The organism is Rhizobium sp. ZW T2_16 (genome assembly GCF_044987325.1).
GTDB lineage: Bacteria > Pseudomonadota > Alphaproteobacteria > Rhizobiales > Rhizobiaceae > Neorhizobium > Neorhizobium cellulosilyticum.
On sequence record NZ_JBJDRG010000003.1, the window covers coordinates 283,473 to 338,971 of the forward strand.

58 protein-coding genes (1 of these 58 only partly in view) are annotated in these 55,499 nt (G+C 59.4%); 39 read left to right on the forward strand and 19 right to left on the reverse strand.

The genetic code is table 11. The features are described from left to right. Positions 1–507 precede the first annotated feature (507 nt). The 3 genes from rpsT to mutM form a co-directional block, all read right to left on the reverse strand. Entirely contained in the window at positions 508–774 is a 267-nt protein-coding gene (gene rpsT, locus ACI3K0_RS11295; RefSeq protein WP_112507133.1) for a 30S ribosomal protein S20, read from the reverse strand. Between the two features lie 167 nt (positions 775–941). Continuing rightward, positions 942–1,727, reverse strand: coding sequence for an enoyl-CoA hydratase (locus ACI3K0_RS11300; protein WP_183823611.1), 786 nt, complete (start codon positions 1,725–1,727; stop codon positions 942–944). Positions 1,728–1,755: 28 nt separating this feature from the next. Continuing rightward, complete coding sequence (gene mutM / locus ACI3K0_RS11305) at positions 1,756–2,634, reverse strand: bifunctional DNA-formamidopyrimidine glycosylase/DNA-(apurinic or apyrimidinic site) lyase (protein WP_183823613.1); 879 nt, start codon at positions 2,632–2,634, stop codon at positions 1,756–1,758. Between the two features lie 151 nt (positions 2,635–2,785). Between mutM and ubiE the strand changes: the two genes are divergently transcribed. The 5 genes from ubiE (at position 2,786) to ACI3K0_RS11330 (ending at position 8,988) form a co-directional block, all read left to right on the forward strand. Further along, a complete protein-coding gene (gene ubiE / locus ACI3K0_RS11310) occupies positions 2,786–3,562 on the forward strand; it encodes a bifunctional demethylmenaquinone methyltransferase/2-methoxy-6-polyprenyl-1,4-benzoquinol methylase UbiE (RefSeq protein ID WP_183823615.1) in 777 nt (258 codons plus the stop codon). Positions 3,563–3,566: 4 nt separating this feature from the next. Next, positions 3,567–5,126 carry a 2-polyprenylphenol 6-hydroxylase gene (ubiB, locus tag ACI3K0_RS11315; RefSeq protein ID WP_183823617.1) on the forward strand — a complete coding sequence of 520 codons (1,560 nt, stop codon included), beginning with the start codon at positions 3,567–3,569 and terminating at the stop codon, positions 5,124–5,126. A 72-nt stretch (positions 5,127–5,198) separates the two neighbouring features. Then, complete coding sequence (locus ACI3K0_RS11320; protein ID WP_246435973.1) at positions 5,199–6,773, forward strand: aromatic amino acid ammonia-lyase; 1,575 nt, start codon at positions 5,199–5,201, stop codon at positions 6,771–6,773. 126 nt (positions 6,774–6,899) lie between these two features. Beyond that, the gene (locus ACI3K0_RS11325; protein WP_183823619.1) at positions 6,900–8,225 is read left to right on the forward strand and encodes a hypothetical protein; all 1,326 of its coding nucleotides are present in this window, start codon (positions 6,900–6,902) and stop codon (positions 8,223–8,225) included. Then, the gene (locus ACI3K0_RS11330; RefSeq protein WP_183823621.1) at positions 8,212–8,988 is read left to right on the forward strand and encodes an ATP-dependent Clp protease proteolytic subunit; all 777 of its coding nucleotides are present in this window, start codon (positions 8,212–8,214) and stop codon (positions 8,986–8,988) included. Before ACI3K0_RS11325 ends, ACI3K0_RS11330 begins: the two co-directional genes overlap by 14 nt. Before the next feature lie 9 nt (positions 8,989–8,997). Here the strand turns inward: ACI3K0_RS11330 and ACI3K0_RS11335 are convergent, their stop codons facing one another. Further along, positions 8,998–10,278 (reverse strand): MFS transporter, encoded by a 1,281-nt coding sequence (locus ACI3K0_RS11335; protein WP_183824120.1) that lies wholly within the window; start codon positions 10,276–10,278, stop codon positions 8,998–9,000. Between the two features lie 92 nt (positions 10,279–10,370). Between ACI3K0_RS11335 and ACI3K0_RS11340 the strand changes: the two genes are divergently transcribed. Further along, positions 10,371–11,252 (forward strand): LysR family transcriptional regulator, encoded by an 882-nt coding sequence (locus ACI3K0_RS11340; RefSeq protein ID WP_183823624.1) that lies wholly within the window; start codon positions 10,371–10,373, stop codon positions 11,250–11,252. Here ACI3K0_RS11340 and ACI3K0_RS11345 read toward each other — a convergent pair whose 3' ends face one another. Continuing rightward, the gene (locus ACI3K0_RS11345) at positions 11,253–11,807 is read right to left on the reverse strand and encodes a glyoxalase superfamily protein (RefSeq protein WP_183823626.1); all 555 of its coding nucleotides are present in this window, start codon (positions 11,805–11,807) and stop codon (positions 11,253–11,255) included. It abuts the gene before it with no gap. On the opposite strand from ACI3K0_RS11345, the gene ACI3K0_RS11350 reads away from it, so the two are divergent. The 3 genes from ACI3K0_RS11350 to ACI3K0_RS11360 all read left to right on the forward strand — a co-directional run bounded on the left by ACI3K0_RS11350 (position 11,806) and on the right by ACI3K0_RS11360 (position 13,672). Continuing rightward, positions 11,806–12,015 carry a hypothetical protein gene (locus ACI3K0_RS11350; protein WP_404945331.1) on the forward strand — a complete coding sequence of 70 codons (210 nt, stop codon included), beginning with the start codon at positions 11,806–11,808 and terminating at the stop codon, positions 12,013–12,015. The genes ACI3K0_RS11345 and ACI3K0_RS11350 overlap by 2 nt on opposite strands. A 67-nt stretch (positions 12,016–12,082) precedes the next feature. Then, positions 12,083–13,291: a bifunctional phosphopantothenoylcysteine decarboxylase/phosphopantothenate--cysteine ligase CoaBC gene (gene coaBC / locus ACI3K0_RS11355; RefSeq protein WP_183824122.1), complete on the forward strand. Its 1,209-nt coding sequence runs from the start codon at positions 12,083–12,085 to the stop codon at positions 13,289–13,291. A gap of 15 nt (positions 13,292–13,306) precedes the next feature. After that, complete coding sequence (locus ACI3K0_RS11360; RefSeq protein WP_183823630.1) at positions 13,307–13,672, forward strand: MmcQ/YjbR family DNA-binding protein; 366 nt, start codon at positions 13,307–13,309, stop codon at positions 13,670–13,672. Between the two features lie 3 nt (positions 13,673–13,675). Here the strand turns inward: ACI3K0_RS11360 and ACI3K0_RS11365 are convergent, their stop codons facing one another. Beyond that, positions 13,676–14,482, reverse strand: a complete 807-nt coding sequence (locus ACI3K0_RS11365) for a class II glutamine amidotransferase (protein WP_183823632.1) — start codon at positions 14,480–14,482, stop codon at positions 13,676–13,678. A gap of 268 nt (positions 14,483–14,750) precedes the next feature. Here ACI3K0_RS11365 and otsB point away from each other — a divergent pair, with 268 nt between their 5' ends. The 3 genes from otsB to ACI3K0_RS11380 all read left to right on the forward strand — a co-directional run bounded on the left by otsB (position 14,751) and on the right by ACI3K0_RS11380 (position 17,629). Further along, entirely contained in the window at positions 14,751–15,560 is an 810-nt protein-coding gene (gene otsB / locus ACI3K0_RS11370; RefSeq protein ID WP_148146025.1) for a trehalose-phosphatase, read from the forward strand. A gap of 37 nt (positions 15,561–15,597) precedes the next feature. Beyond that, entirely contained in the window at positions 15,598–16,977 is a 1,380-nt protein-coding gene (otsA, locus tag ACI3K0_RS11375; protein WP_148146026.1) for an alpha,alpha-trehalose-phosphate synthase (UDP-forming), read from the forward strand. 67 nt (positions 16,978–17,044) lie between these two features. Next, positions 17,045–17,629, forward strand: a complete 585-nt coding sequence (locus tag ACI3K0_RS11380) for a YigZ family protein (RefSeq protein WP_183823634.1) — start codon at positions 17,045–17,047, stop codon at positions 17,627–17,629. Between the two features lie 6 nt (positions 17,630–17,635). Here ACI3K0_RS11380 and ACI3K0_RS11385 read toward each other — a convergent pair whose 3' ends face one another. Beyond that, positions 17,636–19,216, reverse strand: a complete 1,581-nt coding sequence (locus ACI3K0_RS11385; protein ID WP_148146028.1) for a peptide chain release factor 3 — start codon at positions 19,214–19,216, stop codon at positions 17,636–17,638. Positions 19,217–19,315: 99 nt separating this feature from the next. Here ACI3K0_RS11385 and dut point away from each other — a divergent pair, with 99 nt between their 5' ends. Both dut and cysK read left to right on the forward strand, forming a co-directional pair. Continuing rightward, positions 19,316–19,786, forward strand: a complete 471-nt coding sequence (gene dut / locus ACI3K0_RS11390; protein ID WP_183823636.1) for a dUTP diphosphatase — start codon at positions 19,316–19,318, stop codon at positions 19,784–19,786. A gap of 188 nt (positions 19,787–19,974) precedes the next feature. Continuing rightward, a complete protein-coding gene (gene cysK / locus ACI3K0_RS11395) occupies positions 19,975–20,940 on the forward strand; it encodes a cysteine synthase A (RefSeq protein ID WP_183823638.1) in 966 nt (321 codons plus the stop codon). A gap of 10 nt (positions 20,941–20,950) precedes the next feature. On the opposite strand, the gene ACI3K0_RS11400 is transcribed toward cysK, so the two are convergent. The 9 genes from ACI3K0_RS11400 to ACI3K0_RS11440 all read right to left on the reverse strand — a co-directional run bounded on the left by ACI3K0_RS11400 (position 20,951) and on the right by ACI3K0_RS11440 (position 29,657). Then, entirely contained in the window at positions 20,951–22,486 is a 1,536-nt protein-coding gene (locus ACI3K0_RS11400) for a YifB family Mg chelatase-like AAA ATPase (RefSeq protein WP_183823640.1), read from the reverse strand. 176 nt (positions 22,487–22,662) lie between these two features. Next, complete coding sequence (gene gshB / locus ACI3K0_RS11405) at positions 22,663–23,613, reverse strand: glutathione synthase (RefSeq protein WP_404945332.1); 951 nt, start codon at positions 23,611–23,613, stop codon at positions 22,663–22,665. A 128-nt stretch (positions 23,614–23,741) separates the two neighbouring features. After that, positions 23,742–24,839 carry a sn-glycerol-3-phosphate import ATP-binding protein UgpC gene (locus ACI3K0_RS11410; RefSeq protein WP_404945333.1) on the reverse strand — a complete coding sequence of 366 codons (1,098 nt, stop codon included), beginning with the start codon at positions 24,837–24,839 and terminating at the stop codon, positions 23,742–23,744. A 12-nt stretch (positions 24,840–24,851) separates the two neighbouring features. Continuing rightward, the gene (locus tag ACI3K0_RS11415) at positions 24,852–25,694 is read right to left on the reverse strand and encodes an ABC transporter permease subunit (RefSeq protein ID WP_183823646.1); all 843 of its coding nucleotides are present in this window, start codon (positions 25,692–25,694) and stop codon (positions 24,852–24,854) included. An 11-nt stretch (positions 25,695–25,705) separates the two neighbouring features. Further along, entirely contained in the window at positions 25,706–26,689 is a 984-nt protein-coding gene (locus ACI3K0_RS11420) for an ABC transporter permease subunit (RefSeq protein WP_343062424.1), read from the reverse strand. A gap of 80 nt (positions 26,690–26,769) precedes the next feature. After that, the gene (locus ACI3K0_RS11425) at positions 26,770–28,068 is read right to left on the reverse strand and encodes an extracellular solute-binding protein (protein ID WP_183824126.1); all 1,299 of its coding nucleotides are present in this window, start codon (positions 28,066–28,068) and stop codon (positions 26,770–26,772) included. A gap of 129 nt (positions 28,069–28,197) precedes the next feature. After that, positions 28,198–28,572: a YraN family protein gene (locus tag ACI3K0_RS11430; RefSeq protein WP_404945334.1), complete on the reverse strand. Its 375-nt coding sequence runs from the start codon at positions 28,570–28,572 to the stop codon at positions 28,198–28,200. Further along, positions 28,572–29,492: a 16S rRNA (cytidine(1402)-2'-O)-methyltransferase gene (gene rsmI / locus ACI3K0_RS11435; RefSeq protein ID WP_404945335.1), complete on the reverse strand. Its 921-nt coding sequence runs from the start codon at positions 29,490–29,492 to the stop codon at positions 28,572–28,574. Before rsmI ends, ACI3K0_RS11430 begins: the two co-directional genes overlap by 1 nt. A gap of 24 nt (positions 29,493–29,516) precedes the next feature. Next, positions 29,517–29,657, reverse strand: a complete 141-nt coding sequence (locus ACI3K0_RS11440) for a hypothetical protein (protein ID WP_183684929.1) — start codon at positions 29,655–29,657, stop codon at positions 29,517–29,519. A 90-nt stretch (positions 29,658–29,747) separates the two neighbouring features. Between ACI3K0_RS11440 and dnaN the strand changes: the two genes are divergently transcribed. The 4 genes from dnaN to pyrF all read left to right on the forward strand — a co-directional run bounded on the left by dnaN (position 29,748) and on the right by pyrF (position 32,975). Next, positions 29,748–30,866 carry a DNA polymerase III subunit beta gene (dnaN, locus tag ACI3K0_RS11445; RefSeq protein WP_148146037.1) on the forward strand — a complete coding sequence of 373 codons (1,119 nt, stop codon included), beginning with the start codon at positions 29,748–29,750 and terminating at the stop codon, positions 30,864–30,866. Between the two features lie 143 nt (positions 30,867–31,009). After that, positions 31,010–31,603: a phospholipid N-methyltransferase PmtA gene (gene pmtA / locus ACI3K0_RS11450; protein ID WP_404945336.1), complete on the forward strand. Its 594-nt coding sequence runs from the start codon at positions 31,010–31,012 to the stop codon at positions 31,601–31,603. 68 nt (positions 31,604–31,671) lie between these two features. Next, a complete protein-coding gene (locus ACI3K0_RS11455; RefSeq protein ID WP_404945337.1) occupies positions 31,672–32,259 on the forward strand; it encodes a histidine phosphatase family protein in 588 nt (195 codons plus the stop codon). Between the two features lie 5 nt (positions 32,260–32,264). Then, a complete protein-coding gene (pyrF, locus tag ACI3K0_RS11460; RefSeq protein WP_404945377.1) occupies positions 32,265–32,975 on the forward strand; it encodes an orotidine-5'-phosphate decarboxylase in 711 nt (236 codons plus the stop codon). A gap of 13 nt (positions 32,976–32,988) precedes the next feature. On the opposite strand, the gene ACI3K0_RS11465 is transcribed toward pyrF, so the two are convergent. Continuing rightward, positions 32,989–34,047, reverse strand: a complete 1,059-nt coding sequence (locus ACI3K0_RS11465; RefSeq protein ID WP_404945338.1) for a right-handed parallel beta-helix repeat-containing protein — start codon at positions 34,045–34,047, stop codon at positions 32,989–32,991. Between the two features lie 62 nt (positions 34,048–34,109). On the opposite strand from ACI3K0_RS11465, the gene ACI3K0_RS11470 reads away from it, so the two are divergent. The 16 genes from ACI3K0_RS11470 to ACI3K0_RS11545 all read left to right on the forward strand — a co-directional run bounded on the left by ACI3K0_RS11470 (position 34,110) and on the right by ACI3K0_RS11545 (position 50,512). Next, positions 34,110–34,397, forward strand: a complete 288-nt coding sequence (locus ACI3K0_RS11470) for a DUF1330 domain-containing protein (RefSeq protein WP_148146041.1) — start codon at positions 34,110–34,112, stop codon at positions 34,395–34,397. 168 nt (positions 34,398–34,565) lie between these two features. Continuing rightward, the gene (locus ACI3K0_RS11475; protein ID WP_183823654.1) at positions 34,566–35,546 is read left to right on the forward strand and encodes a complex I NDUFA9 subunit family protein; all 981 of its coding nucleotides are present in this window, start codon (positions 34,566–34,568) and stop codon (positions 35,544–35,546) included. Between the two features lie 716 nt (positions 35,547–36,262). Then, the gene (locus ACI3K0_RS11480) at positions 36,263–36,955 is read left to right on the forward strand and encodes a glutathione S-transferase family protein (protein WP_148146043.1); all 693 of its coding nucleotides are present in this window, start codon (positions 36,263–36,265) and stop codon (positions 36,953–36,955) included. Further along, complete coding sequence (queG, locus tag ACI3K0_RS11485) at positions 36,936–38,111, forward strand: tRNA epoxyqueuosine(34) reductase QueG (RefSeq protein ID WP_183823656.1); 1,176 nt, start codon at positions 36,936–36,938, stop codon at positions 38,109–38,111. Before ACI3K0_RS11480 ends, queG begins: the two co-directional genes overlap by 20 nt. Next, on the forward strand, positions 38,111–38,983 hold the full coding sequence (locus ACI3K0_RS11490; protein WP_183823658.1) for an SDR family oxidoreductase: 873 nt from the start codon (positions 38,111–38,113) through the stop codon (positions 38,981–38,983). The genes queG and ACI3K0_RS11490 overlap by 1 nt, the downstream gene beginning before the upstream one ends. Positions 38,984–39,364: 381 nt before the next feature. Continuing rightward, entirely contained in the window at positions 39,365–39,772 is a 408-nt protein-coding gene (locus tag ACI3K0_RS11495; protein ID WP_148146046.1) for a septal ring lytic transglycosylase RlpA family protein, read from the forward strand. 120 nt (positions 39,773–39,892) lie between these two features. Then, the gene (locus ACI3K0_RS11500) at positions 39,893–41,182 is read left to right on the forward strand and encodes an RsmB/NOP family class I SAM-dependent RNA methyltransferase (protein WP_183823660.1); all 1,290 of its coding nucleotides are present in this window, start codon (positions 39,893–39,895) and stop codon (positions 41,180–41,182) included. A gap of 127 nt (positions 41,183–41,309) precedes the next feature. Continuing rightward, a complete protein-coding gene (locus tag ACI3K0_RS11505) occupies positions 41,310–42,587 on the forward strand; it encodes an imelysin family protein (protein ID WP_404945339.1) in 1,278 nt (425 codons plus the stop codon). 45 nt (positions 42,588–42,632) lie between these two features. Continuing rightward, positions 42,633–44,171, forward strand: coding sequence for a di-heme oxidoredictase family protein (locus ACI3K0_RS11510; RefSeq protein WP_404945340.1), 1,539 nt, complete (start codon positions 42,633–42,635; stop codon positions 44,169–44,171). Beyond that, positions 44,171–45,283: an imelysin family protein gene (locus ACI3K0_RS11515; protein WP_183823666.1), complete on the forward strand. Its 1,113-nt coding sequence runs from the start codon at positions 44,171–44,173 to the stop codon at positions 45,281–45,283. Before ACI3K0_RS11510 ends, ACI3K0_RS11515 begins: the two co-directional genes overlap by 1 nt. 1 nt (position 45,284) lies before the next feature. After that, the gene (locus tag ACI3K0_RS11520) at positions 45,285–46,370 is read left to right on the forward strand and encodes a DUF1513 domain-containing protein (RefSeq protein ID WP_246435977.1); all 1,086 of its coding nucleotides are present in this window, start codon (positions 45,285–45,287) and stop codon (positions 46,368–46,370) included. A gap of 37 nt (positions 46,371–46,407) precedes the next feature. Then, entirely contained in the window at positions 46,408–46,860 is a 453-nt protein-coding gene (locus ACI3K0_RS11525) for a TspO/MBR family protein (protein ID WP_183823668.1), read from the forward strand. A gap of 72 nt (positions 46,861–46,932) precedes the next feature. After that, entirely contained in the window at positions 46,933–47,382 is a 450-nt protein-coding gene (locus tag ACI3K0_RS11530) for a PaaI family thioesterase (RefSeq protein WP_183684927.1), read from the forward strand. Beyond that, positions 47,379–48,017 carry a 5'-methylthioadenosine/S-adenosylhomocysteine nucleosidase gene (locus ACI3K0_RS11535; protein WP_183823670.1) on the forward strand — a complete coding sequence of 213 codons (639 nt, stop codon included), beginning with the start codon at positions 47,379–47,381 and terminating at the stop codon, positions 48,015–48,017. Before ACI3K0_RS11530 ends, ACI3K0_RS11535 begins: the two co-directional genes overlap by 4 nt. 39 nt (positions 48,018–48,056) lie before the next feature. After that, the gene (gene guaA / locus ACI3K0_RS11540; protein WP_183823672.1) at positions 48,057–49,634 is read left to right on the forward strand and encodes a glutamine-hydrolyzing GMP synthase; all 1,578 of its coding nucleotides are present in this window, start codon (positions 48,057–48,059) and stop codon (positions 49,632–49,634) included. 284 nt (positions 49,635–49,918) lie between these two features. Further along, positions 49,919–50,512, forward strand: coding sequence for a YqaA family protein (locus ACI3K0_RS11545; RefSeq protein ID WP_183823674.1), 594 nt, complete (start codon positions 49,919–49,921; stop codon positions 50,510–50,512). 14 nt (positions 50,513–50,526) lie between these two features. Here the strand turns inward: ACI3K0_RS11545 and ACI3K0_RS11550 are convergent, their stop codons facing one another. Continuing rightward, a complete protein-coding gene (locus ACI3K0_RS11550) occupies positions 50,527–51,081 on the reverse strand; it encodes a methylated-DNA--[protein]-cysteine S-methyltransferase (protein WP_148146056.1) in 555 nt (184 codons plus the stop codon). A 326-nt stretch (positions 51,082–51,407) separates the two neighbouring features. On the opposite strand from ACI3K0_RS11550, the gene ACI3K0_RS11555 reads away from it, so the two are divergent. Next, complete coding sequence (locus ACI3K0_RS11555) at positions 51,408–52,025, forward strand: 2'-5' RNA ligase family protein (RefSeq protein WP_183684925.1); 618 nt, start codon at positions 51,408–51,410, stop codon at positions 52,023–52,025. A gap of 10 nt (positions 52,026–52,035) precedes the next feature. Here ACI3K0_RS11555 and ACI3K0_RS11560 read toward each other — a convergent pair whose 3' ends face one another. Further along, complete coding sequence (locus tag ACI3K0_RS11560) at positions 52,036–52,200, reverse strand: hypothetical protein (protein ID WP_183684924.1); 165 nt, start codon at positions 52,198–52,200, stop codon at positions 52,036–52,038. Between the two features lie 206 nt (positions 52,201–52,406). On the opposite strand from ACI3K0_RS11560, the gene ACI3K0_RS11565 reads away from it, so the two are divergent. The 4 genes from ACI3K0_RS11565 to ACI3K0_RS11580 form a co-directional block, all read left to right on the forward strand. Beyond that, complete coding sequence (locus ACI3K0_RS11565) at positions 52,407–52,760, forward strand: ArsC family reductase (protein WP_148146058.1); 354 nt, start codon at positions 52,407–52,409, stop codon at positions 52,758–52,760. A 2-nt stretch (positions 52,761–52,762) separates the two neighbouring features. After that, positions 52,763–53,236 (forward strand): Cys-tRNA(Pro) deacylase, encoded by a 474-nt coding sequence (gene ybaK, locus ACI3K0_RS11570; protein WP_148146059.1) that lies wholly within the window; start codon positions 52,763–52,765, stop codon positions 53,234–53,236. A gap of 79 nt (positions 53,237–53,315) precedes the next feature. Then, positions 53,316–54,569 carry an aminopeptidase gene (locus ACI3K0_RS11575; protein ID WP_183823676.1) on the forward strand — a complete coding sequence of 418 codons (1,254 nt, stop codon included), beginning with the start codon at positions 53,316–53,318 and terminating at the stop codon, positions 54,567–54,569. Between the two features lie 198 nt (positions 54,570–54,767). Continuing rightward, positions 54,768–55,499, forward strand: partial view of a cyclase family protein gene (locus ACI3K0_RS11580; RefSeq protein ID WP_148146061.1) — the 5' portion only. Its footprint extends 201 nt past the window's final position; 732 of the gene's 933 nt are visible here — the first part of the coding sequence; its start codon is at positions 54,768–54,770; its stop codon lies off the right edge, out of view.

Sequence of the window (55,499 nt, forward strand, 5' to 3'; positions counted from 1 at the left end):
AAACGGGAGTTCTTATCCCGCAGCAAAGAACATGAAACGTCCGCGACCTTCTCTTGATTGAGACTGTCAGCGAAAGCTCCTGAAGTTGTCCCCGAGCCCCTTGCTGGAAGCCATTTAGGCAGGATCACCTGGCAAGATCAACAGTGTTTTTTACCCAAAATTAAGCGCCGGGCGTTGACTCTTGCTGCGTGTTTAGAATGCCGCAGGGGCTGTCATAAAGAATCGCAGTTGAATCAATGGGATTCAAATTTGGCCAGCCACAACCATCGCGATTCACAGGAAAAATAAAAAATCGCTTGACTCTATTTTGACCCTCCAAGGTCCGGGCCAAATGAAGGCAAAGGCCAAGCTAATGCTCGTAAGTCTCTAATAAACCTGCATTTTCTTTGTCACGCATATGACACGAAACCGTTATTGAGCCGAGCAACGACCGGTTAAAAAGGCAGAATCAAAGAAAGCCCGGTCGTTAGACCAGGCTTTCTTAAAACTTTGAAATTGATAGCCGGCTTAGGCGGAAAGTGCCTTCACGCGAGCAGCAAGACGGGAAACCTTGCGGGATGCCGTGTTGCTGTGAAGAACGCCCTTGGTAGCGGCGCGAGCGATCTCAGGCTGAGCAGCCTTGAGTGCTTCTGCAGCAACGGAAACGTCACCGGTTGCGATGGCTTCTTCAACCTTACGGATGAAGCCGCGAACGCGCGAACGGCGAGCCTTGTTGACTGCGGTGCGGCGAGCGATCTTGCGGGTCGCTTTTTTCGCCGAAGTTGTATTGGCCATTTCATGCCTCTCTACGAATTCGAACCAACACTCCACCGTTGCCGCCGGTCCTGCGACCCATCATCCAGCAATTCGGGAGCAATAGAGGAAGCCGCATAAAGGCTTTCCCAACTGTGGGCGGGCATATAGCGGGAATACCCGCCCCAGTCAACGCGCTTTTTAAGCCTCTACCGGTTGGAAAAGGCGGGTTTACGCTTTTCGACGAAGGCAGCCATGCCTTCCTTCTGGTCGGCGGTGGCAAACAGCGACTGGAATACACGGCGTTCGAAACGCAGTCCTTCGGACAATGTTGCCTCGAACGACCGATTGACGGCCTCCTTGGCCATCAGCGTGGCGGCGCGTGGGAAGGCGGCAATCTTCACTGCTGCTGCCAGTGCCTCGTCCATCAGTTTTTCGGCCTCGACCACACGCGATACGAGTCCCGCACGCTCTGACTCCGCTGCATCCATCATCCGGCCAGTCAGGACCATATCCATCGCCTTGGCCTTGCCGACGGCGCGGGTGAGGCGCTGCGAGCCGCCCATGCCCGGAATGACGCCAAGGGTGATCTCAGGCTGGCCGAACTTTGCCGTATCCGATGCGATGATGAAGTCGCACATCATTGCAAGCTCGCAGCCGCCCCCCAGTGCAAAGCCAGAGACGGCAGCGATTAGCGGCTTGCGGAAAGAAGCAACTGCATCCCAGCCAGAAATGAAATCGCCGAGATAGGCATCAACGAAGTCGAGCGACTGCATTTCCTTGATATCGGCCCCGGCTGCGAATGCCTTTTCAGAGCCAGTGAGTACGACGACAGCAACGCTCTCATCCTTGTCATAGGCGCTCAGTGCCGCGGTCAGCTCGGTCATGACAACCGAATTCAGCGCATTGAGCGCCTTGGGGCGGTTCAGCGTGATGATCGCCACCGCACCGCGGGTTTCGGTCAAGATCGTCTCAAAGTCTGCTTCTAGGGTCATAGAGGTATCCTCCCGTGTCTGCAGCGGCTTATTTCTGGCAGGCCTGACAATAAAAGGTTGATCGGCCGGATTGCGCGATGCGCTCAACGGTACCGTTGCATCCAGGCATGCGGCAAGCCCCGCCCTCGCGATCATATACAGAGAAGGAATGCTGGAAATAACCGAGTGATCCATCCGTCTGGATATGGTCGCGCAGGGACGAGCCGCCGGCGGCAATCGCATCGGCGATGACGGCGCGGATCGCCTCGGTCAGAGCCAGCAGCTCTTTCTTCGGCTTTCCCTTCGGCGTCACAAGCGTGCCCGACTGGCGTTTCGGCGACAGGTGCGATCGCCACAGGGCTTCGCAGACATAGATATTGCCGAGACCCGCGATGACCGTCTGGTCGAGCAACGCGCCCTTCAGCGGCTGGCTCTTGCCGCTCAGTCGTCCGGCGAGATAATCGGCATCGAGTGCATTGCCGGTCGGCTCCGGGCCGAGCTCGGCAAAGGCGGGGTAGAGATCGAGCTCGCTGCGCTTCCACAAATGCATGAAGCCGAAACGGCGCGGGTCGTTATAGATGATCTTCTGTTGCCTCCGGTCACGCTCGACGTGAAAGATCACATGATCATGTTTGCTGTCTTTCGAGCGCGCATAATGAAAGTCGCCCTGAACGGCATCCTCAATGCGGAACGAACCCGACATGCCGAGATGGCTGATCAAGGTCAGGTCGTCTTCCATATCGATCAGCAGATATTTCGCACGGCGCCCAAGGGAAATGATGCGACGGCCGGAGACCCTTTCGGCGAAGGCTTCCGGCAGCGGAAAGCGCAGATCCGGGCGGTTCTGCTGAAGCTGTGTCACAAGCGCACCTTCCATGACCGGGGCAAGCCCGCGTCTGACGGTTTCGACCTCTGGCAATTCGGGCATGGATACCTAACTTCCTGTTTCAACAACCGCGCCGGTGATCTATAGACCGGACGGACAATTGATTTACCGACCGGGCCATCCACCACATAGCGATCCACAATCGGTTTCGCTACCATCGAAGGCTCAAGGACAAGACGTTAAGGAGTAACCGATGACCGAAGCCCGAACCGGCGCCCATGGCGGAATGGAAACCTCCTATGGCTTCCGCCAGGTGGCCGACGGAGAAAAGCAGGGTCTGGTCAACGACGTCTTCCACAAGGTCGCCAAACGCTACGACATCATGAATGACGTGATGTCGGCTGGCATGCACCGCGTCTGGAAGGATGCGATGATCGCAGCGCTCTCGCCGCGCAAGGAAGAAGGCTACAAGACACTCGACGTTGCCGGAGGCACCGGCGATATCGCCTTCCGCATCGTCGAGGCTTCCGGCCGCAGGGCGCATACGACCGTGCTCGACATCAACGGCTCGATGCTTGCCGTCGGCGCAGAACGTGCGGCGAAGAAGAAGCTTTCCGACAATCTGGATTTCGTCGAGGCCAATGCGGAATCGCTGCCTTTCGAAAACAATTCCTTCGATGCCTATACGGTCGCCTTCGGCATCCGCAACGTGCCGTGCATCGATGTGGCGCTGTCCGAGGCCTATCGCGTCTTGAAGCGCGGCGGGCGGCTGCTGGTTCTGGAATTTTCCGAAGTCGAAATGCCGTTGCTCGACAAGTTTTACGAAGAGTGGTCGTTCAGGGCGATCCCGCAATTCGGCAAGATGATTACCGGCGATGCCGAACCCTACCAGTATCTGGTGGAATCGATCCGCAAATTCCCCAACCAGGAGAATTTCGCCACGATGATCCGCAATGCCGGTTTTTCGCGCGTGACCTATACCAACTATACCGGCGGTATCGCCGCGCTGCATTCCGGCTGGAAGCTTTGAGCGCATGAGCACGATCGGCGCCTATTTCCGGCTCGCCCGTGTCGGCTGGGTCCTTGTCCGCGAAGGCGTGGTTTCCGCGCTGCCGACCGAAGACATGCCGCCGGCTGTCGGTTTCGCCAAATCGATGCTGGAACCGCTCGCGCGCTTTCGCGCCAAGAAGCAGGCGCGCAGCGAAAGGCTGACGCGTGCCGTCGACAGGCTCGGACCGTCCTATGTGAAGATCGGCCAGTTCCTTGCCACCCGCCCGGACGTTGTCGGTGTCGACTGGGCCGTCGATCTTGCCATGCTGCAGGACCGGATGGCGTTTTTCCCGACGGATGCCGCCAAGAACGCGATCCAGACTTCGCTCGGCCGGCCGATCGAAGATCTCTATACGGCGTTTGAAGAACCGATTGCCGCCGCGTCCATCGCGCAGGTTCATCCGGCGACCGTTAACGGCAAGAAGGTTGCCGTGAAGGTCGTGCGCCCCGGCGTGCGGCAGCGTTTCGCCCATGACATCGAGGGCATGTATGTGGTCGCCCGCATGCAGGAACGCCTCATGCCGTCCAGTCGGCGCCTTCGCCCTATCGAGGTGACGCGGACACTGGAACAGACGACCAAGATGGAAATGGACCTGCGCCTCGAGGCAGCAGCCCTTTCCGAGATTGCCGAAAATATCAAGGATGATCCAGGCTTTCGGGTACCGACCGTCGACTGGGAGCGGACCGGCCGCGATGTCATCACCATGGAGTGGATCGACGGCGTCAAGATGAACGATGTCGAGGCGCTGCGAGCCGCCGGTCATGATCTGGAAAAACTTGCCGAAGTGCTGATCCAGTCCTTCCTGCGCCACACGCTGCGCGACGGCTTCTTCCACGCCGACATGCATCCGGGCAACCTGTTCGTCGAACAGAACGGCACGATCGTTGCCGTCGACATGGGCATTACCGGGCGGCTGGGCAAAAAGGAGCGACGCTTCCTCGCCGAGATCCTGTTCGGCTTCATCACCCGCGACTACATGCGCGTTGCCGAAGTGCATTTCGAAGCCGGCTACGTGCCCGGCCACCACGACGTGGCCGCATTTGCGCAGGCGATCCGGGCGATCGGCGAGCCGATCCACGGACAGCCGGCCGAAACGATCTCGATGGCGCGTCTTCTGGCGTTGCTGTTCGAAGTGACCGACCTTTTCGAGATGCAGACCCGGCCGGAGCTGATCCTGTTGCAGAAGACGATGGTGGTGGTCGAGGGCGTGTCGCGCATGCTCAACCCGCGCTTCAACATGTGGAAGGCGTCGGAGCCGGTCGTCGGCGACTGGATCCGCGACAATCTCGGCCCGAAACGCGTAGTCTCCGACGTCAAGGATGGGTTGAAGGCGATCGTCAAGCTTGCCGAGGCGGCACCCGAAATCGCGGCACAAACGGGCAAGTTCCACCAGGAACTGGTCCATATGAGCGAAAACGGCCTGCGCTTCGATCCGGAGACAGCGGAGGCGATCGGAAAGGCGGAAGCACGGCATAGCCGCTACGGCAGATTGGCGCTCTGGGTGATTGCTGCTGCTCTCGTCTATATCGCCGTGACGCTCTAACGGGCTTCGCGCGACATATCCGTTCGCATTTCGGGATATCCCGCAGCCACTTATCTCCATTAGGGTGGAAGCATGGCAAAGCAGATGTCCGAAGCGAAATTCCCCATCCGGTTGACCGGGCAGCCGCTCGGTTTTGCGGAACTTCTGGTGATCGGCGATGGCCGCGCCTCCGTCAGCGCCGAGCCGGACGGCATGGCACGTGTTCGAGCAGCAAGAGCCGTGCTTGAACAGGCGATCGCCGACGGCATGCCGGTCTACGGGGCGACGACCGGCGTCGGCGCGATGAAGGATATCGAATGGTCGAGCGACGAACTGGACCAGTTCAATCTCGGCCTGGTGCGCGCCCACCATTTCGGAACCGGCGATCCATTTCCGACAGAGGTGGTGCGCAACGCTATTGCAATGCGGGTCAACACGGCGCTGACCGGCTATGTCGGCTGCACGACGGAGCTGGTGGAGAGTTATCTGGCACTCCTGGAAGCAGACGTCATTCCCATCGTTCGTCGAACCGGTTCGATCGGTTGCGCCGATATCGGGTTGATGGGGCAGATAGGCGCCGTTCTGACTGGTGTCGGGGAAGCCGTCTATCGGGGCAGAAGGATGCCGGCGGAAGAGGCTTTCAAGGCAGCGGGCCTGAGCTCCCAGCGGATGGCACCCCGCGACGGTCTCGCCTCGCTGAGCGTCAATTCGGTCAGTTTCGCCGCAGCTGCCCGGATCATGCGTGGAGCCGCCGGCGCCTTGCGCGTGCTGCTGGCTACAGGCCTCACCGCAGCCGGCGCCATGGGTGCGTCCCGCGATCCCTGGCTCGCCGTCACCCATGTGGGCACGCCGCGCGAGGCGATGATCGGCTCCTGGCTGCTCAATGCCTCGCAGGGCTGGGCGTGGCCAAGCGGCACCCATGTGCAGGACCCGCTCAGTCTTCGAATGATCCCGCAGGTTTTCGGCGCAGTGTTCGAAAGCGTGTTGACGTCCGGCCACAAGATCCTCGCGGCGACCGGACGCTCCGACGACAATCCGGTGATCGCCGACGGTCGGGTGCTTACATCCGGTGGATCGCTGCCGCTCGATGTGACCGTGCTGATGGAATCGGCTGTACTGTGCATGGCGCATGCGGCGCGTAATTCCTTCAACCGCTGCGTCCTTCTGGGCAACGGCCAGCGGCGTGACCTGCCGGTCAATCTGGTGCCGCCCGGTGCGATCGCCACCGGCTTCGGGCCGATCATCAAGCTTGCCGGCGATATCTATTCGCGGGTTCTTTCGATGAGCAATCCGGTTTCGGCACAGTCAATCGTCGTTGCCGGCGGCATGGAGGACGAGGCAGCCTTCCTGCCGCTTGTGGTAGAACGCTTCGAGCGACAGGTCCGGGCTGTGAGACGTCTCGCGGGACTGGAGGCGCTGCTGGCTGCACAGGCGATGGATTTGCATGGCGACGAGCCGGGCGGCGCAGTGGGGCTTATCTACGAGGTGGTACGCAAACACGCGGCATTCTATACCATTGATCGCGCGCTTTCCGCCGAGGTGGAAGCGATCGAGGAGGAACTTGCTTCCGACGCCTTCCTGGCAAAGCTGATCGCGATCTCGCCCATTCACGCGATCGACGATTTCTTCGCGCTCGGCGGTTTCGGCATGCAGGCAATCAAGACGTGAACGGATTTCGACCGTAAAGCCTAGGTTTCCCGGCCTTTTGCCATTTCCGCACCACTACCCTGTCTTGATTCCGCCGGTTTCTTCATACCTCTTTAAGGAATACATTCCTCTTCCCGGAGATTGCCGATGGCCTTGGGTCCTACGCAACGCCTGAAGGACGGTGTCGCAGCCGTCGAAACCATGACCCGTTTCGCGCTTGCCGTTCTGGCGCTGGCGTCTGGCGTCTACACCTATCTAGGCGTCCGCTCGATCCTCGACGGATCGCCGACCGGCGTGTTTTTTGCCGCGATCATCTATTCGGTTTCGGTCTCGGTCGGCATCTATGCCTTCTGGTCCTATATGGCGCGCTTCTACCCGCATATCACCAGCCGGACCGGCAAGACCGCGATGCTGTTCGTGATGGCATGCGGTGCGGCGATGATCCTTGCCATGTCGAGCTGGCTGAATGCTGCGGCCCTTGCCGGCTCTGCCGCCGTCGAGCAGCACCTTTCGGAAACAGTCGAAGGTTACGCCGCAGATCTGGACCGCGCCCACCAGAACACGCTTGCCGTTCAGAGCCTTTTGCCGGACATCCAGCGCGCCTCGGAGCGGTTTACCCAGCTTGCCGCCGTCGAGCGGCAATCCGGCTCGCTGACCGGCACGACGGGTTCGGGGAGCGTCGTGCAGCTTCTGACCCAGATGTCGGGGCAGATGAGATCGCTCGAGGCCAATATCAACGGTTCGCGCGAGCAGGTGGCGGAGCTTTTCGAGCAGGGGCAGAAGCGGCTGGAAACGATGCGTTCGCTGATCTCGGCACCCGGCCTGATCGCGCCGCGCGCCGACCAGTTTTCGACCGAAGCGGTGGCGCTGACCGGCGTCATCAGTTCGCTCGCCCAGACATCGATTGCCCCATCGATCCGCCGCGCGGCAGATGATCTCTCGCTCGGCTTCATTGCGCCTGTCGCCGATGGCAGCGATGCCAATCTGGTCAACCGGCAGGATCAGGTGATGGCGACGGTCAGAGCCTCTGTTGCCGCACAGTCGAAGGCACTTGCCAAGGCCGCAGACGAAATCCTTTCGCGCGCGCCGGTGACCGAGCGTCGCTTCGTGCCTTTGTCTTCGGCTGAAGCCGTGTTGCATTATGCCGAAGACTTCATTCCCGCCTGGGCCGGAGCGATCTCGATTGATCTTCTGCCGGGCGTGATGGTCTTCATTCTCGCCGTCGCCCACGCTTCGATCCGCCGCCAGGAGGAGAAACTGCCCTATGCCGAGCGCATTACCGCGGCAGAACTGATGCGGGCGCTGGAAATCCAGCGCGCGCTTTCGGCCAATGGCGTCGATCTGGAGGCTGCCGTCGCGAGAGCTGAGGAGGAGAACAAGGCGGAAGGCGAAGGCACAGCCGAAGAGCCGAACAATATTACCAATCTCGACCCGCGCTCGCGCGGCAGGGACAGGCTGCATGACGATCGGTGAGGCCATCCGCCGGATCGACGACGGCGTGCTGATGCGCTGCGTATTCTATATGCTGCTCGCGGCCTCCGCGACCTTTCTGGTGATCGATGTGCGCGAGATCGCAACTGCGAGCGCGGAACTGCCGGGTTTCGACCCGATGCATGACGATCAGCCCGTGCTGCCGCCTGCCCTGACGGACGGGCGCCCCGCTGCCCCACCGGTCGAGCCCGCCAGCCCGAGCGAAGTTCTGCGCAAGGCGATGACCTTCGACCTCAAATCCGGCGGCGTGCTGATGGCGGAAGGGACGATCGATCCGGGTGCGGCAGGACGGTTTGCGCAGGAAATCGAGGCGCGCGGGGAATATGTGAAGACCGTACAGCTGAACTCGCCGGGCGGTTCGGTGGATGACGCGATTGCGATGTCAAAACTCATCCGCGAGAAGAAGCTGCAGACCCGGGTCGCTTCACGCGGGCTTTGCGCCTCGTCCTGCCCGATCGCCTTTTCCGGCGGCACCGAGCGTATCGCGGAAAACGATGCCGTCGTCGGTGTGCATCAGGTGTTCAACGGCAGCCGCGAGCGGCCAACGGCTGAACAGGCGATGTCGAGCGCGCAGTCGACGACCGCGCGGGTTGCCCGGCATCTGGAAGACATGGGCATCGGCTCCGGTCTGTGGCTGCATGCGCTGGAGACGCCACCCGACCGACTCTATTACCTGAGCGCAAAGGAAATGGCGGATTTCAAGCTGGTCACCCAGCCGATCCGGGCTGTCCGGACCAACGGATAGCAATGGCTTTTATCTAGCCTTGCGACAGCTAAGGAAGTAGGCCGTCTGTCCGGCAACCAGAGCGAGCGCCAACATGATGCCGGTAAAGGTGATGACCGCCGACCAGCCGCCGGCGCTCCAGAATTTTCCGCCGATCGAACCGGCAATGCTGGAGCCCAGATAATAGGCCAGAAGATAAAGCGAGGAGGCATGCCCCTTGTTGGCTCCGGCCAGACGCCCGATGAGAGCGCTTGCGACCGCATGGGCCATGAAGAAACCCGCCGTCAGCATGGCGATACCGAGAATGATGAGGATGAGCGGCGATGCCAGCGTGGTCATCAGCCCGGCAAACATCAGGATGATACCCGCCATCATTACCTGAAACTGGCCGAAACGGTCGCTCAGCGTGCCGCCGACCCATGACGAGCCGACACCACACAAATAGGCGGTGAAGATCAGGCCAAGTTCGGTCTGGTTGAGGTGATAGGGTTCGACCACCAGCCGGAAGCCGGAATAGTTGTAGATGGTGACGAAGGAGCCCATCAGCAGGAAGCCGATGAGAAATAGCAGTGCCAGCGGGCCTTTCCTGACGTGGCCGAGCCAGGCCGAGACGTGATGGCTGGCGCTGGAACGGCGCGGCTTGAAGTTGCGCGACGGCGGCAACATAGTGAAGAAACCGATGGCAGCCGCGATGCCGAAAGCGCCGATGACGGCCAGAGCCACGCGCCAAGACAGATACTCGGCGAGAATGCCAGTGAAGACGCGCCCAGACATGCCGCCCAGCGCGTTGCCGGCGATATAGAGGCCCATCGCGGCGCCGATGCCCTTGGGATCGATCTCTTCCGACAGATAGGCCATGGCAACGGCCGGGACGCCACCGAGCAGCAAGCCCTCCAGCGCGCGGATCACGAGGATGAGGTTCCAGCTCGGCATGATGGCGCAGGCAAGCGTGCAGAGCGAGGCCCCCATCAGCGAACAGAACATCAGGCTGCGACGACCGAAACGTTCGGAGATCGCGGCGGCACAGAAGATGGCCAGCGCAAGCAGGCCCGTCGACAGTGACAGCGACAGCGAACTCATGGCCGGGCTGACCTTGAACTCGTCGGCAAAGATCGGCATCAGCGGCTGTACGCAATAGAGCAGCGCAAAGGTCGAGTAACCGGACATGAAAAGTGCCAGGCTAGCCTTTCGGTAGCCTGGCGTACCGCGCGTCAGATATTGTTTGGGAGGATCAGACTGAGGCGGGGCAATCGTGGGTTCTAGAGTATCGATTTCGGAAGCTAAAGGACGGCTGGCGGCGGCGGACGGCATGATAAAAAAGACCTTCTGGAATACCCCGAATCTAGCCAGCATGCGTTCATGTGTCCAATATATGGAGGACGCGTTCGTGATAGGTTTTAGATATGGAGCTTCGACATCTTCGTTATTTCGTCGCCGTCGCGGAAGAACTGAATTTCACCAGGGCAGCGGCAAAACTCGGCATCGGCCAACCGCCGCTCAGCCAGCAGATTCGTGACCTCGAAACGGAGATCGGCTCGCAGCTGTTTCACCGGGTGGCGCATGGCGCAGAACTTACGGCGGCTGGTATCGCATTTCTTGCAGAGGCCAGGATCTCGCTTGCGGCGGCGGATCACGCAAAACTTGCGGCGCAAAGAGCCGCGCGTGGCGAAACGGGGCGTCTGACGCTCGGTTTTACGGCTTCGGCGACGTTCAACCCGGCCGTGACGACCATCATCCGGCAGTTTCGGGCGCGATGGCCGGAGGTCGCCCTGTCGCTGATCGAGATGAACAGCAACTGGCTGATGGAAAAGCTCTCAAGAGGTGAACTTGACGTCGCCTTCATTCGGCCGGGGCTGGAGGATCCGAAGGACGTGCGACTGAAACGCATGGCGGACGAACAGATGCTGGTGGCGCTTCCTGCCAGTCACCCGCTTGCGGCACAAAGCCGCGTGAAGCTCGCAAGTCTTGCCGGCGAGCCTTTCATCATCTTTCCGCGCAATATGGGCCTTAGTCTCTATACCGACATCCTGCAGGCCTGCAAGGAAGCCGGTTTCGAGCTGACGGTGACACAGGAAGCCCCTCAAATCCCTTCGGTCGTCAATCTGGTCGCGGCGGGCCTTGGCGTGTCGATCGTGCCCAAATCACTTGCCAAGATCGAAATCGACGGCGTCGTGTTTCGACCGATAGAAGGGCCGCCGCTGGTGGCGCGACTGGGGATCGCCGTGATGAAGGAACAACGATCCCCAATCGCACTCAATCTTTTCGGGCTTGTTCAGGCGAGCTAATCAGCTTTGCTTGATCTCGCGCTCGCAGAAGGTGATGCGGTTGCTGAACGGGTCGATGACAGTGACCTCCAGTCCCCAGTCCGCCTGCTCCAGCCCCGGCCGCATATAGGGGTAGTTCTTGCCGATCAGCTCTTTCTGGAAGGCGGCCGCCCCCGACATGGGCACGAATACGCGCGCGCCGGGCGAGGCGTCACCGGCATGTTCGGAGAGATGGATCAGCATGCCGCTGCGCGACATCTGGCAATAAAGCGGTGCAGTGGGCGCGAAGCGATGTTCCCAATCCACGGCAAAGCCGAGGAAATCCCGATAGAATTCCATCGCCTTCGTCACATCGAAAATGCGGAAGATCGGGATGGCGGGCTGGATGGAGATCGGATCTTTTCGCTCCGTCGGTACTGCCGCATCGATCTTTTCGGCAAGAACATTCCAGTCGTCATAGCCGAACTGGGCCGAGACCAGTTCCAGCGCCTTGCTGTGGGAGAGTTCGACATTCTGTTCGGCAAGCGCCTCGCGCAGGCTTTTTGCCATCAGTTTTGCATCGCGGAAATCGCGCATGACATCATCCTTTCAACGGACGAACGGCCAAATCAGTGCCCGCATTGCTGATCCGTTCGTCATCATTGACCGGATGGTCGAGGATGATGGTCGGTGGATGCATTCACCATGGCTGGAAGCCGCGGGCGGCTGGCCGCATCCGGCCACGCGAATTGGTAACGCAGCGGATTGTCGCAGGCAAGTGAATCCGCAGCCGTTCACCACTTGATGGAAAGGCGATTGCAACTTTGAGGACAAGGTCTTAGCTTCCGGGCACTTCAATGGCAGGCAAGACTATGGAACTCTCCGGCAAGCGTATTCTCCTCATCATCTCGGGCGGCATCGCGGCCTATAAGAGCCTCGACCTGATCCGCCGGCTGCGCGAGCGCGGAGCGGAGGTGCTGCCACTGATGACGAAATCGGCGCAGGAATTCGTCACGCCGCTTGCCGTCGGCGCGCTGTCTTCAGGCCATGTCTATACCGAACTGTTTTCGCGCGAAGACGAGCAGGATGTCGGGCACATCAGGCTGGCGCGCGATTGCGACCTCGTTCTGGTGGCACCCGCCACGGCGAACCTGATGGCGAAGATGGCGCTTGGCCTGGCCGACGATCTGGCGAGCACCGTTCTGCTTGCGACCGACCGGCCGGTTCTCGTAGCACCCGCCATGAACCCGAAAATGTGGAATGCGGCTCCAACCCGCCGCAATGTCGAGGTTCTCCAGCGGGACGGGATTTCCTTCATCGGCCCGATGGCAGGTGAAATGGCGGAAAGCAATGAGGCAGGTATCGGGCGAATGGCCGAACCGCTGCAGATTGCGGCCGCGGTTATCGATCTTCTCGATAGTGGAGCAAAGCCGCTTGAAGGCCGAACCGCAATCGTTACGTCCGGCCCGACTCATGAACCGATCGACCCGGTACGCTACATTGCCAACAGATCTTCCGGCCGCCAGGGGCATGCTATTGCCGCAGCGCTGGCAAAGCTCGGCGCAAAAGTTACGCTGGTTTCCGGCCCGGTGACGATCCCCGATCCGGAAGGCGTGACGACCGTTCATGTGGAGACGGCAAGCGAGATGCTGGAAGCCGTGACGTCGCAATTGCCCGCGGATATTGCTGTCATGGTGGCGGCCGTTGCGGACTGGCGCGTGGTTTCTTCCGCCGACCAGAAGATCAAGAAACAGCCGGGCGAGGCCCCTTCCCCGCTGCAGCTGGCGGAAAATCCGGATATTCTGAAAACCGTCGGCCACCATGCGAAGCGCCCGAAGCTCGTTGTCGGCTTTGCGGCCGAAACGCAGAATGTCGAGGCAAACGGCCGCGCCAAGCTGGAGCGCAAGGGCGCCGACATGATCGTCGCCAACGACGTTTCGCCGGAAACCGGCGTGATGGGCGGCGATAGAAACCGCGTGAAGATCATTTCAGCTCAGGGCATCGATGAATGGCCCGATCTTGCAAAAGATGAGGTTGCCGGACGGCTGGCGGCACTGATCGCTTCCAAGCTGCAGAGCTAAGGAGGAGCGAAAACCATGAACCTGTTCACCCGCAGAGGCTTCGACGCCTTCGTGAAGACATTGCCGGGAACCACATTCGTCAACCAGTGGGACGGCCATGTCGCCAAGGTGGGCGACAAGGTGTTCACGCTTCTGAGCGAGGGCGACGAGGCGCGGATCGTGGTGAAGTGTTCAGAGGAAAGTTTCGAGATCCTGACGGCGCTCGACGGGATCGGCCAGGCACCCTATTTCGCCAAGCGCAAATGGGTGGAGATCAAGGCGAGCGCGCCGCTTTCCGAGGAAGAACTCGTGCACTACGTGACCCGCTCCTACGAGCTGGTGGCTGCCGGACTGACGAAGAAACTGCGGCTGGAACTTGGGATCACGCTACCCGTGGCGTGAAGATCAGGCGGCCTCGGCGAGCAGCTTCGGCTGAAACAGCAGCGCCTGCATACCATCCGTGCAGACCTTGACGGCGCTGCCATCCGGGATTTCCACCCAGGTATCGGCCTCGTCGTTCAACGGTTCGGAGACGAGGCAATAACCGCTTTTGGCTCCTGCCGGGCCGGCCATAGGTGCTGCATAAAGCGTCGGCGGCTTGTGATCGGTGGCGTAACGCACGGCATAAAGCTGCTTGCCGTCAGAGAAACAAGCGGTAAAGCGCACCAGTGCCTCGCCGGATTTTTCCATCGACAGCGCCTCGACCGTGGCCACGGCCTTTTCCATTGCGCCCAGCGGATCGGCATCGAGGCCGAACTGCAGCGCGAGCAGGAAGATCATTTCGCTATCGGTCGTGCCGGTTCGGGCGCTGAACAGATCATCGGAGAGCATGCTTTCCAGACGGCGGCGAATGCGATCGAAATTGGCGATCTGGCCGTTATGCATGAACGACCAGTGGCCGTGAACGAAGGGATGACAGTTGTCGCGCCGGGTTGCGCCCGTTGTTGCTGCGCGGACATGAGCGAGGAAAAGCGATGAACGGATCTGCCTTGCGAGGCTCCTCAGATTGCAGTCGGACCAGGCGGGCAGAACATCGCGGTAACGCCCCGGCTCAGGCCTGTCGCCATACCAGGCGATGCCGAAACCATCTCCGTTTGTGGCCGTCTTGGCGCGGGTTGCACAATGGGATTGCTCTATGAGGGAATGGGCGGGTGATGAAACAAGCTCTTCCAGATAAAGCGGTTCGCCTCGATAGGCAGCCCAGCGGCACATGGATTTTTTAACTCCGATAGAGATCGCGGCCAAACGTGGCGCATTGAGAGGAGGGTCGGGTTATTCGCCTAATGAAAAGTTAAGCTAACAGTATTCGTGACGGAAATGCGACGGGCGAAACTTCACGTTTTGCAACGCACATTAAGACTGTTGTGTGCAGGCAACGCTTTTCGGCTTGCCCGCACGGTACCGTACAGACCGCCCCATTTGCGGCCATTCCGTGGCATCAAGGGTTGCCGATGTTCCACCTCGGCCTAGATAAGAACCCATGTCGCAACAAGCAAATCCACGTGAAGCCCGGGATTCTTCCGGTTTCACACCATCCGGAGCAGTGGTTTCGGGTCTTCTCAGAGACTTCGACCGATGGGCACTGTTCCTTGATATCGACGGGACGCTTATCGATCTGGCAGCCACGCCTGACGGGATCGTCGTTCCACCTAATCTCCCCACCACTCTTCACACGATCTCTAAAAAGCTCGGTGGCGCTCTGGCGCTGGTGACAGGTCGCGCCCTGCCTTATGCCGACCGGCTTTTCGAACCCTACCGATTTCCGATCGCGGGCCTTCATGGCGCTGAACGACGGATGTCGGATGGCCTCATAGAGCGTGTCACCGCGACACCGGAATTCGAAGTGCTGAAGGAACGCCTTGCGACAGAGGCCGCAGGACTGGACGGCGTGCTGATCGAGGACAAGGGGGCCGCAATCGGCGCGCATTACCGACAGGCCCCGCAGCTTCAGGCCCAGCTTGAAGCGCTGATGGAACGCGCCGCCATCGATGCAGGCAGCGACTTCATTTTGCAGCGCGGCAAGATGGTGATCGAACTTCGCCCGGCGCGAGCCAGCAAGGGTGAAGCCGTACGACACTTCCTCAGCGAACCCTGTTTTGAAGGCCGCTTACCGGTTGCGATCGGTGACGATCTGACCGACGAAGCCATGTTTGCGACCGCCAATGCGCTTGGCGGGCTGTCGATCAGAATCGGCGAGGCGACCCTGCCTGACGGAAAAACCACGCAGGCGGCGATGCTTATCTCTTCCGCAGCCGAGCTGCGCGATATTCTGGCTGGTCTTTCTCGATAATGCGCCGGCTGTACTTCATCATTGGAAGGAATTTAATTTGAGCCGCCTTGTGGTCGTTTCGAACCGTGTCACCGTTCCAAAAAAGGCTGGCGATGCGCCGGCCGGCGGTCTTGCCGTTGCCTTGCAGGCGGCGCTCGAAGAGCGCGGCGGCATTTGGATGGGCTGGTCCGGCAATTCGAGCGGCGAACGTGAGCCGGAAAAACTGGATATCCGCGAGCATGGCAACATCACCTATGCGCTGACGGATCTGACGGATACGGATGTCGAGGAATATTACCACGGTTTTGCCAACCGGGTGCTCTGGCCAATCTGCCATTACCGGCTGGACCTTGCGGAATATGGCCGCAAGGAAATGGCCGGTTATTTCCGCGTCAACCGTTTCTTCGCCCACAAGCTGGCGCCGCTTCTGAAGGAAGACGACATCATCTGGGTGCATGACTACCACCTGATCCCGCTTGCTTCCGAACTGCGGCAGATGGGCTTCAAGAACAAGATCGGGTTCTTCCTGCACATCCCCTGGCCGCCGGCAGATGTGCTTTTCGCCATGCCGGTGCACGAACAGATCATGCGCGGACTGTCGCAATATGATCTCGTCGGTTTCCACACGGATTTCGATCTCGACAATTTCGGCGGCGGACTGGTGCGCGAGGGAATTGGCGAACGTCTGGAGGGAGGCAATAAATTCTCCACCTATGGCCGGACCTTTAAGGGCGGCGCCTATCCGATTTCCATCGAGACCGAAGCCTTTTCCAAATATGCGGTGAAGGCATCGCGCAATACGATGGTGAAGAAAGCCAAGGAAAGCATCGAGGGCCGCGATCTCATCATCGGCGTGGATCGGCTGGATTATTCCAAGGGCATTACCCAGCGTATCGATGCGTTCGAACAGTTCGTGCGGCTGAACCCGGCCTACCAGAACAAGGTCACCTATCTGCAGGTCACGCCAAAATCGCGATCCGAGGTTCCGGAATACGAGCAGATGCAGCGCACGGTCGCCGAGCAGGCAGGTCGCGTCAACGGCGCTCTCGGCCAGGTGGACTGGACGCCGATCCGCTATGTGAACCGGTCCGTACCACGACCTCTTTTGGCCGGCCTCTATCGCCTTGCCAAGATCGGGCTCGTCACGCCGCTGCGCGACGGCATGAACCTTGTCGCAAAGGAATATGTCGCGGCGCAGGACCCGGAAGATCCGGGCGTTCTGGTTCTCTCCCGTTTCGCCGGCGCCGCCCGCGAACTGACAGGCGCGCTGCTGGTCAATCCTTACGATATCGAAGGGACGGCGCATGCGATCGCACGTGGTCTCAGCATGTCGCTCGACGAGCGCAAGCAGCGGTGGGAAAAGATGATGAACCACCTGCTCGAATACGACATCAACCGCTGGTGCGACGATTTCCTCAAGGACCTGACAGCGGATTAAACGAGCCCGACCTGGCTAGGAAAGGCTGTCACTTTTCTTGCCAAGGGCGAGACGCTAAAGCTCTGGCATGTTCCAGCTAGAGCAAGCCGCCACATTCGAGCAGATCATCAAGAAAAGCCGGTTCCTCGCGATCGCGCTTCCCGTTGCGAACGAAGAGGAAGCGAAGGCAGCCCTCGCGACGCATTCCGATGCCGACGCCAACCATAATTGCTGGGCATGGCGGACCGGTGCGGCCTATCGGTTTTCCGATGACGGGGAGCCGAGCGGTACGGCGGGCAAACCTATACTGGCTGCAATCGACGGCCAGTCGCTGACCAATGTCGTGGTGATCGTCACCCGCTGGTTCGGCGGGATCTTGCTCGGTAGCGGAGGTCTTGTGCGCGCCTATGGCGGCACGGCGGCGGGTTGCCTGAGAAACGCGCCGATGATCGAGCTGAAACCTTCCGTCGAAGGGCTTGTGCGTGTCGAGTTCTCTGATCTGGCGCGCGTGAAGGCGCGGCTTCAGGCGATCGCGGACCTTGCGATTGCCGAGGAGCAGTTTACCGCAACCGGAGCCGACCTGCATCTTCGGGTTCCAGAGACAGAAATCGAAACCGTATCACGGCTTGTCTTTGACCTCACGAGCGGCAGGTCGGAGCTGAAGATCGATTGATCGGGATCACGCCGCCTTGGCGACGTGATATTCCTTGATGGCGGCCATCTTGATCGAAGGATAACGTTCGGCCTCGTAACGCAGCGAAAACGCATCCTGCGCCAGGAAAACCGGGTCGCCATCGAGGTCGCGGGCGATATCGCCGCGCTTGACGGTGATGAATTTTTCCATGTCAACCTTGTTGTCCGACGAAACCCAGCGGCAGACCGAGAAGCGCGACATTTCGAAACTGACCGGCAGGCTGTATTCCGCCGAAAGCCGTTCCTTCAAGACGTCGAGCTGCAGCGCGCCGACCACGCCGACAATAGCGGGCGAGCCGTCTTCCGGCTGGAAGAGCTGCACGACGCCCTCTTCCGCCATCTGCTGCAGGGCTTCCTTGAGCTTTTTCGCCTTCATCGCATCGCCCAGCCGCACGCGGCGGAGGATTTCCGGCGAGAAGTTAGGAACACCCTGGAAGACCAGCGATTCACCTTCGGTCAGCGTGTCACCGATACGCAGCGTGCCGTGGTTCGGAATGCCGACCACGTCACCGGCATAGGCCGTATCAGCGATATGGCGCTGGGAAGCGAAGAAGAACTGCGGTGCCGTGAGGCCCAACTGCTTGCCGGTGCGGGCAAGCCTGGCCTTCATGCCGCGTTCAAGCTTGCCGGAGCAGATGCGGGCAAACGCGATACGGTCGCGATGGTTCGGGTCCATGTTGGCCTGGATCTTGAAGACGAAGGCCGTCATCTTGTCTTCGGCGGCATGAACGGTGCGGATATCAGCAACCTGGTCGCGCGGCGGCGGGGCGAAATCACCCAATGCGTTGATCAGATCGCGAACACCAAAATTGCGGAGCGCCGAACCGAAGAAGACCGGCGTCATGTGGCCTTCGAGAAAGGCCTGACGATCAAACGGGCGGCAGGCTTCGAGCGCGAGTTCCACTTCTTCGACGAAGGCCGCGCGCTCGTTTTCCGGCAGACGGTCGGCGACCGCCTGCGGACCGTTGACGGAGATGGAATCTTCGCTATCGGGACCGCGAACCTTGTTTTCGGCAAGATGATAGGAGCCGCAGAAGCTTTTGGAGCGGCCGATCGGCCAGGTGATCGGGGCGGTATCCAGCGCCAGCTTTTCCTCGACTTCATCGAGGACCTCGAAAATGTCGCGGCTTTCGCGGTCCATCTTGTTGACGAAGGTGATGATCGGGATATCGCGCATGCGGCAGACTTCGAAAAGTTTCAGCGTCCGCGGCTCGATACCCTTGGCGGCATCGATGACCATGATGGCGGCATCCACCGCCGTCAGCGTGCGATAAGTGTCGTCGGCGAAGTCTTCGTGACCCGGCGTATCGAGGATATTGAAGACCTTGTCGTTATATTCGAAGGTCATCACCGAGGTGACGACCGAGATGCCGCGCTCGCGCTCGATCTTCATCCAGTCGGACCGCGTCTGGATGCGATCCTTCTTCGCCTTGACCTCACCGGCGAGCTGGATGGCGCCGCCGAACAGAAGCAGCTTTTCGGTCAGCGTCGTCTTGCCCGCGTCCGGGTGGGCGATGATCGCAAATGTACGGCGGCGGGAAACCGCCTCTGCCAGAGTTTCGGCCATGTCAGCAACAATCCTTCGAGTTGCCGCGTATCTAGCGACTTAGTGGATAAGTTTCAATTCGTGTTTGACCCCGGCGACTATCACCGGGCTAATGAGGAGATGAACGCTCACACTTCTTCTTCGCCCAAGCTCAATCTCATCCGCCTAGAAAATGGCGATGGACTGGACCTGCCCTCCTATGAAACCGCCGGTGCGGCAGGCATGGATCTTCGTGCGGCGGTGGCCGAGGCCGAGCCCATGACGCTTGCACCGGGAAAACGGGCACTCGTGCCGACCGGCTTCATTTTCGAGATCCCGGCCGGTTATGAGGCGCAGATTCGCCCCCGCTCCGGTCTAGCGTTCAAGAACGGCATTACCTGCCTCAATACGCCCGGTACGATCGACAGCGATTATCGTGGCGAAGTGAAGGTGCTGCTGATCAATCTCGGTGAGCAAGACTTCATCATTAGTCGCGGAATGCGGATTGCCCAGATGGTAATCGCGCCGGTAACGCAGGTGCGCGTGGCCGAGATCAGCGACGTGACCGAAACCGTGCGCGGTGCAGGCGGCTTCGGTTCGACCGGGGTCTGACGCCGCTTTCCGGCCGCGCCAGCATTGATAGCTGTCAAGATTGCCTCTTTTGCAGCATGCGATTGCGCCACGCCGCCTGTCGGGAGAAGAATATTTCGCCTTTTTTCGATGCGACAAGACAAATTCATCCTCGCCTCTTTCTCCATCGGACACTATTTTCGGTCACCTGTTCTAGTGGAGAAACGACAATGTCGGACAAGAAGCCGGGCCGCGGCCGGATCTATTCCTCGATCACCGAAACGATCGGCGATACGCCGCTCGTAAAGCTGGACAAGCTGGCGAAGGAAAAGGGCGTGAAGGCCACGATCCTCGCCAAGCTCGAATTCTTCAACCCGATTGCCTCCGTCAAGGACCGTATCGGCGTCGCGATGATCGAGAGCCTGGAAGCACAGGGCAAGATCGCGCCGGGCAAGACGACGCTTGTCGAGCCGACTTCGGGTAATACGGGTATTGCGCTTGCCTTTGCGGCAGCCGCCAAGGGTTACAAGCTGATCCTGACCATGCCGGAAACCATGTCGGTCGAGCGACGCAAGATGCTGGCGCTTCTCGGCGCCGAACTCGTTCTGACCGAAGGTCCGAAGGGCATGAAGGGCGCGATCGCCAAAGCCGAAGAGCTGGCCGCCACGCTGCCCGATGCAATCATTCCGCAGCAGTTCGAAAATCCCGCCAATCCGGAAATCCACCGCAAGACAACGGCCGAGGAAATCTGGAACGATACCGACGGCAAGGTAGATATCTTCATCGCCGGTATCGGCACCGGCGGCACGATTACCGGCGTCGGTCAGGTGCTGAAGGGCCGCAAGCCTGACGTCAAGGTGATTGCCGTCGAGCCGAAGGAATCTCCGGTCCTTTCCGGCGGCGAGCCAGGTCCGCACAAGATCCAAGGCATCGGTGCAGGCTTTGCGCCGAAAATCCTCGATACGAAAATCTATGACGAGATCGTCACGGTTGCGAGCAACGACGCATTGGAGACCGCCCGCCACGTGGCCGCCCTTGAAGGCGTGCCGGTCGGCATCTCTTCCGGTGCCGCGTTGAAGGCTGCCATCGAAGTCGGCAGCCGTACGGAAAACGCCGGCAAGACAATCGTCGTCATCATCCCTTCCTTCGCCGAGCGTTATCTCTCGACCGCGCTGTTCGACGGGCTGGGCGGCTAAGTCGCCTTACTCAAGCCGCCGCGATGGCCAGCCGCTCGCTGGCCATACGGTAGGAAATCGCTTCCGCCAGATGCAGCCGGCCGACGGTCGGCTTGCCGTCGAGATCGGCGAGCGTGCGGGCCACTTTCAGCACCCGATGGTATCCGCGGGCGGAGAATTTCAGTTTCTCCGCCGCATCCCTCAGCAATTGCAGGCCAGATGGATCAGGCTCGGCCACCTTCTCGATGAGTGCCGTGGAGCAGCGTGCATTGGTGAGCGGCCCCGACAGACCTGCCGCGAGATAACGATCCTGCTGCAGTTCTCTCGCTGCATGAACGCGTCTGGCGACATCGGCACTGCTTTCCGCCGGTGCCGGCCTGATCAAGTCAGAAGCCGACACTGCCGGCACATCGATGCGGATATCGATACGATCCATCAGCGGGGCGGAGATACGCGCCTGATAATCGGCGGCACAGCGCGGACCTCTGGCGCAGGAATGGCCGGCCTCACCCGCCATGCCGCAGCGGCAGGGGTTCATCGCCGCAATAAGCTGGATGCTGGCCGGATAAGAAACACGGTGATTGGCGCGGGCGATGACGCATTCGCCGGTCTCCAGTGGCTGGCGCAGAGCATCCAGCACCTGAGGTGAGAATTCGGGGAATTCGTCGAGGAACAGAACTCCGTGATGGGCAAGTGAGGCCTCGCCCGGTTTTGCCCGCAGGCCGCCCCCGACCAGCGCCGCCATGGTCGCCGAATGATGAGGCGTGCGATAGGGTCGACGATCCGAAAGCTTTCCGCCCGAAAGCTGGCCGGCGATCGAGTGAATCATCGAGACTTCCAGCAGTTCGGCTGCCGAAAGCGGCGGGAGGATAGAGGGAAGTCGTGCCGCCAGCATCGACTTGCCGGAACCAGGCGGACCAACAAAAAGTAGATTATGTCCGCCAGCCGCCGCGACTTCCAAGGCACGCTTGGCGCTTTCCTGTCCCTTGATCTCGGCCAGATCCGGCAGATTGGCCGGCAGAGCGCGGATTGCCGGTTGCGGACGCGAGATGACCTGCGTGCCGCGAAAATGATTGGCGAGCGCGATCAGGCTGCGCGGGGCGATAATATCAACATCCGGCCCTGCCCATGCTGCTTCCGCACCACTGTCTGCCGGGCAGATCAGGCCCTTGCCGACGGCATTGGCGCTGATTGCCGCCGGTAGCGCACCGGCAACCGCTGCCAGCGTGCCATCCAGGTTCAGTTCGCCGATGACGACATGATCGGAAACAGCATCACCCGGAATGGCGCCAAGTGCAGTCATCAAGCCAAGCGCGATGGCAAGGTCGAAATGCGACCCTTCCTTGGGCAGGTCGGCAGGCGCAAGATTGACCGTTACCTTTTTCGCCGGCATGGCGAGGCCGGACGCGTGCAGTGCGGCCTGCACCCGCTCGCGGCTTTCTGCAACCGCCTTATCCGGCAGGCCAACGATATGCATGCCCATCTTGCCCGGGCCGACCATGACCTGTACGTCGACGGGAACACCTTCTATGCCCTGGAATGCAATGGTACTGACGCGTGAAACCATGCCAATCGCTCCCACAGATCATGTCCGGAACGACGGCCCTGCCCCCACGGCTTGCCTTCGCCCCAATACAACCATAAGCTGACACGGCGCGAAAATTTAAACAAGAACAAAAATCGAACAAACTAAACAAAAAAGGCGCCCGGTCAGGCGCCTCTCTGTCGAATCAAAGACTAAACTCAGTTGAGCTTGGCTTCGATCGCATCCCACATCAGGCTTGCGACATCGGCTCCGCCGAATTTCTTCACTTCGCGGATGCCTGTCGGCGAAGTTACGTTGATTTCGGTCATGTAGTCGCCGATCACGTCGATGCCGACGAAGATGAAGCCGCGCTCGCGCAGAGCCGGTCCGATACGGGCGCAGATTTCCTTTTCACGCGTCGTTAGTTCGGTAGGCTCGGCGCGGCCGCCGACATGCATGTTGGAGCGGCTGTCGGTTTCGGCCGGCACGCGGTTGATCGCGCCCACCGGCTCGCCGTCAACGAGAAGGATACGCTTGTCGCCCTTGCGCACCTCTTTCAGATAGCCTTGAGCGATATAGGGCTCGCCGCGATACATCTGGCCGAACATTTCCAGAAGCGAGGTGAAGTTGCGGTCGTCGTGGGCGGAATGGAAGACGCCGGCGCCGCCATTGCCGTAAAGCGGCTTGAGGATGATATCGCCCAGTTCCTGACGGAAGGCTGCGATTTCTTCGGGATCACGCGAGATCAGCGTCGGCGGCATCAGGTCGGCGAATTCGGTGACGAAGATCTTTTCCGGCGAATTGCGCACCCAAGCCGGGTCGTTGACGACGAGCGTCTTCGGGTGGATGCGCTCCAGAAGATGCGTGGAAGTAATATAGCCCATGTCGAAGGGCGGATCCTGACGCAGAAGCACGACGTCCATCTGCGAGAGATCCACACGCTGCCTTTCGCCGAGGGTGAAATGATCGCCCTTGATGTCGCGCACCTGCAGCGGCTCGACGGCCGCAAAGATCTTGCCGTCGCGCATGGTCAGGCGATCGGGCGTGTAATGGAAAAGCTCGTAGCCGCGCGATTGCGCCTCCAAGGTCATTGCGAAGGTGGAATCGCCAGCAATGTTGATGCTGGAAATATGGTCCATCTGGATTGCGACCTTGCGAACATGCGCCATGAGTTTCGTCCCCGATAAAGATGCCGCCTGAATTTGGGCTTGCCTGATTTAGGATGGCATAGGCCCGAAAGCAATGCGGCCGGGAACAATCCCGACCGCACAGATTAAACTCATCGGCATCCGGCCGTTCAGGCGACCGGTTCGGCCACTGCGGCAGGGGCCTTGGCGGGCACGGAAGCCTCCAGTCGCTTGCCTGTTTCGGCATCAAAGAAATGCAGTTTGGACGGGTCGATTGCGATCCGCATATCATTCGTGATTTCGGCTTCGCCGGAGAGCGCGATCGTAACGGCCTGATCACCGACAAGGCCATGGGCCAGACGCTGGGAGCCGAGTTCCTCGACATATTCGACGGTAAAGGGCATGCCTTCAGCCGACGACACCACGCGCAGGTCTTCGGCGCGCAGGCCGACCGTGACGGCACCAGAAGTGGGGGCGTAGCCGTTGAGCGAAATCTGCGACGGGCCGATCGCGAGCCTGTCGCTCTGCAGTTCCGCTTTCACGAGGTTCATCGCCGGAGAGCCGATGAAGCTTGCAACGAAGGTGGAGGCCGGGGTGTGATAGACATCCAGCGGGGAGCCGACCTGTTCAATCTGTCCACCGTTCAGCACGACGAGGCGATCGGCAAGCGTCATCGCTTCCAGCTGGTCGTGGGTGACGTAGATGGAGGTCGTGCCGAGGCGGCGTTGCAGGCGCTTGATTTCACCGCGCATGGAGACGCGCAGCTTGGCATCGAGGTTCGACAGCGGCTCGTCGAAGAGGAAGGCGGCCGGCTTGCGGACGATGGCGCGACCCATGGCGACGCGCTGACGCTGGCCACCGGAGAGCGCACGCGGCTTGCGATCGAGATACTGGGTGATTTCCAGCATGCGGGCAGCTTCATTGACGCGCGCGTCGATCTCGACCTTCGGCGTCTTGCGGTTCTTCAACCCGTATTCGAGGTTCTGGCGCACCGTCATATGTGGGTAGAGCGCATAGTTCTGGAACACCATGGCGATATCGCGGTCGGCCGGCTCGACCTCGTTGACCACACGGTCACCGATCTTCACCGTGCCTTCGGAAATGGCCTCCAGGCCTGCGACCATGCGCAGAAGCGTGGATTTGCCACAACCCGAAGGGCCGACCAGGACGATGAACTCACCGTCCTTTATGTCGAGATTGATGTCGGAGACGGCACGCACGCCGCCATTATAGATCTTGCCAACGCTGCTGATGTCGATCGCGGCCATTGTTATCGTTCCTTACTTGTCGCTTTCGGTCAGGCCCTTGATGAACCAGCTCTGGAAAATTACCACGATTGCCACGGGCGGGAGCATGGCGAGAACCGCCAGGGCAAATGCCTCGTTGTAATCGGGAATGTTCGAGCCGACCCAGACCTGCAGGATGGATTTGATGCCGCGCATCAGGGTGAAGAAGCTTTCATCCGTCGTCATCATCATCGGCCAGAGATACTGGTTCCAGCCATAAACGAACATGATGATGAAGATGGCGGCGATCATGGTGCGCGAGATCGGCACCAGGATGTCGATGAAGAACTTGAAGGGACCTGCGCCATCGATGCGGGCTGCTTCCAACAGTTCTTCCGGCACGGACTTGAAGAACTGGCGGAAGTAGAAGGTGCCGGTGGCGGACGCCAGGAGCGGCACGATCAGGCCCGTGTAGCTGTTCAACAGGCCGAGGTTCGACATGACCTGATAGGAGGGCATGATGCGCACTTCGAGCGGCAGAAGCAGGGTGGTGAAGATCACCCAGAAAGAGAGCGTCGCCATGGGGAAGCGGAAATAGACGATGGCATAGGCGGCCATCATCGACAGAACGATCTTGCCTGCGGCAAAACCGATGCCGAGGATCAGCGAATTCATCACCATGCGGGCGCCGGTGATATCGCCGGTAAAGCCGCCCTTCTGCGTCAGCACCTTTTCATAGGTGGCAATGAAATTGTCACCCCAGGCGAGCGACAAGCCGTTCATGTGGATGTCGGCCGCCGTGTGGGTCGAGGTCATAAAGGCGACCACGACTGGCATGCAGAGAAACAGCGAGCCAAGGATGAGGACGAGATGATCGGAAAACTTGGTGCGATACATGGTCTGTCCTCTCAATTGTAGTGGACGCGCCGCTCGATGAAGCGGAACTGGAAAATGGTGAGGACAAAGACGACGATCATCAGGATAACCGACTGGGCCGAGGATCCGCCGATATCATTGCCGCGGAAACCATCGGCATAGACCTTGTAGACCAGCGTGACCGGGTTGTTGGCGGGCTTGTCCTTGACCATGACGTCGATGATGCCGAACGTGTCGAACAGCGCATAGGTGACGTTGATCGTCAGCAGGAAGAATGCGGTCGGCGCCAGAAGCGGCAGGATGACGGTCCAGAACCGGCGCAGGCCCGAGCGGCAGTCGATCATCGCCGCTTCGCGCACGGAGACCGGAACATTCTGCAGGCCCGAGAGGAAGAAGATGAAATTATAGGGGATCTGCTTCCAGACGGCGACAACCGTCATGGCGAAGGCCGTGTCGTAATAGTTCAGGCCCACCTGCATGTGCCAGCCGAAATAAGACATCATCTTCACGAAAGGACCGACATGCTGGTCGAAGATCATCATGCCGATCAGGCCCGAAACGGGCGCTGCAATGGCGTAGACGGCGATCAGCAGCGTCTTGTAGGTCGAGGCCCCGCGGATGACGCGATCGGCCTTGACGGCGAGCAGCAATCCCAGCGAGAGCGACAGGAAGGTGACGAGCACAGTGAAGACGGCGGTAAACAGCGCGATCGACTGATATTCGGAGCTGAAGATCACATCGGTGTAATTGCTCAAGCCCACGAATGTCGAGCCGAAGCCAAACGGGTCCTCGAGGTAAAAGGACGAGCTCACCGCCTGGACCGAGGGCCAGTAGAAAAAGATGAAGATTACCGCGAGCTGCGGAAACAGGAACAGATAGGGCAGAACGGGCGAGGTGAACTGCACACGCTTCATTTCTTCTGCTGCGACGGCAGGCTTCTTGCTGCGTGCGTTCCCCCGGTAACCGAGGCGGGACAGGAAACCGCCGGGTTGCGGTTGTGACGTCGTATAGGCCACGAGTTCTCCCCTTTCTTGCAATTACAAAAGAGCCCGCCCGCCCTTGAAAAGAGCGGACGGACCATGATGGGAGATGGCTATCAGCCGGCGGTCTTGGCGAAACGGGTGAGAAGGTCGTTGCCTTCCTTCTCGATGGTTTCGAAGGCCTTCTGGACGGTCGTTTCACCCGAGAAGATCTTGTTGTATTCGCGTTCCATGATGGAACGAATCTGCGGGTAGAAGCCAAGACGGTAGCCCTTGGACCATTCGCCCGACGGCAGCATCAGCTGCTTGATGCCGACTTCGGCAACCGGGGTCTTTTCGTAGTAGCCTTCAGACTTGGCCAGCTCGTATGCAGCCTTGGTGATGGCGACGTAACCGGTAGCCTGGTGGTAGAACTTCTGGATTTCCGGCGAGGTCAGGAACTGGAAGAAGTCTGCCGTGCACTTGTTTTCGGCTTCCGGCTTGCCGGCCATTGCAAAGAGAGCCGCACCACCGATGAAGGTGTTGGTGCCGGCGCCCTTGATGCTCGACCAGTAGGGCAGGAAATCAGCCGAGAACGGCATGGAAGCGGTCTTCTGCAGGCCACCGAAGGAGCCAGAAGAACCGATCCACATGGCAACCTTGCCTTCTTCGAAAGGCTTCTGGTTGTCGTTCCAGCTTGCGCCGTAGAACTTGTAGAGACCTGCGTCAGACCAGGCCTTCAGCTTTTCGAACATCATGACAAGGTTCTTGTCGGTGAGGTTCATCTTGGTGTCGACAACGCTGTCGTAACCGTTGTTGTTGTTGGCGAACTGGATGTTCTGGCGCGAGAAGAAATTCTCGGTGAACTGCCAGGTGAGCTGCGAAGCGGTCATCGGGATGAAGCCGGCTTCCTTGAGCTTGGGAGCAACAGCTTCAAACTCTTCCCAGGTCTTCGGCACGGCAACGCCGGCCTTTTCGAAAGCCTGCGGGTTGACGTACATGATCGGAGCCGAAGAGTTGAACGGCATGCCGATGAACTTGCCCTTCGAGTCAGCGTAGAAATAGCGAACGCCCTCGATGAACGCATTGCGGTCGAACTTGTAACCTGCATTGTTGATCAGGTCTTCGGCGGCGACGGTTGCGCCCTTGGCGTTGATGATGGTGGCAGCACCGGCATCGAATACCTGCAGGATGTTCGGCTGTTCGCCCGAACGGAAAGCGGCGATACCGGTTGCCAGAGCTTCTTCGTAGGTGCCCTTGGAGATCGGAGTCAGAGCGCAAGCGGTCTGCGAAGCGTTGAACTTCTGCGACACTTCGTTGATGACTTCACCGTTACGGCCGCCCATGCCGTGCCACCAGGTGATGTTTGTTGCTGCGAGCGAGGATGTTGCAGACATTGCAACTGCCATCGCGGCCATCGAAAATTTCTTGATCATGGTCATGGTTACGTCCTCTCCGCCTTGGTTGGATCGAGGATCGCAATAGGGCCTGCCCATGACAGGCTCTTAACAATTCCATTTCAGATTTGTGACGTTGCACAGCTTTGCAAAAACTTCACATCCCCGTCAAAAAGCATCGGGGAAATGCCGGGGCAAACGCCAGGGCAAAACGGCAATGATGTCATATCGGCAGGAGAGACGATGGGCATCGCGGCGGCGCGACAGCCAGATATCGCTGGCAGCCCTTATTCGCCTTTGGGCGCCGTAACCGAGCGCATCGATCGCGTCAGCTTCTCGGGCGCGCGCCTTAACCTCGACAAACAGGATAAGAGTGTTTTTGCGGGCGACGATATCGATTTCGCCGAGCCGTGTCCGGTATCGGAACTCCAGGATCCGATACCCTTTAAAGAGAAGATAGAGAGCTGCGAGATATTCGGAGACGTGGCCGCGCCGTTCGGCGCGCCGGCGTTTATGCCGCCTGTCCTCGGCTCCGCGCCCCATCAGCCCTCATCCTTTCCCTTCATGGCGGCATCTTTCATGGTGACCAGCCGCTGATAGAGATCCCGCTTTGAGAGGCCCGTCAGACGCGCCGCTTCCGCCGCAGCCTTCGCCGCGGGCATGGAAGACGCCAGCTCTTCCAGCAGCACATCGACATCGACAGCCGCCGGCACATCATCATAGGCAGGCGGACCGACGAGGAAGACGATCTCACCCTTGACGTTGCGACCATCGAAGGCTTCAGCAAGCTCTCCGAGCGACGCGCGGCTGATCTCCTCGAAGGCCTTGGTCAGTTCGCGACCGACACAAGCCGCGCGGCCCGGCCCCAGAACATCGGCGGCGGAGGCCAGCGTCGCGGTAATGCGATGCGGAGATTCAAAGAATATCAGCGTTGCTGGAATTTTCGACAGTTCCGCCAGTCGGTCGCGGCGTCCTTTTTCCTTCACCGGCAGAAACCCGGCAAATAGGAAAGCATCATTCGGAAGACCGGAAGCAACCAGCGCGGCGAGAGGCGCCGAAGCGCCGGGAATGGGGACTACCCGATGGCCCGCCTCGATGGCCAGTTGGCCGAGCCGATAACCCGGATCGGAGACAAGCGGCGTGCCGGCATCGGAGACCAGTGCCACGGACTTGCCCTGTTCCAGCGCCGCCAGCAGCCTGGGCCCCATCTCGTCGGCATTATGTTCGTGATAGGCATAGGGCTTGTTGGCGATGCCGTAACGGTCAAGAAGCACACGAGTGACGCGCGTGTCCTCGCAGGCCAGCACGTCGGCACCGGCGAGCGTTTCCAGCGCGCGCAGCGTGATGTCGCCGAGATTACCGATCGGCGTTGCAACCAGATACAGCGCCGGCTCCAGCGGGCGCGATGGCACGAAAGTGTTGGCAACACGGTAACCCCGGGTCGCTTCAGAGGGTCCAGCCACGAGCTTTTCAATTCAGTTGGATGATCATAAGCCCTTTATGGTCAAGGCGATGGCGGCCTGCAAGCGGCAGAAGGCCAAGTTTTCTGTGTGCAGCTCCGTCGCGAGTGCCGAAATGAAGCAGACTTCCCGCTTATCCTCTTGCGTTGAAAGGTCGATCTCTGCCATTTTGCCCGTCCACATCGTCCGGCTTGCGAAAGCCGAAGAATATCAGGTGCCCCACCTCCCGGGACGCCCAGGTCGAAAGCGGTTGAGTCCATGCGTATTACTCTCGAGCGGTCCAATCTTCTGAAATCGTTGAGCCACGTGCACCGCGTGGTCGAGCGCCGCAACACAATCCCGATCCTTTCCAACGTGCTGATGCGCGCCTCCGACGCGAGCGTCGAGCTGAAGGCGACCGATCTGGATCTGGAAATCACCGAAGCCGTTCCGGCGATGGTCGAGCAGGCCGGCGCCACCACGGTTCCCGCGCATCTTCTCTACGAAATCGTCCGCAAGCTGCCCGACGGTTCGGAAGTTCTGCTTGCCACCAATCCGGACGGCGGCTCGATGACGGTCCAGTCCGGCCGTTCGAAATTCTCGCTGCAATGCCTGCCGGAAACGGATTTCCCGGATCTGACCGCCGGTTCGTTCAGCCACACGTTCAAGCTGAAGGCGACCGATCTCAAGATGCTGATCGACCGCACCCAGTTCGCGATCTCGACGGAAGAGACCCGTTATTACCTGAACGGCATCTTCTTCCACACGATCGAGGCCGACGGCGACCTGAAGCTGCGTGCTGTTGCGACCGACGGTCACCGTCTGGCGCGCGCCGACGTGCAGGCGCCTTCCGGTTCGGAAGGCATGCCGGGCATCATCATTCCGCGCAAGACCGTTGGCGAGCTGCAGAAGCTGGTCGACGATCCGGAAGCACAGGTCACCGTCGAGGTTTCCGACGCAAAGATCCGTCTATCGATCGCCGACATCATCATGACGTCGAAGCTGATCGACGGCACCTTCCCGGATTACCAGCGCGTTATCCCGACCGGCAACGACAAGGAAATGCGCGTCGATTGCCAGACCTTCACCAAGGCCGTCGATCGCGTTTCGACCATTTCGTCCGAGCGCGGCCGTGCGGTAAAGCTTGCCCTGACGGAAGGCCAGCTGATGCTGACGGTCAACAACCCGGACTCGGGCAGCGCCACGGAAGAAGTCGCGGTCGGATATGAAAACGACCCGATGGAAATCGGCTTCAACGCAAAATATCTGCTCGACATCACAGCCCAGCTTTCGGGCGACGACGCCATCTTCATGCTGGCGGATGCGGGTTCGCCGACACTGGTCAGAGATACTGCGGGAGACGATGCTCTCTACGTGCTTATGCCAATGCGCGTTTAAGACAATCGAGGCGGCCGGAAATTCCGAGCCGCCTTGTTTATGCCGTTTTCTAATTGCGACATTCTTGCCTGCCTTTGCGTCATCGACCTTGACCCCTGCGGCCAGACGACCAAATAGGCTTGAAAACCGGGAGAGGTAACTAGATGGAATTACGCTTGAAGGAACGGCTCGGCCGTAAGTTCGACGAGGAAATCCGTTTCTTCAAGGGCTGGATGGATGGCCCGAAAAGCGTAGGTGCTATCTGCCCGACCTCCTCCGTCACCGCCAAGCGCATGGCGAGCGTCATCAACCCTTCATCAGGCCTGCCCGTGCTTGAACTCGGCCCAGGCACCGGCGTCATCACCAAGGCGATCCTGGAACGCGGCATCGCACCGGAAAACCTGGTTTCGATCGAGTATTCGACGGATTTCTACCGGAACCTGATCAAGACCTATGAAGGCGTGCACTTCATCAATGGCGACGCTTTCGAACTCGACAAGACGCTTGGCGAGATGAAGTCGGTCATCTTCGACAGTGTGATCTCCGCCATCCCGATGCTGAGCTTTCCGATGGAAAGCCGCATCGCGCTTCTGGAAGACCTGCTCGACCGCATGCCGGCCGGACGGCCGGTGATGCAGATCACCTATGGCCCGGTCTCGCCGATCATCGCCAATCCGGATCGCTACAAGATCAAGCATTACGATTTCGTCGTGCGGAATATACCGCCGGCGCAGCTGTGGACCTATACAAGGGCGTAATTCACACGCGCGTCAATCAGCCGAGGTAAGCGGGATCGATTTCGACCCGCTTTGGAGTTTTGACCGACATGACCTTCGGCCTTTATATCACTCACCCTCAGGTGCGCATCGATCCTGATGTACCGGTGCCGCAATGGAGCCTTTCGGATATCGGCCGGCAGCGCGCCGAGAAGGCTGCGCAGCAGCCTTGGGCGCAAAAGCTTGGCCAGATCGTTTCGAGCGACGAGACCAAGGCGATCGAAACGGCCGAGATCCTGGCGGCCGTTGCCGACGTCTCGATCATGCTTGCTCCCGACACGCATGAAAACGACCGGTCGGCGACCGGCTTTCTCGCACCGCCGGAATTCGAGGCGGCGGCAGACTGGTTCTTCGCCAATCCGACGGAGAGTTTTAAGGGTTGGGAAACGGCCGTGGATGCGCAGGCCCGCATCGTTTCAGCTTTCGATCGCATCCTATCCGATCACAATCCCGACATGCCGATCGCCTTTGTCGGCCATGGTGGTGTCGGAACGCTTCTGAAATGCCATCTGCTGCAAATCCCGATCACAAGAAGCCATGATCAACCGGGCGGCGGCGGAAATCTCTTCTGCTTCTCCCTTGCAGATCGGACCGTCTCATGCGACTGGACCCCGATAGAAACATGGCAAGGGGAATGACCAACATGCAAGCGCGTGACCGACTGATCGTGGGCCTCGATATCCCGACCGTTTCCGAGGCCGAAAGAATGGTCGCCACGCTCGGCGAGAGCGTTTCCTTCTACAAGATTGGCTACCAGCTGGTGTTTGCCGGCGGATTGGAATTTGCCCGTGACCTCGCCAAGGACGGTAAGCAGATCTTCCTCGACATGAAGCTGCTCGACATCGACAACACGGTGGCCAAAGGCGTCGAGAACATTGCCAAGATGGGCATGACCATGCTGACGCTGCACGCCTATCCCAAGGCGATGCGGGCTGCGGTGGAGGCTGCCAAAGGTTCGGATCTCTGCCTGCTCGGCGTCACCGTGCTGACCTCGATGGATGCTGCGGACGTTACAGAGGCAGGTTATGCCCAGACGCCGGAGCAGCTGGTTCGCACCCGTGCGGCGCAAGCACGCGACGCCGGCATGGGCGGCATCGTCTGCTCGGCCGAAGAATCCGCTGCCGTGCGCGAAATCGTCGGCGCCGATATGGCAATCGTTACGCCGGGCATTCGCCCGAAAGGCGCAGATGCAGGCGATCAGAAACGTGTCGTGACGCCATTCGACGCCCTGAAAGCAGGCTCGACGCATCTCGTCGTCGGCCGCCCTATCGTCAAGGCTGAAGACCCGAAAGCATCCGCCGAAGCAATTCTTGCCGAAATGCGCGAGGCTCTCTGGCCAGCAAACGACGCCTGATGCGCGTAGCTAACTAGCGATTGTTAGCGACCCGATTGCGTGCACCGTCATCGACAATCAGGTTCGGAGAGCCGCCGATCAGGCGGTTATCCGTAACCGTATTGTTGTTAGCGCCGTCATCGTGATCCAGACCCCCGAGCAACATCTTGGGCTGGACGAGGCAATAGCTGTTGAACATGCTGAGTCCTTCCCGACTGCCGATCCACACGGCAGGACGTGCGACCGGCACCTGATACTGAAACGTGTTGCCGCGGATGGTATTGCCCTGCGGTGATTGATGGCGGAACGTGCCGCCCTCGCCGCAATTGCGGTAAAGATAAATACCGCCACTGAGCGGGTTCACGAATGTATTGTTCTCGATGCGATTGTTCGCCGATCCGTCGACGGCAATGACTTCCCGCCATTCGGGGCGGGCCGAAAACGTATTGCCGGTGATGACATTTCCGGCCGATTCCGCATCGAGATAAACGATGGTCGAGCTTGCCTTGCCGGTGAAGCGGGAATTCTGCAGTGTGACTCGTGTCACGCCGGGCGCGAGATAGAGCGGCACCCCGACACTGCCAGAGAATGTAATGTTGTCGAGCAGGACGCCGGTCGGCGCTGCCGCCTGTGCCCGCTGCGTATGTCCGTCCCGGTTCGAGGATGCCTTCACTTCCTTTGCCTGGCCGTTATTGCCCAGGCCCTGGATGCGCAGATCACCCTTGATCTGGCAATTGCGAATGGTGATGTCGGTCGGCACGTCCCATTTTCCGTCGCTTCCCTTGCGGGACTGGATCAGCACCGTCCTCGCCTTGGTTCCAGTGCCGTCGATCATCGCGCCGTTGCAATCGAAAACCACGCCAGAAGCACGACTGCCCGAAAACGTGATGCGCTGGGTGATCTTGTCTCCCTTGTTCAGGCTGACGTCGCATCGAATATCGACCGGTTTTGAATCCTTCTTGCCCGGCGCACGAAGCGCATCCATGACGTTTGCCGGGCAGGCATCGGCCCGCGCATCGGATAATCCGGTGAATATCGGCGAGCCGATCGCCAGAAATACACTCGCTGCCAAAGGGAATGCGTAGCGCACCATATTGACTTGCCTCCTGATTCGCCCGATCTCGAATATACCTAAACTGGAGAGGAGGATATTTGATGACCAAGGGATATTGGATCGCACGAATGGATGTGCATGATCCCGAGCGCTACAAGGATTATGTGGCAGCTGCAAAACCGGCATTCGAGAAATATGGCGCCCATTTTCTGGCGCGCGGCGGCGCAGCGGAAGAACTCGAAGGCTCGTCACGCCATCGCAATGTCGTGATCGAGTTTCCGTCGATGCAGGCCGCTATCGATTGCTACAACTCGCCGGAATACCAGATTGCCGCAAAAATCCGGCAGGAAGTCGCCGATGGCGAGATGGTGGTCGTGCAGGGGATCTGACACGCCTACGGCGCTTCATAACCTGCGCATCGTACTTTCCGAAACCGATTCCGGTTTTCGTGTCGATGCTCCAGGAGACTTGCGACATCTGGGGCGCGCAAGTCTCTTCCACCACGTTGAGGTTTAAGCTAAAGACCAATGAGTAAGAGACAGCTTTCGGGGCAGACCATGACCGTGAACAATCTTCCGCCGCTCGTTACCGTTTTCGGAGGATCGGGTTTCGTAGGTCGCCATGTGGTCCGGACGCTGGTAAAGCGCGGTTATCGCGTGCGGGTCGCTGTGCGCCGCCCGGATCTCGCGGGTTTCCTTCTGCCGGCCGGATATGTCGGCCAGATTTCGCTGGTTCAGGCCAATCTTCGCTATCGCCAGTCCATTGACCGCGCCGTGGAAGGCGCGGCCCATGTGGTCAACTGCGTCGGCATTCTGTTCGAGAGCGGTCGCAACACGTTTGATGCGATCCAGGACACCGGGGCGCGCTCGATTGCAGAAGCTGCCGCCAAGGCCGGCGCCAAGTTCACCCATATTTCGGCGATCGGTGCCGACGCCAATTCCGGCTCCTCCTATGCCCGCAGCAAGGGCCGCGCCGAAGCAAGCATCCTCTCCCTGATCCCCGACGCCGTGATCCTGCGGCCGTCGATCGTTTTCGGGCCGGAAGACAATTTCTTCAACAGGTTTGCCGCCATGGCTCGCCAGCTTCCGGCACTGCCGCTAATCGGCGGCGGCAAGACCAAGCTGCAGCCGGTCTATGTCGAGGACGTGGCCGAAGTGGTCGGCCGCTCGGTCGATGGCACGCTGACACCCGGCACGACCTATGAACTCGGCGGCGCCGAGGTGATGACTTTCCGCGACTGTCTCGAGACCGTGCTGCGCGTGACCTGCCGCGATCGCGCGCTGATCTCGCTGCCCTTCGGCATCGCCTCGACGATCGGCAGCATCGCGTCCATGATCCCGTTCGTGAAGCCGCCGGTCACTGCCGACCAGGTGGAACTACTGAAGAGCGACAACGTCGTCTCCGAAAACGCGATCAAGGAAGGCCGCACGCTCTGCGGGCTTGGCATTCGTCCGGTCGTTCCCGGCTCGATCCTTGCATCCTACCTCGTGCACTTCCGTCCGCAGGGCCAGTTCACCGGCAGCGGCAAAGCGGCCTGAATTTAGCTTTTGTTATTTTCATTCAGCGCGCTTCGGGTGCCTGCCTATCGGGCAGGCGCTTCTAAAGCCTTGGATTTATGCAACTTGACAATTGTCGATGTGGCATAAAGTCCTCACACGCGAATGAGTGTGCGTTAACCGCAGGTTTAGCAAAAACCGTTATTGAATTCAGAAGCGGTGACCAATAAATCGGTCGCACGAAATTAGTTCACTGCAAATCACCTGTTTGAAAGGCGTCTTTCATGGGCAAGCCTATCGCCCTTTTCTTTGCATGCGCGGCACTTGTTATTCTCGCGGGCTCTTTCATGGCGCCCCAGACCGCCGCAAGCGGCAAGGAAGGTTGCGCTCCGGCTTACGGCGTCGACCCTTGCGCCACGGCATCCATTCCTCGCTAAACGAGACACGAGAGCGGCGACAAGCCGCTCTTTTTTAGCGCCGAACGCCATCCCGGCTTAGCTCTCATATTTAAATGGCGGCGTAGCCGAGAGCCTTAGGAAAACCGGCCGCAAGCCCCGCAATTCGCACGGTTACCAGCAATTGCAATCGTTCTTAATTATTTGCTGACGAAATGCAGGCAGTTTGCGACTTGTCGCGAATTTATGCCGCTTGCTTGTGTTGGCCCTATCAAGTCCATATAGCTGACCTTAAGTCAGGCGGGCGCGATATAAGCCTACGCCACCCACACCCCGCACACAATAGCCGAAGCCCAAAGCCCGATGCCCACCCTCTACCACCATCCCATGTCGTCCGCCTCGCGATTTGTTCGCCTGATCCTTGCCGAGTATGGATTTCAGGCCGATCTGGTCGAAGAGCAGCCATGGGAAAAGCGGCGGGAATTTCTCAGCATCAATCCGGCAGCGACGCTTCCCGTCTATGTCGATGACAGCATGCGTGTGCTCTGTGGTCCCTCGGTGCTGATGGAGTTTCTCGACGAAACCCATGGCGTGCTGAAGCGCGAGCGCCGTCTTTTGGCGGAAGATCCCTGGCACCGCGCTGAAATCCGCCGACTGACAGAATGGTTCCTGCAGAAGATGGAGCAGGACGTGACCCGGCCGCTGACCCGCGAACGGGTCTACAAGCTGCAGATGACAGCAGCGCAGGGCGGCGGCGCGCCGGATTCAAAGGCGCTGCGCACCTCGCGCGCCAATATCCGTCAGCACATGAAATATCTGTCCTGGCTTGCAGGCTCCCGCCAGTGGCTTGCCGGTGAACGGCTGAGCTATGCGGATCTGGCTGCTGCGGCCTCGATTTCCGTTCTCGACTATCTCGGCGAAATCGAATGGTCGGATTTCCCTATCGCCAAAGATTGGTACCAGCGATTGAAATCGCGTCCTTCCTTCCGCCCGATGCTTGCCGAGCGCATTCGCGGCCTGACTCCGGTCTCCCATTATGCGGACCTCGATTTCTAGCGCCGACAAAGCCGGAGACGATAAGGCGCTTCGCCGGCGGGAGAAGCTGACCGCCTTCATTCGCGAGGAAGCCATCACTCAGGGCTTCGATCTCTGTCGCATCACCCTGCCGACAAGCATTCCGCGCGCACCGGAGAGGCTCTCCGTATTTCTCGACGACAGCCATCACGGCACGATGGACTGGATGGCGGAAACGAAAGAGCGCCGCGCAGATCCCAAGACACTTTGGAGCGAAGTGCGTTCGATTGTGATATTCGGGCTGAACTACGGCCCCGAGGAGGATCCGCGCTATCTCCAGTCCATGAAGGACAAGGCGGCGATCTCAGTCTATGCGCGCAATCGCGATTATCATGACGTCATCAAGGGGCGATTGAAGGAAATCGCCACTCGGTTTTCAGCGCGTGCGGGCGAAGACGTCAAGGTCTTCGTCGACACCGCGCCCGTCATGGAAAAACCGCTGGCGGAGGCGGCGGGGCTTGGCTGGCAGGGCAAGCATACCAATCTCGTCAGCCGAACCCATGGGTCGTGGCTGTTTCTCGGCAGCCTTTTCACCACCGCCGAACTTTTGATCGACAGTTCGGAGAAGGATCATTGCGGCTCCTGCCGAGCCTGTCTCGATGCCTGTCCGACAGCCGCATTCCCGGCCCCTTACCGGCTGGATGCGCGGCGCTGCATTTCCTATCTGACGATCGAGCACAAAGGGCCGATCGATGCGGAATTCCGGCCGCTGATCGGCAATCGCATCTACGGCTGCGATGACTGTCTCTCAGCCTGTCCGTGGAACAAGTTTGCCGCCAGCGCCTCCGAGATGAAGCTCAAGGCGCGCGATGATCTGAAGGAACCGTCGATCGCCTTTCTGCTGACGCTGGACGATCCGGCGTTTCGCACCTTCTTCTCGGGTTCGCCGGTCAAACGTATCGGGCGCGACCGTTTTGTTCGCAATGTGCTGATCGCAGCCGGCAATTCCGGTGATCGCCAGTTCATCGCGCAATGTCACCTTCTTGCCGATGACGCTTCTCCTATCGTGCGCGGCATGGCGGTCTGGGCCTTGAGGCAGCTGATGGACGATGGCGCGTTTGCCGCATTCGCGAGAGGCCGCTCAGCAGATAATGATCCCGAGGTTCGCCGGGAATGGCAGATGGCAGGAGTGGATTGATGACGGTGATGATCTTCGGATGCGGTTATTCGGGCAAGGCGATTGCGAAAGCCTTTGCGGAAAAGGGCTTTTCCGTTGCCGGTACAGTCCGCACGCTTGAAGGCGCCGAAGCGCTCGCATCGCATCATATCAAGCCTTACATCTTCGACGGCACTGCGTTCAGCCCGGAATTGCTGGCGGCACTGCGGGATGTCACCCATCTCGTTCAGTCGATCCCGCCCGGCAAGGAGCACGATCCTTTACTACAGCTCGTTTCCGGTCGGCTTGCGGCGCTCTGCCCGAAGCTGAAATGGATTGGTTATCTATCGACAGTCGGCGTTTATGGTGATCATGGCGGCGGCTGGGTGACGGAAGAAACGCCGGGAAGCCCGATCCTTGGTCGGTCGATCGAGCGCGTCGACACGGAAGAGGCATGGGCCGAGCAGGGTCGCATTGCGGGCATGCCGGTCGCGGCGCTGCGCCTTTCCGGCATTTATGGACCGGGGCGCAACGCCTTCGTCAATCTCGACCGTGGCACCGCACGCCGCATCATAAAGAAGGACCAGGTATTCAACCGTATCCGCGTCGAGGATATCGGCAGCGCCACGCTGTTTCTCGCGGAGCGTAATCTTGCCGGCATATATAATGTGACGGACGACGAACCCTGTGCGCCCCAGGATGTGATCACGGAGGCCGCCCGCCTGATGGGTGTCGAGCCGCCAGCGGAAGTGGATTTCGACAGCGCCGACATGACGCCCATGGCACGCTCTTTCTATGGCGCCAACAAGCGTGTCTCGAATGAAAAAATCCGTTCGCTGGGTTTCCAGTTTGCATTCCCCAATTACCACACTTCACTCGCCCAAATGTGGTCGGAGACTATCTGGCGCGGCTGAAAATCCCATTTTGAAACGGTTGAAATTTCCATCCTTAGGCATCTTTCGAGTTAATATTTCTTAATCCTTACGGCAATGCGCCACATAATCTGTCCAATTTGGGCAGAAATCACCGTGCGACAACAAATTTTTTTCGCGTCATTTTGTGATCGCGGCGCATCACGGAATCTTGCAGGAACGTGATTCCGTTTACCGACTGATTCCTAAGGTTTTATTCCAACATCAATTAGCCGGCTCGTTAAAAAGATCGATAGCAATGTAATCACAAATGTTACGGTCATTAACACTCCGTGATATAAAATCCCACGTTTTCGCCATTTTTCGCCTCGCCTAAGCCAATTGCACGCAACGTGCAGGGACTTAACGACGGGGACGACCGACTTGAAAATAGTTCGACGCCTAACTGCCGCCACGGCCGCCATTGCTGCTTTTGCACTACTCGGCCAGGCGCCAGCCAATGCGGCGCCCGGATGCGGACACGCATCCTGGTATGCTCTCACTTCCAAGACCGCATCCGGTGAACGGATGAATGCGGCCAAGCTCACCGCCGCGCATCGCTCGCTGCCCTTCGGCACCAAGGTACTGGTGACCAACAAGCGCAACGGCAAAAGCGTGATCGTGCGCATCAACGATCGCGGGCCATTCATCCGCGGCCGGGTTATCGACGTATCCAAGGCTGCAGCCCAGAACATCGGCATGGTGTCATCCGGTACCGCGCAGGTCTGTTATCAGATTGTTGCCGACACCCAGAAGGTTGCAGGCAAGGGCATCAAGGGCGTCGACGGCTAAGCCATTCGACACTTCGAACTTCAAGGTACAGGCCTTGCTGCGGCAGGCCTCCCTCTTGCCCTTCTGCCCGATCGCGGTTACGACCGGCTCCATACGGGTTCAACCGATACGGAGTATCACATGCGACTGGGCGGGCGAGTAGCTGGAGCAATTGAAGTTCTGGCCGATATCGAAGAACGCAAACGCCCGGTGGCGGATGCACTGAAAGACTGGGGCCTTGCCCACCGTTTCGCCGGCTCCGGCGACCGGGCAGCCATCGGCAATATCGTCTACGACGCGCTTCGCATGCGGCTTTCCCATGCCTGGCTGATGGATGACGAAAGTCCCGTTGCACTTGCCTATTCTGTCCTGCTGCGCCAGTGGGGTTTTACCACCGAGACGCTTGCAGCCGAATTTGCCGACGACAAGTTTGCACCGCCGGCACTGACCGACGCTCATATTGCCGCTTTCTCCAGCCGTAATCTTAGTGATGCGCCTTTGCATGTGCAGGGTGATATCCCGGACTGGGTACAGCCTTCATTCGAAACCAATTTTGGCGAGAACTGGCTCTCAGAAGCCAAAGCGCTTGCCGACCGCCCGACGCTCGATCTTCGCGCCAATACGCTGAAGGCCAACCGCGACAAGGTGGTGAAAGCGCTGGAGCGCTCCGGCGCAAAGGCAGCCGCAATCGCCCGCAACGGCATCCGCATCGCAGCCGGCGAAGGCGCATCGCGCCTGCCGAACGTGACGGCCGAGCTTTCCTTCCAGAAGGGCTGGTTCGAGGTTCAAGACGAGGGCTCGCAGATCGTCGCCGATCTGGTTCAGCCCGGCGAACACGACCAGGTGCTGGATTATTGCGCCGGCGGTGGCGGCAAGACGCTCGCCATGTCGGCCGCCATGCATAACAAGGGTCAGGTTCATGCCTATGATGCCGACCGCAAGCGCCTTGCGCCGATCATCGAGCGTCTGCGCCGTGCCGGCACCCGCAATGTCCAGGTTCATGACGACCCGCGCCAGCTCGATGCCCTGAAGGACAAGCTGGATGCCGTTCTCGTCGATGCGCCCTGCACCGGCACCGGCACATGGCGCCGTCGCCCGGACACCAAATGGCGACTGACGCAGAAGAACCTCGATGAACGGATTTCCCAGCAGCAGGACGCGCTTGGCGAGGCGGCAAAGTTCGTGAAGCCCGGCGGGGCATTGCTTTACGTCACCTGCTCGGTGCTGCCGGAAGAAAATGATCGCCAGGTCGAGCGTTTCTGCACTGAGAACCCGGCTTTCGCGATCACCTCCGTCGCCGACGACTGGACGAAAATATTCGGCGCTCAGGCACCCCGTCCTCGCGTTGCGGCTGCAGGCACGATCACGCTGTCACCCGCAAGTACCGATACGGACGGATTCTTTTTCTGCCGCATGCAACGCAAGGTGTAAATTTCGGCCGCGCGGATCAACCATAACTTCAAATCGTTCTAAACTAGAACGTTTGACACCACTTTTAATTCGCGCCAAGAACTCTCATTGGCGACGTCGTGGGATCGGCGCCGCGAAGGAGAGGGACATGACCCGTAAAACCTTGCTCGGCGCCGCTATGGCGCTTTTTGCCGCCTCGACGGTGTTCACGTCGATACCGGCCCGTGCAGAAACTACACCGGCCGCCGTGCTGAAGCACTATGCCGAATTGGCGCAGGCGAAATACGAGGACTCGCTGACGACGGCGCAGGCTCTCGACAAGGCGATCGACGCCCTGATCGCCAAGCCCAGCGACGCGACGCTGAAAGCCGCCAAGGCAGCATGGATTGCCGCCCGCGTGCCCTACCAGCAGTCGGAAGTCTATCGGTTCGGCAATCCGATTGTCGACGAATGGGAAGGCAAGGTGAATGCCTGGCCACTCGACGAAGGCTTGATCGATTATGTCGATGCGTCTTACGGCACCGAAAGCGATGAAAACGCGCTTTACACCGCCAATGTGATCGCCAACCCCAAGCTCAAGATCAACGGCGAGGAAGTCGATCTTACCGAGATTACGCCGGAGACGATCCAGAGCCTGCACGAGGCGGGCGAGATCGAGGCGAATGTCGCAACCGGTTATCACGCGATCGAGTTCCTGCTCTGGGGCCAGGATCTGAACGGCACAGAGGCCGGCGCCGGAAAACGCCCTTATACCGATTACGACAAGGCGAACTGCACGGGTGGTAATTGCGATCGACGCGCCGCCTATCTGAAGGCTGCATCGACGCTTCTGATTGCCGACCTGAAGGACATGGTGACGGCTTGGGCTCCTGACGGGGAAGCGACGAAAAACGTCGAATCCGACGGCAATGCCGGCCTCACCGCGATCCTGACCGGCATGGGCTCGCTCTCCTATGGCGAGCTTGCGGGCGAGCGCATGAAGCTTGGCCTTCTGCTGCATGATCCGGAAGAAGAGCATGATTGCTTCTCCGACAATACCTATGCCTCGCATCTCAACGATGCGATCGGCATCAAGTCCGCCTATACGGGTGAATATACCCGTGTGGACGGCACGAAGATGAAGGGACCATCGCTTTCCGACCTCGTTGCCGCCAAGGACAAGGCGCTCGACAAGGAAATCAAGGGCAAGCTCGATGCAACGCTTGCGGCGATGAACGTCATGAAGGATCGCGCCCAGAAGGTCGAAGCCTATGACCAGATGATCGGCGAGAACAACGCCAAGGGCAATGCGGTGGTGCAGAAGGCGATCGACGGCCTGATCGATCAGACCAAGAGCATCGAGCGCGTCATTGCATCGCTGGATCTGGGGAAGATCGAGCTTGAAGGTTCCGACAGCCTCGATAATCCTGATGCTGTCTTTAAATAATTGAAGAAAAGGCGGGTCTCGCTTCCGGGTGAGGCCCGATCACCCATGGGCGCATTCAGAGCCTTTCCCTACTTGCTGCCTCTCATTTCCGGTGCACTCGTGCTGGTGCCGCTGATCGCGACCGGCAGCGACAGCCAGTTGCCGAAGACCCGCACCGACCTTAATCCGAAGGATTTGAAACGCGTCACGAGCGTGACGAGGCCGACGACGGATTTTTCCAAAGCCGAGCAGTTCGAGACCATGTCCGGCGGTGCCGCGACGACGAAGGCGATCGTCAATGGCGATGCGTTCTCGCATTTTTCGCCGAACATCACCTTCGAGGAAGAGCAGAATTTCAAGCTTGGGAATGCGCTGTTCACCAAGCTCTGGGTGTCTTCCCCCTCCTCCACCCAGGCATCCGATGGTCTTGGGCCGTTGTTCAATGCGCGCGCCTGCCAGAGCTGTCACCTGAAGGATGGCCGCGGCCATCCTCCGGAAGGCGCGGCGGATGCAACCTCGATGTTCCTGCGGCTGGCACGGCCCGCCCGCACCGACGAGGAGCGCGAGGCGATCGGCGATTACCGCAAGCTGAACTTTCCTGACGCCGTCTATGGCGAGCAGTTTCAGGATCTGGCCGTTCCGGGGCTTGCCTCGGAAGGGAAGATGGAGATTTCCTACGAAGAAGTTCCGGTCACGCTTGTTGACGGCGAAGTCGTCAGCCTGCGCAAGCCGACCTATTCGGTTTCCAATCTCGGTTACGGGCCGCTTGAAGGCGATGTAACGCTGTCGCCCCGTATTGCACCGCCGATGATCGGCATGGGGCTGATCCAAGCTATCCACGAGGCCGATATCCTGGCGAAGGCCGATCCAGACGATAAGGACGGCGACGGCATATCCGGCAAGGCGACGCTGGTGCGCGACCACATGACCGGCGAGTTGAAACTCGGACGGTTCGGCTTCAAGGCGCAGAATGCCTCGATCCGCGACCAATCCTCGGGCGCGTTTACCGGCGATATCGGCATTTCGACACCCGACACGCCGTTTTCGCATGGCGATTGCACCAAGGCGCAGGCCACCTGTCTTGCCATGCCGACCGGCGTGCAGGAGCGGCTCGGCCCGGTCGAAGCGCCCGATCCGGTGCTGTCGCTCGTCACCTTCTATTCGGAAAACCTTGCCGTGCCGGCGCGTCGCGATATCGATGATCCAACGGTGCTGAGAGGCAAGGAGATGTTCTATTCGGCCGGTTGCACCGCCTGCCACACACCGAAATTGGTCACCCGCCGCGATGCCGGCAACAAGGCACATGCCTTCCAGCTGATCTGGCCCTATTCGGATTTCCTGCTGCATGACATGGGCGAAGAGCTGGCGGACGGTCAGCAGGTGGGGATGGCGAACGGTCAGGAATGGCGCACCCAGCCGCTCTGGGGCATCGGGCTTACCAAGACCGTCAACAACCACACATTCTTCCTGCATGACGGGCGTGCCCGCAATCTTACCGAAGCGATCCTCTGGCATGGTGGCGAGGCGGAATCCGCGCGCAGCGCATTTGCAGCCATGGACAAAGAGGATCGCACCGCCCTTCTTACCTTCCTGGAGTCGCTCTGATGCGCAAGACCTTGGCCGCCAGCCTGATCGCACTGCTTCCCGCAGCATTCGCTTCCGCCGCGTTTGCCCAGGAGGCTGATACCGCGCCGACCGTCGAACTTCCGGTAGCGACCGTGACGAAAGTGATGACGGCCGCAGTGGATGGCTTCATACGGCCGGGGTATGACGCGTTCCAAAAATCCGCAGAAGACATGACGGCGACGATGAAGACACTCTGTGCGGCGCCGTCTCAAACCAATTACGATGCGGCCAAAGCCGGCTTCGGCAAGCTCGCGGCCAGTTGGGCGCATATCGAGATCGTCCGCACCGGCCCCGTGATCGAGCAGAACAGGTTCGAGCGCATCCTGTTTTATCCTGACCGCAAGAGCACCGGCCTGAAACAGGTCCAGGCAGTTCTTTCCAAATCCGACGAGACGGCCACCGATGCCAAGACGCTCGCCACCAAGAGCGTCGCGACGCAAGGGCTGGGCGCACTGGAATATCTTCTGTTCGGTACGGGCTCAGATACGCTTATTTCCGGAAATGACTTCCGTTGCCGTTACAGCACTGCCGTTGCCGAAAATATCGGGAATGTCGCCGCCGAAATATCCGGCATCTGGGATGCACCGGATGGCATCCAGAAGGCCTGGGAACAGCCGGGAGCAGACAATCCCATCTATCGGACCGGCGGTGAAGCGATCACCGGGCTGCTCGGCATTCTCGTGCATGGCGCCGAAGCGGTGCGCGACCAGCGGATCGAGACCTTCTACAAGGGGGCGGACAAGGCGAAATTTCCTAAACAGGCGCTGTTCTGGCGCTCGGAAAATACTTGGCCTATGATCAAGGCAAATCTTGATGGATTGTCCGAACTTTTGACGACATCCGGCATGGTCGAGCTTCTTCCTGAAAAGGACAGGCCGATCGTCGCCGCCACGGAAGAGAAGCTGAAATCCATGTCTGCCCTGACGGGTGAAGTGACGCCGGATCTCGAAAAGGCCGTAGAGGACGCGGGCGAACGCAGAAAGCTCGATACGCTGCTGGTCGATGGCAAGGATGTGATCGCCAAGCTCAATGACGGATATGGCGGCGCGATCGGCCTCTCCTCCGGCTTCTCCTTCGCCGACGGAGACTGAGATGGCCTCGAACGGTGAGACAATCGACCGCCGGGCGTTTCTGAAGGCTGCCGGCATCGGTTTTGCGGCCACGCTCGCTCCCGAATCGCTCTATGCGCTAGAGCGGGCCGATGCGGTCTATGCCTCCGGTTATCGCGCCTCTGACGGTACATTCGGCATTGCCACGGTTTCCGAACGGGGCGAGATCATCGATCGGATGGCCCTGCCCGCCCGTGCGCATGGCATGGCTTTCAGTTCCACGACGGGCCGCGCCGTCGCCTTTGCCCGTAGACCCGGCACGTTTGCGATGGTGTTCGATCCGTCTCGACAGGCGGAGCCGATCGTCATCACCGCGCCGGAGGGCCGGCATTTCTACGGCCACGGGCATTTCTCGCCGGACGGCACCGTTCTTTATGCCAGCGAAAACGATTTCGACGGCAATCGCGGCATGATCGGCCTCTATGACGGCCGCAATGCATTCCGGCGGATCGGCGAATTCGACGCTCATGGCATCGGCACGCATGACATGACCGTCTCGGATGATGGTGCTCTTCTGGTGATTGCCAATGGCGGCATCGAGACCCATCCGGATTTCGGCCGCACCAAGCTCAACATCGACCGTATGGAACCATCGCTGGTCGTGCTCGATGCGAAAAACGGCACGCTGATCCAGAAACACAGCATGCCGTCTTCGCTCAGCAAGCTCTCGACCCGGCATCTGGATATAGCCGAGAATGGCCGCATCTGGTTTGCCTGCCAGTGGGAAGGCGCACGCAACGAAACACCGCCGCTTGCCGGCTGGTTCTCGAAGGGCGAGGATATTGCACTTCTCTCGCTGCCGGATGAAACGACGGCGCGGCTTGCCAACTATGTCGGCGCAATTGCCGTCAACCGCCATGAAAACATCGTCGGACTTACCTCGCCGATCGGCGGTGCGTCAGTGATACTCGATGCGAAGACAGGCATCGTCTTGAAAGAAGAGAGCGTCCACGAGGCGGCCGGTGTGGCGCCTGCGGCCCACGGTATTGCTGTGTCATCCTACGATGGCCGCTTCAACGACACACGCAGCGACGTCGCCTGGGACCAGCATATTATCCAAATAAAATGATCTTTACTCAGGTTGCAGCGACCCTAGATCACCCTCCATGGGTAAAATACTGACCTTTGCTTTCTTCATTGTCACCTGCGTTGCCATCGGTGCACTCAGCAGTTACGCCAACACACCGGGCGAGTGGTACCAGTCGCTTAACAAACCGTTCTTCAATCCACCCGACTGGGTTTTCGCACCGGTCTGGGCGGGTCTCTACGTGATGATCGGCGTTGCGCTGTCCACGACATGGTTCGATGAGAACAATACCGGCCGGCTGATCGTCTTCGCCATACAGGGTTTTCTCAACATCTTCTGGTCGCCAGCCTTTTTCGGCCTGCAGAGCCCGCTTCTCGGCCTCGTCATCATCGTACCGATGCTGGCCTTCATCCTGCTGTTCATCATGATGAGCTGGAGACCCAACCGGCAGGCCGCGTGGCTTTTCGTGCCTTACGCATTCTGGGTTGCATTTGCCGCAGTATTGAACCTTTCGATCGTTCTGTTGAATTGATAATAGTCATTTTGTCGCGCTTGCCGATCCGCCTGCAGCATGCCAGTTTCGCCGCGACACCAAGGGCAGACCATGAAGATTACCGATCCAGGCGACTTTCACGAACGCATACGGCGCAGTTTCGCCAAGCAGAACGCCATGGAGATGCTTGGCGCGGAACTGACGCGCATCCAGCAGGGCATGGTGGAGATCGAGCTTCCTTTCGATGAGAAGCTTACCCAGCAGCACGGTTTCCTGCATGGCGGGGTGATTTCCGCACCACTGGAGACTGCCTGTACCTATGCCGCCTATACGGTGATTGCGCCGGAAGTTTCGCTTCTGACGATCGAGTTCAAGGTCAACCTGCTTTCGCCCGGTCGCGGCGAGCGTTTCCTTTTCCGTGGCGAGGTCACCAAGCCCGGATCGACGATCATTGTGGCCGATGGCCGTGCCTATGCGATCGGCGACGGGCCGGCAAAACTGATCGCCTCCATGACCACGTCGATGATGGTCATCCGCGATCGTCAGGACGTGGTGGAATGAGTTTCGAACTGACACGGCTCGGCCGGCATGTGGTGCTATTCGTCATGGCCGTCGACGCCGAATATGGGCCGCACCTCAAGTCTCGCATCAAACCGCTGATGACCGGCGTCGGTCCGATCGAGGCCGCGATCGTGCTGTCGCACGCGCTGACGAAGCTGCAGGCGAAAAACGAAATGCCGGATCTGATCGTGTCGCTCGGTTCGGCCGGCTCCCGGACGCTGGAACAAACGGAAGTCTATCAGGCCTCCTCCGTTGCCTATCGCGACATGGACGCCTCGCCGCTCGGTTTCGAGAAAGGTTGCACACCCTTTCTCGACCATCCGGCGATCATGCCGCTGCCACTTCGCATTCCAGGCGTGCCCGAGGCTGCGCTTTCCACCGGCGGCAATATCGTCTCTGGCGCTGCCTACGATCTGATCGCTGCAGACATGGTGGACATGGAAACCTTCGCCATCATGCGCTGCTGCCAGTTGTTCGGTATTCCGCTGATCGGTTTGCGCGGGATTTCCGACGGGAAGGCGGAGCTGAAGCATGTCGATAACTGGACTGAATATCTGCATGTCATCGACGAGAAGCTGGCTGGCGTCATCGACAGACTAGGAAACGCCCTAGAAAGCGGCAATTTGGCTTTCTGAGCAGTTGCAAAAATCGGGGTTCTTCATTAAAGGCTCGCCATGACCCAGATAGCTCATCCCGACAGCATCCTCATCATCGATTTCGGCAGCCAGGTGACGCAGCTGATTGCGCGCCGCATCCGCGAAGCGGGTGTCTATTGCGAAATCCATCCCTTCCAGAACGCCGCCGAAGCTTTCGACAGGCTCTCCCCCAAGGGCGTGATCTTCTCCGGCGGCCCGGCTTCGGTTACCACCGAAGGCAGCCCGCGTGCACCGCAGGCGGTATTTGACAGCGGCGTGCCGATCCTCGGCATCTGCTACGGCCAGCAGACGCTCTGCACCCAGCTCGGCGGTGTCGTTGAAGGTGGCCATGCCGCCGAATTCGGCCGCGCCGATGTGGAAGTGAAAAAGGCCAGCCCGCTGTTCGACGGTTTCTGGGAACAGGGCGGTCGTTACCCGGTCTGGATGAGCCACGGCGACCGCGTGACGAAACTGCCGGAAGGTTTCGAGGTCATCGCGACCTCCGAGAACGCTCCGTTCGCCATCGCTGCCGACGAGAGCCGCCACTATTATACGACCATGTTCCACCCAGAAGTGGTACATACACCGGATGGCGCCAAGCTGCTTTCCAACTTCGTGCACAAGATCGTCGGCCTGAAGTCCGACTGGACCATGGCTGCCTACCGCGCCGAAATGATCCGCAAGATCAAGGATCAGGTTGGCAATGAGCGCGTCATCTGCGGCCTGTCCGGCGGCGTGGACTCGTCGGTCGCGGCGATCCTCATCCATGAGGCGATCGGCGACCAGCTGACCTGCATCTATGTCGATCACGGCCTAATGCGTCAGGGCGAGACCGAACAGGTCGTCGGCATGTTCCGCGACCATTACAACATCCCGCTCGTGGCTGTTGATGCATCCGACATGTTCCTGACCCAGCTTGCCGGCGAAAACGACCCGGAAGTGAAGCGCAAGACGATCGGCCGCCTGTTCATCGAAGTGTTCGAAGCGGAAGCAGCCAAGATCGCAGCCGATGGCAAGGGCGAACCGCGCTTCCTCGCGCAGGGCACGCTCTACCCGGACGTCATCGAAAGCGTTTCCTTCTCGGGCGGCCCTTCGGTGACGATCAAGAGCCACCACAATGTCGGCGGCCTGCCCGAGCGCATGAACATGCAGCTCGTCGAACCGCTGCGCGAACTGTTCAAGGACGAAGTCCGCGCCCTTGGCCGCGAACTCGGCCTGCCGGAGAGCTTCATCGGTCGCCACCCCTTCCCGGGTCCGGGCCTCGCCATCCGCTGCCCGGGCGGCGTGACCAAGGAGAAGCTCGACATCCTGCGCAAGGCAGATGCGATCTATCTCGACGAAATCCGCAAGGCCGGTCTCTACGACACGATCTGGCAGGCTTTTGCCGTACTGCTGCCGGTGCAGACCGTCGGTGTCATGGGCGACTATCGCACCTATGATTTCGTCTGCGCACTGCGCGCCGTCACCTCGGTCGACGGCATGACGGCGGATTTCTATCCCTACGACATGAACTTCCTCGGCCGCGCGGCAACCCGCATCATCAACGAGGTCCGCGGCATCAACCGCGTCGTCTACGACGTGACGAGCAAGCCGCCCGGCACGATCGAGTGGGAATAAGAGATTGAAATATTGTCGGCGCGCTATGAAGACATGGCGTGCCGATCATCTATCTTGCCTCGCGGTTTCCGAATGAAGGCGATAATTTCAGGCAGTTGGATGCCGAGACGAGCTTGGCTTGTCGCCAAATTCCCAAAAGAAAGACCGTTCAGGTAACGATCAGCTTCACGGTGTAGGGTTGCGCTTCAGCCGCATCTGTGGATCGATAGGGCAGACAAACAACCGAGCTCTCCCACGGTATCTTTCATCACCTTCGGATTTCCCCCCAAGCTCTGGATTTCACAATGCTCAAACGCCTCTATGACTGGACGATGGCGCTCAGTGCGCGCAAATCCGCGGAAGTCTGGCTTGCGGTCATCGCCTTTGTCGAAAGCTCGATCTTTCTCGTGCCGGCGGACGTGCTTTTCCTGCCCATGGCGCTGGCCCGGCCGGAGCGTGCATGGCGTTATGCGCTGATCGCGACGGTCTTCTCGGTTCTCGGCGGTATTGCGGGCTGGTGGATCGGTTCATTTGCCTTCGATGCCATTGCCATGCCGATCCTCGAATTCTGGGGCAAGCTCGATACTTTCAACGAGCTGAGGGCCGGCATCACTTTCGAGACGATCCTGCTGATGCTGGTGACCTCCGGTTTTGCGCATCTGCCGCCTATCAAGGTGGTGACGATCCTTTCCGGTGCGGTGCATGTAAACATCTGGCTATTCATCATGTCGGCGCTCGTCACGCGCGGAGCACGCTTCTTCCTCCTGGCTTGGCTGTTGCGCCGCTACGGCGAGGGCATTCGCCACTTCATCGAGAAGCGTCTTGGCAAGATTGCGATGATCGGTGCTTCTGTGCTGATCGTCGCCTTCACGGGGTACAAGCTTCTTCTGGCGCACTGAGCGTCGGCAAAAGTTCAAAAGAGGGATTGCTGTGCCGGCTCCGGCGGCGTGAAACGCACACCCTCAAGCTCGAGCATACGCTGTTTCGAGGTCGATCCACCAGGGGCTGAAAAACCGCCGAGCTTGCCGCCGGCGGCCAGTACCCGGTGGCAAGGTATGATCAGCGCCACCGGATTTTTCGCCATGGCCTGGCCAACATCACGCGCAGCCTCCGGCCCAAGGCCGAGTTCCTTGGCGATCGTGCCATAGGTGCTCGTATGACCCCAGCCGATGCGGCGGGCTGCGGCATAGATATTCCTGAAGACCTCATCCTGGCCTTCAAGATCGAGGCGGATCTCGGAGAAATCAATCCGCTCGCCAGCGAAATACCGTTTCACCAGCGCGATCGTCTCTCCAATCTCCACGGGCGGTGGCGATTTTTGACCGTCACCGATCCGGCGCAGGAGAAGGTTCTCGGTCGACAACTCGCTGCTTGTCGGTAGCTGAAAACGGGTGATACCGGCAACATTCCACGCAATGCCGCAGAAGCCGCCAGCGGTTTCGAAGATCGCATATCGATGTCCGGACATGAGCTCACTCCGTTCGTGTGATTTCCCCTGTCAGAATCCTATGTCATGAACAGGCAATCAACCCGTTTCTTGCACCAGAAGATTTGTGATCGCCTAGATCGCTTGCCTACGTTCTCTTTTTGTTCTTTATTGTCAATTGAATTCTCTTATACTGCGTCATCCGCATGATCCCGCGTTGATGAATAATGGGAGGTGCAGAGTTGCCATACCACCAGCCATGCCTGCCGCTGACAGGCAATGTTCCTGGGAAAAACCGATCCGGACAACCGCACTTCGCGCCTCGGTGGAGAAGTGAACTCTTTTTCGTACTGAAACCGCCGCCCTCCTTGGCCGAGGAGATATACAAGGCGGCTTGCGAGCATGCGCATGGTCGCACCAACCGCCAACGTCACCCGGCGCATTTGCTGCATGTGAGCCTGCTGTTGATGGACGAATTTGACAAGCCGCCCTACGATCTCATTCCCCGGATCGAAACTGCAATCGGATCGATCAGGGCATGCCCGCTTACAGTGACTTTGGACGCATGTGCTATCTACGGAGGCGGACGGCATCTGGCGCTGACAAGTGCGGCGAGGAATACCGATATTCAGGCATTCGTGCGGATGCTTCATGGCGCGCTCAGCCGGCATAACCTGCCACGCCAGGCATTTCGCACACCTTCACCTCACGTTACCATCATCTATGGCTACGGGCGCAAGGAGGTTCTGAATATTGGGAAATCATTTACATGGCAGGCGCGCGAATTTGCGCTTGTCTACAGCCACAAGGGCGAAACACGCCATGAGCCATTTGGATGCTGGCGTTTTAACGCCGACGCTCCACCATATGCCAGGCCGGCAAGCCAATTATCGCTTTTGGATGAACCAATCACCGGCGGCGACCGAAACCCCGCTCTCACAACAAAGGCCGCCATGCGAAATGACGGCCCGCGAGAAACGAGGTGATATTAGGCAATTAGCCGATGCGGTCGAAAGCCTTGGGATCGATACCGAGAATGGTCAGATCGCTATTCTTCGGACGACGATGGTTTTCAACGGCAGCCGAAGCAGAAACTGCAGCGCCGAAAATTGCGAAGGCGCGGCTGATACGGCTACCACGGTTTTTGTTCTGGGCGTACATGACATCAACTCCTTTTCTGTCGGCTAATATATGCGCCCAAGACTTCATCTTCACAACGCATACGCGCACAGATCAGCCATGCGAACTTGGCATGCCACTATTTGATCTGCCTCATTGGCTTGCATTCTGCGATGTGGTGTTGTTATCGCTTCGCTGACCAGTCCGGCATCGCGTGATGCGGGCAAAGGGGACAAAAGGACGGCGAAATGGCGATCACCATCTACGGCATCAAGAACTGCGACACGATGAAGAAGGCGCGGACATGGCTGGACCAGAAGGGTGTGAGCTATGCATTCCACGACTACAAGGCCTCGGGTATCGATCGCGACCATTTGCAAGCATGGGTCGATAAAGCCGGATGGGAAACGGTGCTGAACCGCGCCGGCACGACCTTCAAGAAACTCGGTGAGGCCGATCGCCAGAATATCGATCAGGCAAAGGCGATCGAGTTGATGCTGGCGCAGCCGTCGATGATCAAGCGGCCGGTGCTGGAAGCGGATGGAAAGCTGCTGATCGGCTTCAAGCCCGAGATTTACGAAAACGCTTTTCCGGGCGCCTGAGAATGTCGAAGACCACACGCGCAACCCAAACCCTCGACAAGCTGAAAATCGCCTATACGATCGTTTCCTACGACTATGATCCCAATGCCGACCGGATCGGATTGCAGGCGGCGGAGGCGATCGGGGAAGAGCCGAAACGCGTGTTGAAGACACTGATGGCCGAACTTGATGGCAAGCCTATCTGTGTCGTGGTGCCGTCCGATCATGAAGTGTCGATGAAAAAGCTCGCCTCGGCCTTTGGCGGAAAATCCGCCCATATGATGAAGCCGGCCGATGCGGAACGCTTGACGGGTTACCATGTCGGCGGCATCAGCCCGCTTGGCCAGAAGAAGCTCGTACCGACGGCGATCGAAATCACCGCACTGGACGAGCCCTACATCTTCATCAACGGTGGGCAGCGCGGGCTGCAGATACGCCTAGTGCCCGCCGATGCGAAAGAGGCGTTGAAGGCGATCGCCGCTCCGCTGATTGCCTGACGACCGCATGTCCAAGACTTCAATTTTGCCCCAAAGCTCTCTAAGTCTAGCCTCACACGAATAATCGAGAGGCTGAGCCATGACCATCGTCCCGAACATCCAGACATCCATCGATCCGATCAAGCTTGAGAAGCTTGGCGAAGTCGCAGTGAAGGTGGGGCTTGGGTTGGAAAAGGGGCAGGACCTCGTCATCACCGCGCCGATCGCCGCGCTGCCGCTAGTTCGGTTCATCACCAAACACGCCTATATGGCAGGTGCGGGCATCGTTTCGGCCTTCTATTCCGACGAGGAAACGACGCTGGCTCGTTATCAGCATGCACCTGATGCCAGCTTCGACAAGGCCTCCGGCTGGCTCTACGAGGGCATGGCCAAGGCTTATGAGAACGGTGCCGCGCGGCTTGCAATCGCCGGCGACAATCCGATGCTGCTTTCCGGGCAAGATCCGGCCAAAGTTGCCCGCGCCAACAAGGCCAATTCCATCGCCTACAAGCCGGCACTCGAAAAGATCGCCAATTTCGACATCAACTGGAACATCGTTTCCTATCCCAATCCCTCTTGGGCACGTCAGGTTTTTCCGGATCTGCCGGAAGATGCTGCCGTTGCCAAGCTGGCTGAAGCGATCTTCGCCGCCTCGCGCGTCAACGTCGCAGATCCGGTAGCAGCCTGGGCGGAGCATAATGCAAACCTTAGGAAGCGTTCGACCTGGCTGAATGGTGAGCGTTTTGCGGCGCTGCATTTCACCGGTCCCGGCACCGACCTGACCGTTGGCCTGGCAGATGGCCATGAATGGCATGGCGGCGCGTCCACGGCGAAGAACGGGATTACCTGCAACCCGAATATCCCGACCGAAGAAGTCTTCACCACGCCGCATGCGCTTAAGGTTGAGGGCCATGTATCGAGCACCAAGCCGCTCTCGCATCAAGGTACGCTGATCGACAATATCCGGGTGCGGTTCGAAGGCGGCCGCATTGTCGAGGCGAAAGCTTCGAAGGGCGAGGAAGTGTTGAACAAGGTGCTGGATACGGATAAAGGTGCACGCCGGCTCGGCGAAGTGGCACTGGTGCCGCATTCGTCGCCGATCTCGGCAAGCGGCATCCTTTTCTACAACACGCTGTTCGACGAAAATGCCTCGTGCCACATCGCGCTCGGCCAGTGCTACTCGAAATGTTTCCTCAACGGCGCTTCGTTGACGCCTGATGAGATCAACGCGCAGGGCGGCAATTCCTCGCTCATCCATATCGACTGGATGATCGGTTCCGACAAGGTCGATATCGACGGCATCCGGCCGGACGGCTCCAAGGTTCCGGTTATGCGCAAGGGTGAATGGGCCTAATCGGCCCCTTGCCAGTCAAAACAGCGGCGCAGCACATCTGTGCGGCGCCGGCATCATGTTGGGCAGGATTTTTTCGGCTTCTGTCGTCCCTTCGGCATAACATCTGTTGCCGGCTCACATTCTTTGCGATGAAATCCCGGCGGGTGCTTTCTGCGACCCGCCAAAAGCTGGCTGATCTCTTTCACGAAGGAATACAGCATGCAGATTTTTCCGCATAAGACGATCCTCCCGATATTGCTTGCCGCCCTGTCCTTTTCACCCGCCCTGGCGGAGGAACAAGGCTTGTGGAAAGTTTATAATGACAGCCTGAAAGGCGCCAAATACGTCGATCTGACCCATACGATCACGCCGAACATTCCGGTCTGGGCCGGTTTCGGCAAACCGAGCTTCGGCCAAGCCGCCGCCGGCACCGATCTTGAGGGTTATGCCAAGAAGGGCGAAACCTTTACCTTCGAAAAACACGGCTTTGCCGCTTCCACCTACAATCTGACGACCGACCAGCTCGGCACTCAACTCGATCCTCCGGCGCATTGGGCACCAGAATATGCGGCGATCGATGAGCTGCCTGCGACCTATGCCATACGGCCGCTGGTGGTCATCAACATCGAGGACAAGGTGAATACGGATGCCGGTTATCATCTGCAGGTCTCCGATATCACCGATTTCGAGGCGAAACATGGCCTGATACCGGAAGGTTCGGTGGTCTTCGTCCGCTCCGGCTGGTCGAAAACATGGCCCGATCCGGCTCTTTCGACAGCTCGTCCATTCCCGGGCGTGGGGCTGGAGGCACTGAAATTCCTGCATAACGAGCGCAAGATCCTGTTTCACGGGCATGAACCACTCGACACCGACACGACGCCCAATCTGGAAGGCGAATACTGGCTGATGCACAACGGATATGCCCAGGCGGAGGGCGTCGCCAATCTGGAC

Bases quoted from the DNA above. Each gene is read 5' to 3' on its own strand.
- rpsT (WP_112507133.1), bottom strand. From the start codon at position 774: ATGGCCAATACAACTTCGGCGAAAAAAGCGACCCGCAAGATCGCTCGC.
- ACI3K0_RS11300 (WP_183823611.1), bottom strand. From the start codon at position 1,727: ATGACCCTAGAAGCAGACTTTGAGACGATCTTGACCGAAACCCGCGGT.
- mutM (WP_183823613.1), bottom strand. From the start codon at position 2,634: ATGCCCGAATTGCCAGAGGTCGAAACCGTCAGACGCGGGCTTGCCCCG.
- ubiE (WP_183823615.1), top strand. From the start codon at position 2,786: ATGACCGAAGCCCGAACCGGCGCCCATGGCGGAATGGAAACCTCCTAT.
- ubiB (WP_183823617.1), top strand. From the start codon at position 3,567: ATGAGCACGATCGGCGCCTATTTCCGGCTCGCCCGTGTCGGCTGGGTC.
- ACI3K0_RS11320 (WP_246435973.1), top strand. From the start codon at position 5,199: ATGGCAAAGCAGATGTCCGAAGCGAAATTCCCCATCCGGTTGACCGGG.
- ACI3K0_RS11325 (WP_183823619.1), top strand. From the start codon at position 6,900: ATGGCCTTGGGTCCTACGCAACGCCTGAAGGACGGTGTCGCAGCCGTC.
- ACI3K0_RS11330 (WP_183823621.1), top strand. From the start codon at position 8,212: ATGACGATCGGTGAGGCCATCCGCCGGATCGACGACGGCGTGCTGATG.
- ACI3K0_RS11335 (WP_183824120.1), bottom strand. From the start codon at position 10,278: ATGCCGTCCGCCGCCGCCAGCCGTCCTTTAGCTTCCGAAATCGATACT.
- ACI3K0_RS11340 (WP_183823624.1), top strand. From the start codon at position 10,371: ATGGAGCTTCGACATCTTCGTTATTTCGTCGCCGTCGCGGAAGAACTG.
- ACI3K0_RS11350 (WP_404945331.1), top strand. From the start codon at position 11,806: ATGACATCATCCTTTCAACGGACGAACGGCCAAATCAGTGCCCGCATT.
- ACI3K0_RS11345 (WP_183823626.1), bottom strand. From the start codon at position 11,807: ATGCGCGATTTCCGCGATGCAAAACTGATGGCAAAAAGCCTGCGCGAG.
- coaBC (WP_183824122.1), top strand. From the start codon at position 12,083: ATGGAACTCTCCGGCAAGCGTATTCTCCTCATCATCTCGGGCGGCATC.
- ACI3K0_RS11360 (WP_183823630.1), top strand. From the start codon at position 13,307: ATGAACCTGTTCACCCGCAGAGGCTTCGACGCCTTCGTGAAGACATTG.
- ACI3K0_RS11365 (WP_183823632.1), bottom strand. From the start codon at position 14,482: ATGTGCCGCTGGGCTGCCTATCGAGGCGAACCGCTTTATCTGGAAGAG.
- otsB (WP_148146025.1), top strand. From the start codon at position 14,751: ATGTCGCAACAAGCAAATCCACGTGAAGCCCGGGATTCTTCCGGTTTC.
- ACI3K0_RS11380 (WP_183823634.1), top strand. From the start codon at position 17,045: ATGTTCCAGCTAGAGCAAGCCGCCACATTCGAGCAGATCATCAAGAAA.
- ACI3K0_RS11385 (WP_148146028.1), bottom strand. From the start codon at position 19,216: ATGGCCGAAACTCTGGCAGAGGCGGTTTCCCGCCGCCGTACATTTGCG.
- dut (WP_183823636.1), top strand. From the start codon at position 19,316: ATGAACGCTCACACTTCTTCTTCGCCCAAGCTCAATCTCATCCGCCTA.
- cysK (WP_183823638.1), top strand. From the start codon at position 19,975: ATGTCGGACAAGAAGCCGGGCCGCGGCCGGATCTATTCCTCGATCACC.
- ACI3K0_RS11400 (WP_183823640.1), bottom strand. From the start codon at position 22,486: ATGGTTTCACGCGTCAGTACCATTGCATTCCAGGGCATAGAAGGTGTT.
- gshB (WP_404945332.1), bottom strand. From the start codon at position 23,613: ATGGCGCATGTTCGCAAGGTCGCAATCCAGATGGACCATATTTCCAGC.
- ACI3K0_RS11410 (WP_404945333.1), bottom strand. From the start codon at position 24,839: ATGGCCGCGATCGACATCAGCAGCGTTGGCAAGATCTATAATGGCGGC.
- ACI3K0_RS11415 (WP_183823646.1), bottom strand. From the start codon at position 25,694: ATGTATCGCACCAAGTTTTCCGATCATCTCGTCCTCATCCTTGGCTCG.
- ACI3K0_RS11425 (WP_183824126.1), bottom strand. From the start codon at position 28,068: ATGATCAAGAAATTTTCGATGGCCGCGATGGCAGTTGCAATGTCTGCA.
- ACI3K0_RS11430 (WP_404945334.1), bottom strand. From the start codon at position 28,572: ATGGGGCGCGGAGCCGAGGACAGGCGGCATAAACGCCGGCGCGCCGAA.
- ACI3K0_RS11440 (WP_183684929.1), bottom strand. From the start codon at position 29,657: ATGGCAGAGATCGACCTTTCAACGCAAGAGGATAAGCGGGAAGTCTGC.
- dnaN (WP_148146037.1), top strand. From the start codon at position 29,748: ATGCGTATTACTCTCGAGCGGTCCAATCTTCTGAAATCGTTGAGCCAC.
- pmtA (WP_404945336.1), top strand. From the start codon at position 31,010: ATGGAATTACGCTTGAAGGAACGGCTCGGCCGTAAGTTCGACGAGGAA.
- ACI3K0_RS11455 (WP_404945337.1), top strand. From the start codon at position 31,672: ATGACCTTCGGCCTTTATATCACTCACCCTCAGGTGCGCATCGATCCT.
- pyrF (WP_404945377.1), top strand. From the start codon at position 32,265: ATGCAAGCGCGTGACCGACTGATCGTGGGCCTCGATATCCCGACCGTT.
- ACI3K0_RS11465 (WP_404945338.1), bottom strand. From the start codon at position 34,047: ATGGTGCGCTACGCATTCCCTTTGGCAGCGAGTGTATTTCTGGCGATC.
- ACI3K0_RS11470 (WP_148146041.1), top strand. From the start codon at position 34,110: ATGACCAAGGGATATTGGATCGCACGAATGGATGTGCATGATCCCGAG.
- ACI3K0_RS11475 (WP_183823654.1), top strand. From the start codon at position 34,566: ATGACCGTGAACAATCTTCCGCCGCTCGTTACCGTTTTCGGAGGATCG.
- ACI3K0_RS11480 (WP_148146043.1), top strand. From the start codon at position 36,263: ATGCCCACCCTCTACCACCATCCCATGTCGTCCGCCTCGCGATTTGTT.
- queG (WP_183823656.1), top strand. From the start codon at position 36,936: ATGCGGACCTCGATTTCTAGCGCCGACAAAGCCGGAGACGATAAGGCG.
- ACI3K0_RS11490 (WP_183823658.1), top strand. From the start codon at position 38,111: ATGACGGTGATGATCTTCGGATGCGGTTATTCGGGCAAGGCGATTGCG.
- ACI3K0_RS11500 (WP_183823660.1), top strand. From the start codon at position 39,893: ATGCGACTGGGCGGGCGAGTAGCTGGAGCAATTGAAGTTCTGGCCGAT.
- ACI3K0_RS11505 (WP_404945339.1), top strand. From the start codon at position 41,310: ATGACCCGTAAAACCTTGCTCGGCGCCGCTATGGCGCTTTTTGCCGCC.
- ACI3K0_RS11510 (WP_404945340.1), top strand. From the start codon at position 42,633: ATGGGCGCATTCAGAGCCTTTCCCTACTTGCTGCCTCTCATTTCCGGT.
- ACI3K0_RS11515 (WP_183823666.1), top strand. From the start codon at position 44,171: ATGCGCAAGACCTTGGCCGCCAGCCTGATCGCACTGCTTCCCGCAGCA.
- ACI3K0_RS11520 (WP_246435977.1), top strand. From the start codon at position 45,285: ATGGCCTCGAACGGTGAGACAATCGACCGCCGGGCGTTTCTGAAGGCT.
- ACI3K0_RS11525 (WP_183823668.1), top strand. From the start codon at position 46,408: ATGGGTAAAATACTGACCTTTGCTTTCTTCATTGTCACCTGCGTTGCC.
- ACI3K0_RS11530 (WP_183684927.1), top strand. From the start codon at position 46,933: ATGAAGATTACCGATCCAGGCGACTTTCACGAACGCATACGGCGCAGT.
- ACI3K0_RS11535 (WP_183823670.1), top strand. From the start codon at position 47,379: ATGAGTTTCGAACTGACACGGCTCGGCCGGCATGTGGTGCTATTCGTC.
- guaA (WP_183823672.1), top strand. From the start codon at position 48,057: ATGACCCAGATAGCTCATCCCGACAGCATCCTCATCATCGATTTCGGC.
- ACI3K0_RS11545 (WP_183823674.1), top strand. From the start codon at position 49,919: ATGCTCAAACGCCTCTATGACTGGACGATGGCGCTCAGTGCGCGCAAA.
- ACI3K0_RS11550 (WP_148146056.1), bottom strand. From the start codon at position 51,081: ATGTCCGGACATCGATATGCGATCTTCGAAACCGCTGGCGGCTTCTGC.
- ACI3K0_RS11560 (WP_183684924.1), bottom strand. From the start codon at position 52,200: ATGTACGCCCAGAACAAAAACCGTGGTAGCCGTATCAGCCGCGCCTTC.
- ACI3K0_RS11565 (WP_148146058.1), top strand. From the start codon at position 52,407: ATGGCGATCACCATCTACGGCATCAAGAACTGCGACACGATGAAGAAG.
- ybaK (WP_148146059.1), top strand. From the start codon at position 52,763: ATGTCGAAGACCACACGCGCAACCCAAACCCTCGACAAGCTGAAAATC.
- ACI3K0_RS11575 (WP_183823676.1), top strand. From the start codon at position 53,316: ATGACCATCGTCCCGAACATCCAGACATCCATCGATCCGATCAAGCTT.